Origin of the sequence: Pseudomonas sp. (assembly GCF_033723075.1) — a bacterium.
In the GTDB taxonomy this organism is placed as follows: domain Bacteria; phylum Pseudomonadota; class Gammaproteobacteria; order Pseudomonadales; family Pseudomonadaceae; genus Aquipseudomonas.
Genome location: NZ_JAWVXU010000010.1, coordinates 170,726 through 224,791, shown reverse-complemented (window position 1 = coordinate 224,791; position 54,066 = coordinate 170,726). Strand labels below are relative to the sequence as shown.

Here is a 54,066-nt window from a genome sequence, read left to right as displayed (position 1 = left end):
TGAAGACGACCTCATTTACCGTGGCAAACGCCTGGTGAACTGGGATCCCAAGCTGCACACCGCCATCTCCGATCTGGAAGTGGAAAACCGTGATGTAAAAGGCCATATGTGGCAGTTCCGCTACCCGCTGGCCGACGGCGTCAAGACCGCCGATGGCAAAGACTATCTGGTAGTAGCCACCACCCGCCCGGAAACCATGCTGGGCGATACCGCCGTGGCGGTAAACCCGGAAGATCCGCGCTATAAAGACCTGATTGGCAAATTCATCATGCTGCCGCTGGTCAATCGCCGTATTCCCATCGTCGGTGACGAGCATGCCGACATGGAAAAAGGCACCGGCTGCGTAAAGATCACCCCGGCCCACGACTTCAACGACTACGAAGTCGGCAAGCGCCACAACCTGCCGCTGATCAATATCTTCGACAAGGACGCCGCGGTGCTCGCTACCGCCCAGGTGTTCAACGTCGACGGCAGCGTCAACACTGAAGTCGATGGCAGCCTGCCGGGCGAATACGCCGGCCTCGATCGCTTCGTCGCGCGCAAACAGATAGTTACTGCGTTTGAAGCCGCCGGCCTGCTGGAAGGCATCGATGCCCATGCCCTGAAAGTGCCGAAAGGCGACCGCTCCGGCACCATTATCGAGCCGTGGCTGACCGACCAGTGGTACGTCTCCACCAAGCCGCTGGCCGAACCGGCAATCAAGGCCGTGGAAGACGGCGCTATCCAGTTCGTGCCCAAGCAGTACGAAAACATGTACTTCAGCTGGATGCGCGACATCCAGGACTGGTGCATCAGCCGCCAGTTGTGGTGGGGCCATCGCATTCCGGCCTGGTACGACGAAGCCGGCAACGTCTATGTCGGCCGCGACGAGGCCGAAGTGCGCGCCAAGCACAACCTCGGCGAGCAGCCGCTGCGCCAGGACGAAGACGTCCTCGACACCTGGTTCAGCTCCGGCCTGTGGACCTTCTCCACCCTCGGCTGGCCGCAGCAGACCGAATTTCTCAAGACCTTCCACCCCACCGATGTGCTGGTCACCGGCTTCGACATCATCTTCTTCTGGGTCGCGCGCATGATCATGCTGACCCTGCACCTGGTGAAGAACGACGACGGCACGCCGCAGGTGCCGTTCAAGACCGTCTATGTCCACGGCCTGGTGCGCGACGGCCAGGGCCAGAAGATGTCCAAGTCCAAAGGCAACGTGCTCGACCCGCTGGACATCGTCGACGGCATCGACCTGGAATCCCTGGTGGCCAAACGCACCAGCGGCATGATGCAGCCCAAGCTGGCCGAGAAGATCGCCAAGCAGACCCGCGCCGAGTTCCCCGACGGCATCGCCGCCTACGGCACCGACGCCCTGCGCTTCACCAACCTGGCGCTGGCCTCCACCGGCCGCGACATCAAGTTCGACATGGGCCGGGTCGAGGGTTACCGCAACTTCTGCAACAAGATCTGGAACGCCGCCAACTTCGTCATCGAGAACACCGATGGCCAGGACACCGGCGTCAACGGCGAGGCAGTCGAGCTGTCCTCGGTGGACCGCTGGATCATCTCCGCCCTGCAACGCACCGAAGCCGAAGTCACCCGCCAGCTCGACGCCTTCCGTTTCGACCTGGCCGCGCAAGCGCTCTACGAGTTCATCTGGGACGAGTACTGCGCCTGGTACCTGGAGCTGGTCAAGCCGGTATTGTGGGACGAGCACGCCTCCATCGAACGCCAGCGCGGCACCCGCCGCACCCTGGTACGCGTGCTGGAAGTGGCCCTGCGCCTGGCCCACCCGTTCATGCCCTTTATCACCGAAGAAATCTGGCAGCGGATCAAGGGCCAAGCCGGCGTCAGCGGTGAGACCATCATGCTGCAGGCCTGGCCGGTGGCCAACGAGAGCCGCATCGACGCCGCCGCCGAAGGCGATATCGAGTGGGTCAAGCAGCTGATGCTCGGCCTGCGGCAGATCCGTGGCGAGATGAAGATCTCCATGGCCAAGCGCATCGACATCATCCTGCAGAACGCCAGCGATGAAGACCTGCGCCGCCTGGCCGACAACGCGCCGCTGCTGAACAAGCTGGCCAAGCTGGAATCGGTGCGCGTGCTGCAAACCGGGGAAGAGGCGCCGATGTCCGCCACCGCCCTGGTTGGCGACATGCAAGTGCTGGTACCGATGGCCGGCTTGATCGACAAGGACGCCGAACTGGCGCGTCTGGACAAGGAAATCCAGCGCCTGGAGGGTGAGGTCAAACGGGTCGGCGGCAAGCTGGCCAACCAAGGCTTCGTCGCCAAGGCGCCAGCCGAGGTGCTCGACAAGGAGCGCGGCAAACTGGCCGAGGCGGAACAGGCCCTTGGCAAGCTGGCCGAACAGCGCGAGCGCATCGCCAGCCTGTAAACCATAACCAAGCTGCAAACGCCAAGCCCGCCGTCGCCAGACCGCGGGCTTTTTTCTTCGCACAGAGCCCACCGGGGCTTGTGCCACGCCGAGAAACCACGGTGCACTGCCTGCGGCGAGTGCCACCCTACGGATTGCGGCATGCTCCAGATCCAGCCGCTCGCTCGGGACGTAGGGCGGCTTCGGAGCGCAGCGACAATCCGCCAGCTTTGCGCCGCGCCGATAGACCTGGGGCACTGCCTGCGGCGAGCAGTAGTCCTTTCTTGTCGGTCGTCAAGGCACTGCGACATTTAGTCACGATTAACGCCCCCAAGACACCCAACGCCTTCCAGTTGCCGGTCTATTGGTGCATCCTGCCGCCCATTATTTTTCTAATCATTTCAAACCTTAAACCTCTGACTGGAAACCTCGCCTATGTATGCCTACATGCTTATGGCCGTGATCTTCGTGCTCGGCTATCTATGCATCGCCCTGGAACACCCACTGAAAATCGACAAGGCCGCCTCGGCCATCCTCACCGCTGTCATCTGTTGGACGGTACTGGTGCTGGGGGCCGACAGCATCCTGCCGCTACTGGGCGAGAGCTCGGGCCACGAGGTCACGACCGAACTGCGCCACCACCTCGGCGAAATATCGGAGATCCTGTTCTTCCTGATGGGCGCCATGACCATCGTCGAGCTGATCGACGCCCATGAAGGCTTCAAGGTCATCACCGACCGCATCCGCACCAACAAGCGCGTGCACCTGCTGTGGATGGTCGGTTTCATCACCTTCTTCCTGTCTGCCGCGCTGGACAACCTGACCACCACCATCGTCATGGTTTCCCTGCTGCGCAAGCTGATCAAGGACAAGCACGAGCGCTGGTTCTTCCTCGGCATCGTGGTAATCGCCGCCAATGCCGGCGGCGCCTGGTCGCCGATCGGCGACGTGACCACCACCATGCTGTGGATCGGCAACCAGATCACCGCCAGCGGCATCGTCGCCCAACTGTTCCTCCCCAGCCTGGTCTGCCTGCTGGTACCGCTGCTGGTGGTGAGCCTGACCATGAAGGGCGAATTCGAACGCCCGGTGGTGAAGCCAACCAGGGAGGAGCGCCGCGACCCGACCACCCCGTTCGAGCGCAACCTGGTGTTCATCCTTGGCATCGGCGCCTTGGTGTTCGTCCCGGTGTTCAAGACCGTCACCCACCTGCCGCCTTACATGGGTATCCTCTTCGGCCTTGGCATCCTCTGGGTGGTCACCGAAATACTGCACCGCGGCAAGAATGAAGAAGACAAGCACCCTCTCTCGGTGGTCGGCGTACTGCGCAAGATCGACACCACCAGCGTGCTGTTCTTCCTCGGTATCCTGCTCGCCGTCTCCAGCCTGGCCACCGCCGGCCACCTGACTCAGGTCGCCAGCGCGCTGAAGGACAGCCTGGGCAACGTCTATGCCATCAACATCGCCATCGGCCTGCTGTCCTCGGTGGTCGACAACGTGCCGCTGGTGGCCGGTGCCATGAAGATGTACCCGCTGGTCAACCCCGAGACGCTGGCGGCGGCCGGCGGTAATGGTTGGCTGGGCAACTTCGTGGTCAATGGCACCTTCTGGGAAATGCTGGCCTACTGCGCCGGCACCGGCGGTAGTTGCCTGATCATCGGCTCGGCGGCCGGCGTGGCGGCAATGGGCATGGAGAAGGTCAACTTCATCTGGTACCTGAAGAAGATCAGTCTGCTAGCCCTGATCGGCTACCTGGCCGGTGCGGCGACCTATATCGGCATCGCCACGCTGGCCTGACAGCCGGCAGCCGCTTAGGCTGGGGGGCGCCCGCGCTAGGGCGCCCCCCATCCCTTACAGCAGGATCCTCAGCCGATGGACGTGAGCAAAACCAAAAGCAGTTTCTACCGCCGCCTCTATGTGGCCTGGCTGATCGACAGTGGCAGCGCCTGCAGCGTGCCGGCCCTGATGGACGCCACCGGCATGCCTCGGCGTACCGCCCAGGACACCCTGGCGGCACTCGCCGATCTGGATATCGACTGCGTCTTCGTCCAGCAGGCGGGCGAGCGCAACAATGCCGGGCACTACGCCATTCGTGACTGGGGCGCGATCAACCCACAGTGGATCGCGGCCAACCTGGCGCAGATCAGGACCATACTCGGTTATCCCTGAGCAAGAGACTCTCCATGCGCAGCTCCCACCGCCTGTTACTGGTGCTCCTGTTTCTGCTGGGCCTGTTCCTGCTGTTCGAGGCCCTGGGTATCCGCGCCCAGTTCAGCCTCGAAGCCCTGCAGAACTCGATCCTGATGCACCCGGTCATAGGTCTGCTGCTGTTCACTCTGCTGTTTGCCCTGGGCAACCTGATCCAGATTCCCGGCTGGCTGTTTCTCGCCGCCGCGGTGCTGGCGCTGGGCAGGGTCTATGGCGGCATCGCCACCTACCTGGCCGCCATCGTCTCCTGCGTATTCACCTTCCTGACCATCCGCTACCTGGGCGGCAACGCCCTGCGCGAACTCGACAGCCGCCTGGCCCAGCGCCTGCTGGCCGGCCTCGACCGCCACCCCCTGGCCAGCATCATCGCCCTGCGCACATTGTTCCAGACGGTACCGGCGCTGAACTACAGCCTCGCCCTGTCCGGCGTGCCCTTTCGCACCTACCTGCTCGGCACCCTGCTTGGCCTGCCACTGCCGATCGCGCTGTACTGCCTGTTCTTCGATTATTTGGCGATGTGGCTGGATATCGCTTAGCCGGCCACGGGCGGCGGAACCAAACCATCGAACACACGCTTTTCCAGCACGACCGCAGCAGCTATGGGAAAATGCCGCGCTCCGCCCCTGCCGAAAGCGCCAGCATGTCATCGCCGACCAAACGCCCCAACCGTAAACCCGCCGCGCCGCGCCCTGCCCCGGCCAAACCCGATGCCGACAAAGGCCAGTTGCACCCGCGCAATCGTCATCAGGGGCGGTATGACTTCCCCGCGCTGATCGAGGCCAGCCCGGAGCTGGCGGCCTTCGTGATCATCAACCCCTATGGCAATGAGAGCATCGACTTCGCCAACCCGGCGGCGGTCAGGGTGTTCAACCGGGCGCTGCTCAAGCAGTTCTACGGCATCGCGCACTGGGATATTCCGGCCGACTACCTGTGCCCGCCAATCCCCGGCCGTGCCGATTACCTGCATTACCTGGCCGACCTGCTGGCCGCCAGCAATGCTGGCGAGATACCGCGCGGGGCCAAGGTGCGCGCGCTGGATATTGGCGTCGGCGCCAACTGCATCTACCCGCTGCTGGGTAACCGCGAATATGCCTGGCAGTTTCTCGGCTCGGACATCGACGCCAGCGCCATTGCCTCGGCCAAGGCCATCGTGCAGTCCAACCCCGGCTTGGCCGGCGCCATCGAACTGCGCCAACAGCCGGACAGCCAGCACATCCTTCAGGGTTTGCTCGGCACCGACGAGCGCTTCGACCTGAGCCTGTGCAACCCGCCCTTCCACGCCAGCGCGGAAGAGGCCAGCAGCGGCAGCAAGCGCAAGTGGCGCAACCTGGGCAAACTCGACCCCAAGCGCAAACTGCCGGTGCTGAATTTCGGTGGCCAGGCGGCGGAGCTGTGGTGCCCGGGCGGCGAAGCGGCCTTCGTCAGCCGCCTGATCGCGGAAAGCGCGCAGCATGCCCAGCAGGTGCTCTGGTTCAGCAGCCTGATCTCCAAGGCGAGCAACCTGCCCGGCGTCTACAGCGCGTTGAAAAAGGCCGGCGCGCTCGAGGTGCGCACCGTGGAAATGGCCCAGGGGCAGAAACAGAGCCGCTTCGTCGCCTGGACCTTCCTCACGCCGCAGCAGCGCCAGGACTGGCGGCAAGCACGCTGGCAATAAGACCTGCCGCAAATGGTCAAATCGCCATAACGTAGATCCTATGTTTATGTGCAAGCCTCGCAGGACTTAGACATCGTAGGAGCGGCGGGGGCGCCTAGCCCATGCCCGCGATGCTTTTTGCAGTCCCGTAGCCCGGATGCAATCCGGGCTACGAAAATGCCATTCACTTTGCCTGGCGGGTTCCCGGCGCTCGCCGTTGCAGCTGCTCGAACAGGCTGTCGACCGCCACGGCCAGCAGGCCGATCAGGATCGCGCCCTGCAGGATAAAGGCCGTGTTGCCGGTCACCAGCCCCGAGATCACCGGGTCACCCAGGGTGCTGGCGCCGATGGTGGAGCCGATGGCCGCAGTGGCGATATTGATGGTCACAGAGGTACGGATGCCGGCCAGGATAACGTTCAGGGCCAGCGGCAATTCCACCCGCCAGAGTACCTGCAGCGGCGCCATGCCCATGCCGCGCGCCGCCTCCAGCACCGCCGGATCGATGCCGCGCAGGCCCGCCAGGCTGTTGCGCAGGATCGGCAACAGACCATAGAGCATCAGGGCGAACAGGGTCGGCCCGCTGCCGAAGCCGAGCGCCGGCACCGCCAGGGCCAGCACCGCCACCGGCGGTATGGTCTGGCCGATCGAGGCAACCTGGCTGACCAGCGGCAAAAAATCCTCGCCCCAGGGCCGGGTCACCATGATCGCCGCGCCCACCCCGACCAGGCTGGAGACGCAGGCCGCCAGCGCCACCAGCAGCAGATGGCTGCCGAGCAGGTCGATAAAGGCGGCGCGGCCGTAGATCACCGTGCGGCTGTCCGGCTCGATCAGGCGAAACAGCCCGTCCAGCTCGGCCAGCCCCAGCGCCGCCGCCAGCAGCAGGGCCAGCCACAGCAGCGGCGACCAGCAACCGCTCAGGCGCCCAGACGAACCCGCCATCACTGGGGCCGACTCATCAGCGCATCCAACTGCAGCACGCCGACCTGCCGGCCCTGCTCATCGATCACCGGCAGGCTGCTGCAGCGGTGCCAGAGCATCAGCGACAGCGCCTGGCGCAGGGTGTCCGTGGCCTTGATCCTGGGCCCGGCGGCCGGCGCGGCGGCCGTGGCCAGCGCCTGCATCAGCGCGGCCACGTGCAGCAGCCCGGCCTGCTTGAGGCCGCGTTCCTGGCCGCCGAGCAGGTTCTCGACGAAGGCATTGGCCGGTTTGGCCAGCAGCGCCTGCGGACTGTCCTGCTGGACGATCCGCCCCTTGTTCATCACCACGATGCGGTTGGCCAGCTTGAGCGCCTCGTCCATGTCATGGGTGACGAAAACGATGGTCTTGCGCACCTGCGACTGGATGCGCAACAGCTCGTTCTGCAGGCTCTCACGGGTGATCGGGTCGAGTGCGCCGAAGGGTTCGTCCATCAGCAGGATGTCCGGGTCGCCGGCCAGGGCGCGGGCCACGCCGACCCGCTGGGCCTGGCCGCCCGACAGCTGGCTGGGGTACTTGTCGGCGAACTCGGCCGGCGCCAGTTCGAGCAACTGCAACAGTTCCTCGACCCGCTGGCGGATGCGGGCGGCCGGCCAGCCGAGCAGGCGGGGCACCACGGCGATGTTGCGCGCCACCGTCCAGTGTGGAAACAGGCCGGTGCTCTGGATCGCATAGCCGATGCCGCGGCGCAGTTGCTGCGGGTCGATCCGTTCGATGTCCCGGCCATCGATGCGGATGCTGCCGGCCGAGTGCCCGATCAGGCGGTTGATCATGCGCAGAGTGGTCGACTTGCCGCAGCCGGAGGTGCCGACCAGCACGCACAGCTCGCCGGTTTGCACGGTCAGGGAGATATCGTCAACCGCCCGGGTCTGGTCAAACAGCTTGCTGACGTTGCACAGCTCGATCATCGCCTCACTCCGCTGGAAAAACGTTCGCCCAGCAGGCTGAACAGGCCGTCCGCCAGCAGCGCCAGGACGATGATGGGCAAGGCGCCGAGGATGATCAGGTCCATCGCCGACTGGCCCAGGCCCTGGAAGATAAAGGTGCCGAAGCCGCCCGCGCCGATCAGCGCCGCCACTGCGGTCAGGCCGATCGCCTGAATGCTGGTGACCCGCACGCCCTCGATGATCAACGGCATGGCCAGCGGCAGGCGCACCTGGAGGAACACCTGGGCGGGGCTCATGCCCATGCCGCGGGCTGACTCGATCACGCCGGCCTCGACCTCCTGCAGGGCGACGCAGGTGTTGCGCACGATCGGCAGCAGGCTGTAGGCGATCAGGGCGAGCAGCGCCGGCGCCCAGCCGATGCCGCGGATATTCAGCTGCTGGAGCAGGGGAAACTGCGCCGACAGGTAACTCAGCGGCGCGATCAGCAGACCGAACAGCGCCAGGCTGGGAATCGTCTGGATAAAACTGAGCAGACCGATGCTGCCCTTGTGCGCCCCCGGATAACGCTGCAGCAACAGGGCGATGGCGCCGCCGAACAGCAGGCTCAAGCCCACCGCAGCGCCCACCAGGGCCAGGTGGCTGGACAAGGCAGCGGCGAACTGGCTGCGGCGTGACTGGTACTCGCGCAGCAACGCCAGCGGCTCCAGCCAATCCTGCTGGGCCAGCCAGCCCAGCAGCACAGCCAGGGCGACGGCACCACCAAGCAGCCAGACGCGCGCAAGACGCAGGCGCTGCTGCAGTTCGATCAGCAGCAAGCCGAGCAGAAACAGTAGGCTCCAGCAACCGGCGCCAATGCCGACCCGCGCGTAGGGCAGGTCCGCGCCTATGTGGCGCCCTATGCTCCAGGCCAGGCTCAGGGGTAATTGCAGCAACAGCAGCAGCACGATCGCCAGGATCGGCCAGTAGCCCGGACGCGGCGGCCGCAACGCCAACCACGCGCAGGTCAGCAGCGACCCCGTGAGCAGCAGCGCCCAACTCGGCCCCAGAGCGGCCAGCAGTCCCAGGCCATTGCCCGGAGCGATGCGGTTGGGCTGGATGCTGACGAAGTCCAGGCTCCACAGCAGTGCCAGCGCCAGTAGCGCCAGCACCGGGATGGCTCTATTGCTCGGCAGTGGCAGGTTCATGCCGGCATCATTGGCCCAGGCTGTCGAGGAACGCCGCCGCCACTTGCGCCGGCTCGGCACCCTGCACCGCCACCTCGCCATTGAGCCGTTGCAGGGTCTGCAGATCCAGGGCGGCGAAGATCGGCTGGAGAATCCCTGCGATCTGCGGGTAGGCCTCGAGCACATCCGCGCGCACCACGGGTGCCGGCTGATAGACCGGCTGCACGCCGCGGGTGTCTTCCAGCACCAGCAGGTCGAGGGCGCTCAGGCCGCCATCGGTGCCGTAGGTCATGGCCGCATTGACCCCGTTGGTCTGCAAGGACGCGGCGCGGATGGTCGCCGCGGTATTGCCACCGGCCAGGATCAACAACTGCTCGGACGTCAGGGTGAAGCCGTAGGCCTGCTGGAAAGCCGGCAACGCCGTCGGCGACTCGACGAACTCGGCGCTGGCGGCGAACTTGAAGACGCCGCCGTCCGCCAGGTAGCGGGCCAGGTCGTCCAGCGTCTGCAGACCATGGGCGCGCGCCAGGTCGCCGCGTACGCTCATGGCCCAGGTGTTGTTGGCGTTGGCCGGCGGCAGCCAGACCAGTTGGTTGGCCTCGAGGTCCAGCGCCTTGACCTTGGCGTAGCCCTGTTCGGCGTTTTTCCACAGACTGCTGTCGGCGCTGTCGAAAAAGAATGCGCCATTGCCGGTGTACTCCGGGTAGATGCCGACCTCACCGGCGATCAGGGCACTGCGCACGATGTTGGTGGCGCCGAGCTGGGTGCGATCCTCAACCGGCACCCCGCCACGCTTGAGCGCCTGATAGATCAACTGCCCCAGCACCGCGCCCTCGGTATCGATCTTGGAGGCGACCACCACAGTCGATTGCGCCTGCGCGGCCCCCAGCACCCCACAGAGCGCCAGCAGCGCAAGCACACGACCCAATTGTTTGCCCAGTAAAGACATGGTTTATCCACCCTGTTGGTTTGACCAAAGCGTAGAAGATGCAGCCGGGCAATGACAGCCGCGCCGTCTGATTGGCCGCCGCGCATCTGCTTGCAGAGCCGACCAGGCGCCGGCCCGCCGTAGGCGTTGCACGGCAGCCGGGCAGTTCGCCGATGGAACCGCGCCTACAGAGGATTCTCCGATACCCCAGGCCAGGGCCGCGCCCGTAGTGCGGTGGCACGGCAGGATGGCGGCAGCGGGACAGCGACCTATTCGAGCAACTCGAACAGCGCGACGTTGCCGCTCTTCTCCTGGGCACTGACGAGGAAATGCCGACCGCCGTGCTCGACATGCGCCAGCCCTTCAGGTGCCAGCGCGCCCCGGCCGGCACCCTCCTCGACACCCAGCACCTGAAGCACCTGCGGCTGCGCGGGTCGATCCAGATCGATCAAGGCCAGCGCATCGGCGCGTTCCAGGGCAGCCACCGCCAGGCGCTTGCCGAACGCATCGAAACTGACCACGCCTTCCGGTTCGCTGCCCTTGTTCGGGCTGCGCTGATCCGGATAGACACCGGCCTTGGCCGCCATATCGTCGAGCTGGCTGCCGGTGTCGCCGAGCAGCTTGCCGCTGAAGGCATCGAACACGCTGACGGTGCGCCCGCCCCCTGTCGGCAGGCCGGCCTTGGTCTTGGACGCCTTGGGATCGCTATCGCCCTCGTCGGCGCTCAGCAGATAGCGGCCATCGGCACTCACGGCGATGCCGTCCGGTTCACGCAGGGCGAACAATTCGGCGCTCGGCGCGTAGCGGCCGTCGTCGGCCAGATCCGCCGCATGCCGCACCGTGCCCAGACCGAACACCTGCTGCAGCCGGCCCTGCAGCACATCGACCACGGCGATGGCGTTGTTCTCCTGCAGGCTGACATAGGCGCGCGCGCCGTCCGGGCTGAAGACCACGTATTCCGGCTCGATATGCTCAGGGCCGGTGCCGAACGGAATCTTCAGCTCTTCACCATCGATCACCCGCTCCAGCAGACGCTGGTGCGCCGCCTGGGTCGCCCCCTCGACGCCGGCCAGATCCGGCAACCCGATCAGACTGTGCCGAGCCTGGGCCAGGCCCTGGCGCAGGTCGATCAGGCTGATCGAACCCTCACCGCTGCGCAAACCCTCGCCATCGCGCACATAACCTTCGCCCTCGTTGGCCGCCACCACGAATTCGCCGTTCGGCGAGAAGGCCAGACTGTCCGGCCACACACCGACCTTCACGCTGCCCAGCAGCTTGCCATCGCCTGCCGCGCGGAACTCGACCCGGCCGTTGCTCAGGCCGTCGCTGGCGCGCACGCAGACCGCGAAAAAATCCTCGCCGGGATGGAATGCCACCGCCGTCATCTCGCCAGCGCCCTCGCCCAGCAACTGATGCCGGGCCACCCGGCTCAGGCCCTTGTCGGGGTCGAGCGCGAGAATATCCACCAGCCCCTGGCTGCTGTTGGAGACGATCACCCGCATGCTGGATGCCTGCACGCTGACGATCTCGGTTCCGGCAGGGAAGCCGCTCTGGTAGATTGACAATGGTTTCAATTCCAGCGCGTCGGCCAACGGGGCCAGAACACACAGCGCACACAGGGCGGAAATACGCAGCATGGCAACTATCCTTTTGCAGAAAATGGATAAATGGAAAAATCCGCAGCAGTCTGTGCAGCCCAAGTGACGCCTTGATGACACCTCAGCGGCGACTGAACGCCCCCCACCAGGCTTGACCCGCCACTTGCCAAGCGGCCATCTGCAGTGGCCGCCTTCTCACTGACTGGAGTCATGGATGAACTGCAAGAGACTGTGCTCGAGCCTTTGTCTGCTGCTGTGCCTGAACACTCAGGCCGCCGAACAGCAGGCGCTGAGCATCAGCGTCGGCGACTGGCCGCCCTACCTGTCTGCCAACCTCAAGCACAACGGGGTCATCGCCCATCTGATCAGCGACCTGTTCGCCGACGAAGGCTATCGCGTCAGTTTCCAGTTCCTGCCCTGGCCGCGTGCCTATGCGGCAACGGCCGCCGGCAGATTCGACGCCAGCGCGGTGTGGATGCACAAGAACGAACGCGAGGCCGATTTCCTCTACAGCGCGCCGCTGCTCGACGAACAGTTCGTGTTTTTCCACCTGAAAAGTTTCCCGTTCGACTGGCGCAGCCCCTACGACTTGACCGGCATGACCCTCGGTGGCGGCCTGAAATACAGCTACGGCGCCAAATTCGATGCGTTCCTGAGCACCGGACAAGTGCGCATGGAGCGGGTCTCCAGCGACATGCAGAACTTCGAGAAACTGCTCAGGGAACGCATCGTGCTCTACCCGCAGGAAATCAACGTCGGCTACGCCGCGCTGCACAGCGACTTCACCCCGGCCGACATCGCCAAGATCACCCACCACCCCAAGCCACTCCTGAACAACCTCAGCTACCTGATGTTCCCCAAGCAGCTCGCGGGCAGTCCGGCGCTGCGCGAACGCTTCAACCGCCGCCTGCAGCAGTATCGCGACAGCGGCCGTTATGAGCAGTATTTCCGCGATCTGCAGGCGGGCCACTATCAGCAGACGCCAGTCCAGGCAAGCGAGCTAGAGGCCGACTCGGCAGAGCCGTAACGCCTAGCGCGCGCACCGCCCGCTAGCAGCCCGCTGGGCTTCGCAGAGCGAAGCCCATGCGCCCCGGCCTACGCGGCCCGGCCCAACCTACAAAAACCGTATGTTCGGACAGCCTGCCAGCAGACCACCACCGATACGCGTGACGGAGCCGGCCAGCTTGAAAAATGTCCGAGAGCGGCGGCTGCAGGAGGCGTAACCGGGGGTACGGCCATTGGCGATGCTCGTCAGCACCCGCAGTGATCACGCGCCTGCCCGGCAGCGGTCACCAACGGGCAAGCCGCTCAGCAAAAATGACGGCGCGGCAACGCCCCGCGCTATCGGGGATTCCAGAAGCGCTGCATTTCGACGAAAAGAAATGACGCGCTCCAGGTAATCAGCACCAGCCCGGTGAGTGATTCGATGCCGGTGAGAAAACGCAGATCACCGTGCGGCTGGATATCGCCGAAGCCGAGAGTGGTGAAGATCGTGAAGGAAAAATACACAGCGTCCATAAAGCTGCCGTTGAAGTTGCCTTCCAGGTAGCCCCAGCCATCGGCGCGGTGCATCAGGTAGTAGGCGATGGCGAATATCCACACCTCGACCGCATGGGCCAGCAGAGCGCCACCGACCCCCAGCACGATGCGAAAGCGATGGCGCACCTGAATGCGCGGCAGCAGCAGGGTCAGCCGAAACAGGAACTCGTAGTGGATGATGACCGCGGTTATCACGATCAGGGTATTAACTAGAAAGACGATGATCACTGGCAATCCTGCGTTGAATGGTTGTACTAGCTTTAGCAGCTGGCGGCAGTCCTCGCTCCATAGCCGGCGGCCCGCTTGAGCATTTTGCACGGACACGCCCCCCAAGTAATGCACCGATATTCAGCACAGCTGATTCGCTGTCCAGCAGCGCTTGCCAAGAGCAGGCTGACTCCTTCGCCCCAAAGAGGAAACAACCATGGAGTTTTTGCGAACCCCCGATAGCCGTTTCCGCGACCTGCCCGGCTACGATTTCGCACCCCACTACCTGCTGGTGGATGACGGTGAAGGCGGTCAGTTGCGCGTGCACTACCTCGATGAAGGCCCGCACCACGCCGATCCCGTGCTGCTGATGCATGGCGAGCCGTCGTGGAGCTACCTGTACCGCAAGATGATCCCCATCCTGGTCGCCGCCGGGCACCGGGTGATTGCCCCCGACCTGGTCGGTTTCGGCCGTTCCGACAAACCAAGCCGGCGCCGGGACTACAGCTACCAGCGTCATGTCGACTGGATGCAGGCGCTGCTCGACCAGTTACGGCTCGAGCGCATCACCCTGGTCTGCCAGGACTGGGGCGGTTTGATCGGCCTGCGCCTGGCGGCGGAAAATCCCGAGCGTTTCGCCCGGGTGGTAGCCGCCAACACCATGCTGCCGACCGGCGATCACCAGCCCGGCGCAGCGTTCCTCAAGTGGCAGCAGTTCTCCCAGGAGGTGCCGGTATTCCCCGCCGGCGGGGTGATCAAGGGCGGTACCGTCACGCCCCTGCCCCAGGCGGTGATCGACGCCTACGATGCGCCCTATCCGGACGAACGCTACAAGGAAGGTGCACGCCAGTTCCCGTTGCTGGTGCCGATCACCCCGGACGACCCGGCCAGCGCACAGAACCGAGCCGCCTGGCAGGTGCTCGGCCAGTGGCAGAAACCCGTCCTGACTGCCTTCAGCGACTCGGACCCGATCACCGCTGGCGGCGACAAGCTGATGCACAAGCTGATCCCCGGTACCCGCGGCCAGGCCCACACCACCATCGCCGGTGCCGGCCACTTCCTCCAGGAAGACCAGGGCGAACGGCTCGCCGAAGTGGTGGTGGCGTTCATTGCCGCCAACCCCTAGCCACGGAGCGCTACAAGCGGTTGCCAAGGATCAGGGGGAAGGCGAAACCCGGATGCAATCCGCGGCAACGTTCAAGTCCCGGGCTGGGCAAGAAACACCTGCACGCGCGCCTGGTAGGCCAGCGACTCGCGCTGGCGTTCGATCTCGCTCCAGATGGCCAGCGCCAGGGCCGCATCGGCGAACACCAAGGCATTGGACAGCATCAGGTAATAGGCCTTCTCCTCGAGCGGCAATTTTACCTTCTCGATCGTTGCCGCCAACTGCGGGTGGGCCTGCAGGAGAAAATCGGCGCGCAGGCTTTGCAGGGCCGCCGCCTGCACCCGACCATGGCGGAGCATCTGCAGGAGTGCCAGAGGATCGCGACTGGTTTCATCCACTTCTGCGCCATGCTCGCGGATAAAGTCGACGATGGAGAAACCACTCAGCGAACCGATGCGACCATCGAACTGACGGAACTCCTTGCCGTTCCAGCCCACCTGGCTGTCCTTGCGCCGGTACAGGGCATAGCTCGAGGTATGCAGGCGCTTGCGCTCATCCAGGCGACCGTCGTCGTCCAGCGGGTAGCGGCCGAGGGTCAGACGTTCGGCCTTGTAACTGGAGGCGAAGGCGCCATCGTAAATCCCCCGTTCAAGGCCGGAGAGGCAACGCTTCCAGGGCACCGGGACGAACTCGAAACGCAGTGCCAGGGCCTGCTCGACCAGGCCGAGCAACTGCAGGTTGAGGCCGGTCCCGTCGCTCATTACCCAGGGGTAGGAATCCTGATCCTCGTAGCACAGCTTCAGCGCCGAGGCATCGGCAGAAACGGCGGCGGCAGCTGGCAGCACGCCTGAAAGTAGACACCCCAGGACAAAACAGAAAAAGGCCTTGGCCAATGCGCATTGCTCCATAAGCGTAACGAGGGTTGCCTGCCCTGGGTAGCCGGGCACCTTCTTCCTGAGATGCGGCAAGTATAGATATAAGCATGGCCCAGCCACGTTGCTGCAGATCAATCGCCCCGAGCGGGCACGGCAAAGCGCCGGTCCAGCCCGCTATAGCCCATGCCCACGCCCTTGTGCACTTTCAGTTGCACCGGAATCCGCTCCTTCATCGCTTCCACGTGACTGATCACGCCGATCATCTTGCCGCTGGCATTCAGGCTGTCGAGGGCATCCAGGGCGATTTCCAGGGTTTCGCCGTCGAGGGTGCCGAAGCCTTCGTCGAGAAACAGCGAATCGATGCTGGTCTTGTGGCTGACCAGATCGGACAGCGCCAGGGCCAGCGCCAGGCTGACCAGGAAGCTTTCGCCGCCGGACAGGGTCTTGGTGTCGCGGGCGACATCGGCCTGCCAGGTGTCGATCACTTCCAGTTCCAGTTCGCCGCTGCCGCGCCGGGCCAACTGGTAGCGGCCGTGCAGGCGTTCGAGTTGCTGGTTGGCCAGGTAGACCAGGTGATCGAGAGTCAAACCCTGGGCGAACTTGCGGTACTTGGCGCCGTCGGCCGAGCCGATCAGGCTGTTGAGTTGCTGCCAGAGGTCGTACTCGCCCTGCTTGGCGGCAATCTCGGCGAACAGGCTCTGCTGATTCTGCCGCCGCACCTCGTCGCCCTGCAGTTGCGCGCGGATTTCGCCCTGGCGCTGGGTCAGGGTTTTCAACTCGGCACCGAGCAGCTGCAGGCGCTCTTCGAGCTGTTCGCGCTCGAGTTCGCTGGCCGGATTGGCCTGCAAGGCGGCCAACTGTTGGTCGGCGGCGCTTTTCAGCGCCTGGGCCTCGGCCAGGGATTTATGCAGACGCTCCTTGAGCTGAACCAGCGCACCGCGCTGCTGCTCGTCGAGCAGCGCGGCCTGGAAGGCGCCCTCGTCGCCGAACGGGCTGGCGACCAGGGCCGACGCCCACTGCTGCGCTTTGGCCTGCAGGTCGTGCTGATCCTCGCTCAGCCGCTGCGCCTGGGTCTGCTGGGAGCCGTGCAATTGCTGCTGACGACTGTGCTCCTGGGTTAGCCGCGCCTCGGCTTGCTGCAGGGCGGCCAGCGCATCGGTAACCGCGGCCAGTGGCGGTGGCTCGGCCTGCTGCAGTGCCGCCCAACGCTGCAGCCAGTTGCCGTGCAGTTCGCGGGCAACGTCGAGGGCGTGTTCCAGTTCGCGCTGCTCGCCCTCTAGTTGCTGACGCTGTTGTTGCGCCTGCTGCCAGCTGTGCCACTGCGTTTCACGCTCGCGCAGCCAGGCGGCGCCGTCGCTCGGCAAGCTGTAGCCGAATGCGGCCAGTTCCTCGCTCAGGCTGCTGTCGCGTTCACTGCGCTGGCGCTGCAGCTGCTCCAGGCGCATGGCGATGTCCGCCAGTTGGCTGTCCTGATGCTGCAACTGTTGGCTGGCCAACGCCTGCTGTTGCTGCATGGTGGCGCAGCTCTGCTCGAGTTGCTGGCGCACCCTGCGCGCGCCCTCCAGCGCTACCTTGAGCCGATCGAGTTGCTCGAGGCTGCGCTGGATCGCATCCAGTTCGGCCGCCTGCTGCCCTTCGTATTCGGTCAGGGCCGCCGTATCGGCCAGCGCGCTGCCGAGCTGCTCGGTCAACTGTTGCCAGCGCTCGCCCTGCTGATCGTGCTCCTGGCGGTTGCGTTGCAGCTGTTGCCGGTGCTGTTCGAGCTGGCTGGCCAGGGTCGCCAGTTCACTGGCCAGGCGCTGACCGCTGGAGGTCAGGGCTTCCAGCTCGGCCTTCTTCGCCAGCAGGGCCTGCTGGGTGGCGCTGACGTCCAGCGCCTGGTAGGCGGCAATCGCCGGGTGCTGGTGGGAGCCGCACAGCGGGCAGGCTTCGCCTTCCTGCAACTGGGCGCGGTAGCTTTCCAGGGCCTGGATGTGCTGTTCCTGCTCCAGCAGTTTTTCCTGGTCGCGCACCTGCTGTTGCACCTCCTTGTAGCGCGCGCGCAGGGCCATCACCTCGGCATCCTTGGCGGCGTGCTGGCCGTGCAACCCGCCCAGCGTGGCGTCCAGCTGCACTTGCTGTTCGTCCAGCTGCTGGCGACTGGCGGCCAGCTGCTTGAGCTGGGCCAGCAGACCGCTGTGGCGGTGCAGCAGTTGCCAGCGCTCGCGCAGGGTGGCCTCGCTGCGCCCGGCCAGCAGGTCATCGAGTTGCCGCTGCTGATCGCCTTCCGCTCGCTGCGCGGCAAGCAGGCGCGCCTGTTCGCCACTCAACCGGGTGGCCTGCTCGGCCAACCCTATCTGCAACGCCTGTACGGCTTGCACGGTCTGCTGCTGGCGGTTGTCGAGCTGGCCGAGGTCCGCGTCCAACTGCTGCCGCGCCGCGAACTGGCTGCGCCAGGCGCCCAGTTGCTCACCGAGCCGGCCGTGTTGCGCCTGCTCGGCCAGGCGGGTCTCCAGTTGCTGGCGCTGCGCGGCCAGATGGTCGCGCGCCTGCTGCCGCTCGCCGAGCAGTTGCTGACTGAACTGGCGGGCCTGCCACAGGCATTCGCCGATGCGTTGCGCGGCCTGCTGCTGCTCGGCCCGGGTCTGCTGCAAGGCCTTCTCGCTCTGGCGCACGGCCTGCTGCGCCTGCTGCCAGTCGCGATGGACCGGCAGCAACGTTGCTGCCGGCTCGCTGGCGGCCAGTTGTGTCAGCTGCACCTGAGCGGCCTGCAATTCGTCCTGGGCACGCTGCTCGGCCAGCGCCGCGCTGTGTTGCTGGCTGTGCGCCTTGGCCAACTCGTCGCGCCATTGGCGCTGGCGCTGCAGTTCGGCCTGTTCGGCCTGCAGGCGGGTGTCTGCGGCGCCCAGGCGTTCGGCTTCGCCCTGCAGTTCGCCGCGTTGCTCCTCGCCCAGTAGCTCGACGCCTTCGGCGCGGGCGCGCAGCTGATCGAGAGCGATCTTGACCTCACGGGTCTGCTCGAACACGCGCTGGGAAATCTGCCCGTAGATATCGGTGCCGGTCAGCTCTTCCAGCAGCTCGGCGCGCTGGTTGGCGTTGGCCTCGAGGAAGGCGGCGAAACCGCCCTGGGCCAGCAGCATGGACTTGGTGAAGCGCTCGAAGTCCAGGCCGGTGAGGCGCTCGGTCTCGCGCAGCTTCTCGTTGATCTTGTCGGTGAGGATGGTGCCATCGGCCGCCGCCAGTTCCACCTTGGGCGCCTGCAATGCACCGCCGGCCTTGTCGCGGGCGCGGCGCTGGCTCCAGAACGCCCGGTAGCGCGCGCCCTTGACCTCGAATTCGACCTCGGCCAGGCAATCGCCGGTGTGCCGGGTCATCAGTTCGTTGGCGCTGGCCGACACACTGCTCATGCGCGGCGTGCGGTGGTACAGGGCCAGGCAGATGGCGTCGAGCAGGGTGGTCTTGCCGGCACCGGTCGGCCCGGTGATGGCGAACAGGCCGTTGTCCTTGAACGGCTCGACGGTAAAATCGATCTTCCACTCGCCCTTCAGCGAGTTGAGGTTCTTCAGACGCAGGCTGAGGATCTTCATGCCTCGCCCTCGCGCAATTCGCCAACCACCTGGCGGTACAAGGCGAGCAAGGGTGCCTGCTGCGCATCGTCCAGGGTTTCGCTGCTCAGGCGCTGGGCGAACACTTCCTCCACGCTCAGCTCGTCCAGGGTTTCTTTGGCCTGGCCCTGCAGCGCGGCTACGGCATTGCCGCGCTCGCGGCGGATGCGCAGCACCTCGACCGGCAGGCCCTCGCACAACGCGGCGATGCGTTGCTGCAAATCGCTGAGGTAGTCATCGCTGCTCACCTGCACCTCCAGCCATACCGGCAACGCGCTGCTGCCCTGCTGCGCGGCCTCGGCGATCGCCTGTTCCAGCTCCTTGAGCGAGCCGCGCACGGACAGCAACGGCTGAAAACGCGGCACCGGCAAGGCGCTGATGTCACGCAAGCCACCGCCATCCAGCTCAACCAGCAACACCTCCTTCTGCTGCCTGGCCTCATCGAAACTCAAGGGGATCGGCGAGCCGCAATAGCGGATATGCTCCAGGCCGCCGACCTTCTGCGGCCGGTGGATATGGCCCAGGGCGATATAGGCGGCCGGCGGGAAGGCGCTGGTGGGGAAGGCTTCCAGACTGCCGACATAGATCTCGCGCACCGACTCGCTGGCGCTGGCGCCGACCGTGGTCAGGTGCCCCGTGGCGATGATCGGCAGCTCGCCGCCCAGCTCCGCGCGCCTAGCCTCGGCCAGGGCATACAGCGCCTGGTAATGCTGCTGGATGGCCTGCTGCAACGACAGCTGCTTGTCCTGCGCACTCTGCCCGGCCTGGCTCTGCAGCACATCGCGCGGGCGAATAAAGGGAATGCCGCAGAGCAGCGCGCCGGGCGTGCCATCGCGTTTTTTCAGTACCAGCAGCTGCTCGGCCAGATCCGCACAAACGCCGGGGATCACCCGGGTATCCAGCTGTGCCAGCAGGGTCTTGCTCTCGCCGAGCATGGCCACCGAATCGTGGTTGCCGCCGAGCACCACCAGCTCGCAACCGCTGCCGCGCAGCTCGACGATAAAGCGGTTGTACTGCTCGCGGGCATAGCTGGGCGGCGCACCGGTGTCGAAGATATCGCCGGCGATCAGCAGCGCATCGACCTCATGCACGCGCACCTGCTCGATCAGCCAGGCGCAGAAGGCCTGGTGTTCGGCCTGGCGGGTCTTGCCCATGAAGTGCTGGCCGAGGTGCCAGTCGGAGGTATGGAGGATGCGCATGCTCAAGCAGTGCCCTTAGCTGGACGGCGGGTAAAAGTACAAACCATGTCATTTTTCTCAGGCCGAGCGCAAATCGTCCGCGACTGCCGCGGGCAACACGCCCCGAGCAGATCATTCGATATCTATGACGACCCGCAATGATATCACTTTGATATTGCGCATGACCAAGACACGCCCTAAGATCGCCCCGCCCGCTCGCGGGCAAAGGACCCATCCAACACAAAGGGAAGCACTACTGAAATGCGTAAACTCAACTTTCGATTCGCCTTGATCCCAGCTGCACTCGCCATTCTGAGTGGCTGCGCCAGCATCATCAGTGACTCGCAGTACCCAGTCAGCATTTCCAGCACGCCTGCCGGCGCCAACTTCGAAGTCCGTAACCGTGCTGGCCAGGTGATCCATTCGGGCACCACACCAGGCAGCGTTACCCTCAAGTCGGGTGCTGGTTATTTCAAAGGCGAGGTGTACACCATTGCCTTTCGCAAGGAAGGCTTTACCGCTCAGCAAACCACGCTGAACACCAGCCTGGATGGTTGGTACTGGGGCAACATCCTGTTTGGTGGCCTGATCGGCATGCTCGCCGTCGATCCCGCGACAGGTGCCATGTACAAGCTGCCGGAAGATACTGCCGCCACCCTGGCACCGCTAACAGCTGACGCAAAAGCGGCCGACAGCCTGACCTTGATGACACTGGATCAGGTGCCGGAGCACCTGCGCGAGCAACTGATCCCCATCAACTGAGCCCACCGGCCGGAATCCCCTCCGGCCGCATCCCTTCCTTAATGCGCCCTTCCACTTACCCCATCACGTCAAGATCAGCCAGGCGCAAATACTTGGCACTGGGCCTCGCGGATTTTCTAACCGAGTCGCCAACCGCAGGGATGGAGGATGCGCATAAGCCTGATCACATCGCCCAATCCTTGACCACCATATGGGTCTTGACCTTCTGCATGCCGGGGTAGTTTTCGATCTCCCCGCGGATCTCGCTGAAGCGCTGCATCGAGGCGGCTTCGATATACACCAGCATGTCGGTCTCGCCGCTGATGCCGCTGCAGCGGCGTACTTCACTGAAGCTGCGCATGCGCTCCACGTAGTTTTCGCAGCGCCCGCCCTGGTAGAACAACTCCAGGTAGGCCTTGATCCCGGCATCGGCCGGGGGGGCGACCTGGGCGTGGTAGCCGCTGATGATGCCGCGCTGCTCCAGCTGGCGAATGCGCTCGCTCACCGCCGAACGCGACAGGTTGACTGCGCGGGCAATCTGGCTCACCGGCACGCGCGCATCGGCGCGCAACAGGGCGAGGATCTGCTGATCGAACTTGTCCACTTGGGCTCTCGGAAAAAGGCAATTTGCCGGTCAATTCCGCCAGTTCGTCGGACAAAGCCGACGCTTCGCCAGCATCCTGCAGCAGGCGGGCGAATTATGATGGCGAACGAAACGTCAGAGCATACAACATGAGCCGCCTGAACCAAGAGCTGAGCCTGCTGCAAGGCATCGGTCTGCTGAGCACCTCCCTGCTCGGCACCGGGATTTTCGTCGTTCCGGCGCTGGCCGCCACTGCGGCGGGCGAGGCCTCGCTGTGGGCCTGGATGATCCTCATCGCCCTGGTGCTGCCGATCGCCTTTACCTTCGCCCAACTCGGTCGTCACTATCCCCATGCCGGCGGTGCGCCGCACCTGATCGGGCGCGCCTTCGGCCCGCGCATGGAACGTCTCAGCGCTCTGCTGTTCCTCGCCGTGTTGCCGGTCGGCTTGCCGGCGGCGCTGAATATCGCCAGCGGCTTCTGGCAGGCCGTGGTCGACCTCGATCGCAGCCAGGCGCTGGCCGTCCAGCTCGCCACCCTGGGCGCCATCCTGCTGCTCGGCCAGCGGCCAGCCAAGGCCTCGGGGCTGGTGCAGGGCCTGATCGCCGTGGCGATCGTCGGCAGCGTCGGGCTGATCTGGTGGGCCGGCGACTTACCCCTGAGCAGCCAGCCGCTGCTGCCGCCCATCGCGGGCTCCTGGCACCTGCTGCCCGCCGCGCTGGGGGTGATGTTCTGGTGTTTCGTCGGCATCGAGGCCTTCACCCATATGGGCGAGGAATTCAAGAATCCCGCACGCGACTTTCCCCTGGCCCTGCTGTTCGGTGTACTGCTCGCTGGCCTGGTGTACTGGGCGTGCTCGGTGGCGGTGCTGAGCTTTCAGGCTTACGGCAATGTGCACAGCGACGCCGCCTCGCTGCCGCGCCTGTTCGATCTGCTGCTGGGCGAGCGCGCGCGCTGGCTGATCGCGGTAGTCGGCTACCTGGCCTGCTTCGCCTCGATCAACGTCTATATCCAGGGTTTCGCCCGGCTGATCTGGAGCCTGGCCGAGGAAGGCAAACTGCCGGCCCGTCTGGCCCGGCGCAACCACCACGGCGTACCCGCCCGCGCCCTGCTGCTGGTGGTCCTGAGTTGCGCCCTGTGCGCCAGCCTGGCCGGCCTGCTGAACCTCTCGGTGGACGACCTGATCCGCTACGCCAACGGCAACTTCGTGGTCATCTACCTGCTGAGCATGGCCGCCGGCGCAGTCTTGCTCAAAGGCATCTGGCGCTGGCTGGCCGGCTTCAGCACGCTGCTCTGCGCCTTGGTGCTGGTCATGCTCGGCGGCGATGCCGGGTATGCCCTGGGTTTGTTTGCCTTGCTGGCGCTGCTCGACTACGGCCGCAGTTTGCGCTCGCGCCGCTTGCTGGGCGAAACCCCACCTCCGGCCTGAGCAACCTGTAGCTGTAGGCGCGAATAAATTCGCGCCTACAGCCAATTCCTCCGATTACAAAGGTGACCGCGCACGCCGCCTGCCTCTATCCTTGGGCAAAGAATGTCGAAAGGAAGCCACATGCACCGCGTGCTCAAAGACCTGAAGATCATGCTCCTGGCCAACCTGTGGATAGTCCCGGTAGTGGCGGCCTTGATTGGCGCGGTGTTCTATTTCGTCGCCCCGCCGCCGCCGATGAGCGCCAGCATGGCCACCGGCGCCGAGGGCGGCGGTTACCGGATCTTCGCCGAGAAGCTCAAGCAGGAGCTGGCCAGGGAAGGCTTCGAGCTGACCCTGGTGCCCAGCGCCGGCTCGCGGGACAACCTCGAACGGCTGCTGGCGGAGGATGCCCAGGTCGAGATCGCCCTGGTCCAAAGTGGCCTGGAGCGCCAGCTCGACGCCGCCGACAATGCCCGCCTGCACAGCCTGGGCGCGGTCTATCAGGAACCGTTGTGGCTGTTCCACCGCAAGGACATCAGCCTCGATCGTATCGCCGACCTGCTGCCGTTACGCCTGGCCCTGGGCACTGCAGGCAGTGGCACCCGGGCCGCGACCGAGGCCATCCTCGACGCCAACGCGATCGATCCCGCGCAATACCCCACTACCTGGCAGAGCCTGGGCGGCAACAAGGCCGCCAGCGCGTTGATCACCGGCGAGCTGGACGCCGCCTTCTTCGTCGGCCCGGCGGAAAACACCCGAGTGCAACAGCTGGCTGCCAACCCCGAACTGAGCCTGGCCAACTTTCGCCGCGCCGCCGCCTACGAGGCGCGCCTGCCATTTTTCAAACGCGTAACCATCGACGAAGGACTGCTCAACCTGGCGCAGAACAGCCCGCCACAGACCACCGTCACCCTCTCGCCGGTCGCCACCCTGGTGATCAACCGGGGTTTCCATCCCGGCCTGGTGCCGCTGGTTCTGGAGGCCACGCGTGAGGTGATGAAGAACGGCAGCCTGCTGGACCAGGCCGGCGCCTTTCCCAGCGCCGAACCGCGGACCTTCACCCTGTCCGGCGACGCCGAGCACTACTACAAGAACGGCCCGCCGCTGCTGCAACGCTACCTGCCGTTTCGCATCGCCTCATTGGCCGACCGCTACATCATCCTGCTGATTCCCCTGCTGGTGGTGCTGATCCCGCTGCTCAAGGCAGTCGGCCCGCTCTATCGCTGGCGCATCCGCGCGCGCATCTACCGCTGGTACAAGCACCTGCGCGAGATCGACCGGCAACTCGATGCCGGCACCCTGCCGGATCGCCTGGACACCGAAGTCGAGCGCCTGGAACAGCTGGAAGACGAACTGGCCAAGGTCGAGGTGCCGCTGTCCTACTCTAACGAGCTGTACGAGCTGCACGTGCACCTGCGCTATGTGATCGAGCGGCTGCGTACCCTGCAAAAGCGCCGGGCGACCGCGAGCGACTCCGTCGGGTAAACTGCGCGGCAATTGCCAGACCATTGCCAGACCATTGCCAGCAGCCACTCTGCCAGCGTCTGCCCAACGCTTAACGCATCAAGAGACCGCCCATGCCGATCCGCCACTGCATCGTCCACCTGATCGACAAGAAACCCGATGGCACCCCCGCCGTGCTGCATGCCCGCGACACCGAGCTGGGCGCCTCGCAGGCCATCGAGAACATGCTCGCCGACCTCAACGAGAGCTACAACGCCAAGCAGGGCAAGGCCTGGGGCCTGTTTCACCCGGAGTCCGGCGCCTACCCGTTCAGCGGCTGGCTGAAGCATTACCTCGACGATGGCCAGGACTTCGCCGCCTTCAGCCGCCAGGCGGTCGAGCATCTGCAGAAGCTGATGGAGGAATCCAACCTGTCCACCGGCGGCCATGTGCTGTTCGCCCACTACCAGCAGGGCATGACCGACTACCTGGTGATCACCCTGCTGCATCACAGCGAAGGCGTGGCGGTCAACGAGGCGCTGGACGTCACTGCGGCCAAACACCTGGATCTGAGCCAGTTGCACCTGGCGGCGCGGATCAACATTTCCGAATGGCAGAACAACGCCAACTCCAAGCAGTACATCTCCTTTATCAAGGGCAAGAACGGCAAGAAGGTCTCGGAGTACTTCCGTGACTTCATCGGCTGCCAGGAAGGCGTCGACGGCCCGGGCGAAACCCGCACCCTGCTCAAGGCCTTCAGCGACTTCGTCGAAAGCGAGGACCTGCCGGAAGAAGCGGCCCGCGAAAAGACCAAGACCCTGGTCGACTACGCCAGCAGCCAGGCCAAGATCGGTGAGCCCATGGGTTTGCAGGAATTGTCCGGGCTGATCGACGAGGAGCGTCCGCGGGCTTTCTACGAACACATTCGCAACAAGGATTACGGCCTGTCTCCGGAGATCCCGGCGGACAAGCGCACCCTCAATCAGTTTCAGCGCTTCACCGGTCGCGCCGAAGGCCTGTCGATCAGCTTCGAGGCCCACCTGCTCGGTTCGAAAGTCGAATACGACGAGAGCCAGGGCACCCTGATCATCCGCAACCTGCCGACCCAACTGACCGACCAGCTGAAACGTCGCAAAGACTGAGCCATGTCACGCCTGCCCGACTGTGTTCTCGACGATTGCCGGCTCGATCCGGCGGCGCCGTTTGCCCAGGATCCGGCGCGCGACTTCGGCCTGGACAGAAAGACCGCGCAACTGGCCCTGCCCGAACTGCGCGCCTGGCTCAACGACCAACAGCGGCGGCTCTGGGCCAACGGCCAGGATGCCCTGCTGCTGGTGCTGCAAGGCCCTGACTGCGCCGGCAAGGACGGCGTGATCAGGCGCGTACTCAACAGCATCGACCCGCAAGGCCTGCGCCTGCACAGTTTCAAGCAACCGGATGCCTGCGAGCGACGCCATGATTTTCTCTGGCGCTATCGGCAGCGGCTGCCCGCCCCCGGACTGCTCGGGGTGTTCAACCGCAGTTACTACGAAGGCCTGGCCAGCGATCTGTTCGACGGCCTGATCGGCGCCGCCGAGCTGCCGGCGCGCCTGCAGCGCGTGCTGGACCTGGAAGCGGGCCTGCCGGCACAGCGCCTGCATCCGCTCAAATGCTACCTGCAGATCTCCCGTGACGAGCAGAAGGCGCGCCTGCTGCAGCGCCTGCAGCGCCCGGACAAACGCTGGAAACTGCGTCCCAGCGATCTCCGGGCCTACCGCGAATACGCTCAGCGCCAGCACCGCTGGAGCGAACTGCTGACGGCCAGTCACAGCCAATCGGCGCCCTGGTATGTGATCCCGGCCGAGCACCGCTGGCTGCGCGACTGGCTGCTGGCCAGCCTGCTGGCCCGCGAGTTCGAGCGTTTGCAGCTCGAATGGCCGCAGCGCCCGCCGCCCTTCACGGCGGCCGACCTGCTGGATGCGGACTAGCGCCACTGCGCTTTAGCCGCGGCTGCAGCCGCGTCCACACGCTCAGCCCCAAGCCCCCACAGGCTGCTAGAGTCAGAAGTAATGGTTCTACCGTCTGCCGAGAGGAGCCGGGGATGAAACCGCCCTGCAGCCACCCCAGCCTGGCGACTCTGGGTCGCCGCCTGGTTGTGCGCGCCACGCTATGCCTGGCACTGCTACTGATCGGCGCGGCGAGCATGGCCACTGAAGAACCGCCACCGGAAGCACTGCGCAGCGACAGTGCACGCTTCGTCGCCGTGAATGCCGAGTTCACCCTGGCGCACGAGATGGGCCACCTGCTGATCGCCGAGCTGAGTCTTCCGGTGCTCGGCCGCGAGGAGGATGCCGCCGATCAACTCGGTTTCATCAGCCTGTTCCTCGCCTCCGGGCGTCTGCGCGACGCCGACTTCTACGCCAAACTGCTGGACATCGCCGATTACTGGCGGCTGGAATGGCAACGGGCGAAACCGGAGCATGAGCAAGTGTTCGCCTGGGCCAGCCATGGACTCGACGCCCAGCGTTTCTACAATCTGGCCTGCCTGATCTATGGCAGCGATCCGGATCGGCTGGAATGGGTGCCCAAGATCACCGGCTTGCCGGTGGAGCGCGCCCTCTACTGCGACCAGGAATACGCCCAGGTGCGCAAGGCCCTGGCCTGGGTCGAGCAACAACACGGCCGCCGTCCGGGCGAGCCGGTTGAGCATCGTATCCAGGTGATCTACGAGCCACCGAGCCTGCGCCTGGAAGAGAGTCAGCGTCTGCTCGAACAGATCCGCCACTCGGGCGAGGTGGAGGCCATCGCCGCCCGCGCCAGCGAGACGTACCGCCTGCCCCGTGACCTGGTGCTGCGCCTGGCCAACTGCGGCGCACCAGACGCCTGGTACAGCCGCACCGGCGGCGAACTGATGCTGTGTTACGAACGCCTGGCGCATTTTCAGCTGCTTGCCGTGCAGTTGCCGCGCCTGCGCCAGGCGGCCTTGCAAGCCTGCGACAGCTGTCGCAGGCCGTAGGCAAGCGCGCCTCAGCGCGCCTCGATGCGGAAACCCAGGCGCGGGAAGTGCACATGCACAACCCCGGCACGCGGGTCTTCGCGGCGCAGTATCAACTCTTCGCTGCCACTGAACAGCAACTCGCCCTCGACCGGGTCGACACCGTAATCGATGGCCGCAATGGCCACCCGCTGGCCGACCTCGAAGCCATTGGGATCAGTCAATGCCTCGTCGGGAAGGTCCGCCGGGGTTGCGTCACGGGCAATCGCCACGGCCTCTTCGCCACTCATCTCACTGTGCGAGCCATGGCCGAAACCCAGCACCCGACCGAGCCAGGCCGCCACTGCCGGATACTCGTCAACCAGCGGCGCGGTCACCGGGGTGCCGCGCAGGAACCACAGCGGGTGGGCCATGGCGAAGTCGGCCAGCGACGGCTCGCCGAACAGGAAGTCGCCCTGCTCGCGCTCCAGTTGCTGTTGCAAACGGCTCATCAGCACCGGCCATTGGTGCTTGGCCTGCTCCAGCGGCAGGCGGCTGGCGCTGCCGCCACTGAACAGCCCGGCGCGGTCGGCCAGGAAACCCTTGATCGCCTCGGGCGGCAGTTTGCCGAAGCGCACGGCCACCGACTCCGGCTGGAACACCAGGCTCACCGCATGCTGGAACACCAGCGCGTCAGCCCACTGGGCGAAGCTGGCAACATTGAATTCCTGGTCTTCGGGGAACAGCGCCGGCGTGGCTTTTTCCGCCTCCAGGCGCCGGGCGATCAGTGCGGTATCGCAATAGATGTCGGCACCGACCTGCAGCACCGGGGTCTTGCGGTAGCCGCCGGTCAAGGCGGTCAGATCCGGCTTGGGCATCACCGCGGGGATCAGCACCGAGCGCCAGGACAATTGCTTGAAGCCCAGCATCAGGCGTGCCTTTTCGGCAAACGGCGAGGTGGGGTAATGGTGCAGGATCAACTCGTGCATGACAGGCTCCGCAGCTATTCAGAAAGCAGCCAGCTTACCTGTGCAGCCCATTGCGGCCTACCCGCTCAGCCTGATAGCGCGCCATCAGCCACAGCGATAAGACTTCCGCCGGCCACCAGCACTTCCTTGGCCGGCTTGCCCAGGCGTTTGATCGCCCGTTCCCGGCGCAACGCGTCGCCCTTGCCCGCGCAGGCTTCGATATAGACCAGCGCCGTCGCCGGGCTGGAATAGAAGAAGCGCGCGCCTTTGCCGCTCTGATGCTGGGCGAAACGCCGCTGCGGGTTGTCGCTGATACCGCAATACAGCGCGCCGTTCTGCGCCCGCACCAGGTAGACGAACCAGGCTTTGTCCATAGCTTCAGTCATCGCCGACAGCGCCCATGCACAGCTTCAAGCCAACCATTCGCGGGCCGTGCGCCACAGGCAGATAGCGACGAAATAGACGCTGGCCAGCCCCCAGACCAGCAGCAGCCAGCTCTGGTTGAGTGGGTACTGCATTATCAGCAAGGCACAGGCGGCCATCCACAGCAGGGTCACGCCGATATTCAGCGGCATGAATTGCTTGACCCGAAACGGGTGGAGAAACTTCATCTTGGTCAGGGTCAGGCCCGCCAGCACCAGGATGGTGACGAGGCTCAGCCAGGGCGCGAAGTCCAGCAGATAGAGATAGACAATCACCACGTTCCAGGCCGCCGGAAAGCCGATGAAGTAGTTGTCCTTGCTCTTCATGTTGAGGTTGCAGAAGCAGAACAACGACGACAGCAGGATCACCCCGACCGACAGCAGCAGGCTGTATTCGGGCAAAGGGATGAAGCGATAGACGAAGATCGCCGGGATGAACACATAGGTGAGGTAGTCGATCACCAGGTCCAGGGTCGAACCATCGAAGTGCGGCAACACCACCTTGACGTCGAATTTGCGCGCCAGGGTGCCATCCAGGCCGTCCACCAACAGCGCCGCCCCCAACCAGAGCAGACAGACTTGTGGGTGACCATCGAGCACGGCCAGCAAGGCCAGCAAGGCCAGAATCACCCCGCTGGCGGTGACGGCGTGTACGCTCCAGGCCTTGGCTTCGCTTGCGGATAGCGACATTACACTCATGATCAGGCTTCCTGACGGACTGGCTCTTGGCAGGCAGTTGAAGGACAACTGCACTCGGTTAAGCCGCGTTCAGCCACGGCCCTTCATTCAACGAATAGTCCAGGTTTACAAGCTGCGCCTGAAGTCGCTGATAGTTCAGACCAGAAAGCCTACCACTGCGTTCGTTGTTGCGGCGAAAAGCCCTGCACCATGGATTATCGAGACGCCCTGAACTGCGCCAACCCCTTGGCCGCCTGACGACGAATGGCGCTCTGCACCGGCGGCGCCCAGCCCAGCAACAGGCCTTTCATGCCCAAGGCCTGGCGCGCCCAACGCCACAGGTCGAAATGGTCGCGATGCTCGACGATCTTGCCGTCGCGAAAGACGAAGTGGGCATCGATACGGTTGACCACTGTATTGCCGGTCTGGCTGAACAGATAGGTCGCCACCCACTGGGCGCGGCCCTGGCGCTCGTCGGCCTGGATATCGCTGAAGGTCAGCGAGAAATTTTGCGCCCGTGCCGTCAGCATCCGCCACATGTCCCCTGCCTCGCGACCGCGCAAGTCTTGGAACACCGGATCGCTAAAGCGCACATCCTCGGCGTAGCAGGCCGCCATGGCCTCGGCGTCGCGCTGCTGGAAAGCCTGGTAAAAACGGCTGATGAGTTCGGCGTTGGGATGATTCATGGGCATGGCTCCAGAGGTGAGACAGTCCTCAGTATTGTCGGCAAAGGGATAGATGGCGATTGGCGCATGCGCCAACTTTGTGTCAATAATCGCCACAAACCAGCAATGACTCACTCACCATGCTCACCATTGCACTCTACGTCTGCCGGCAAACCGTCTGCTCCAGCCTGAGCATGGCCTGCGATGCCTTTGCCCTGGCCAATCACCTGGCCGGCAAGCCGCTGTTCGAGCTGCAACGCTTCAGCCTGGATGCCCAGCCGGTCGACCTCGACTTCGCGCGAATCCAGGTCGACGGCGGCCTGGCGCTGGCCGAGCAGGCCGATCTGCTGATGCTGCCGGCCATCGGCAGCGCCATCGACCTGAGTCTTGCCGCCAATGCCGCCTTGCTGCCCTGGCTGGCGCAACGCCCGAGCAGCCAAGTAATCGCCAGCCTGTGCAGCAGTGCGTTTCTGCTCGGTGCCGCCGGCCTGCTCGATGGCCGTCGGGCGACCACCCACTGGGCATTGGCCAGCCAGTTCCGCCAGCGCTTCACGCAGGTACACCTGGAAATCGACGAACTGCTCTGCCACGACGGCAACCTGCACAGCTCGGGTGGCGCCCACGCCGGGCTGGACCTGTGCCTATACCTGATCACCCGGCATGCCGGCGAGTGGCTGGCGCAACAAGTCGCCAACGCCCTGGTGTTCGACAGCCAGCGCGGCCGCCAGTCGCGGTTTGCCCCGCTGCTACCGGCAAGCAGCGCCGCTGACAGCCCGCTCGCCCCGTTACTGCAGTGGATGCAGCAGCATCATGCCGAGCCGATCGACCTCAAGCGCCTGGCCGAGCGGGCCAATTGCTCGCCGCGGACCCTGTTGCGTCGCTTCAAGACCAGTACCGGGCTGACGCCCAACGACTACCTGCAGCGCCTGCGCATCGGCGCCGCACAAAACGCCTTGCGCCAGCCTGCGCGCTCGCTGGAGCAGGTTGCCGAACAGGTCGGTTATGCCGATCGGGCGACCTTCGCCAAACTGTTCAAGCAACTCTGCGGCGAAACCCCGGGAGCATTCCGCCGGCGCATGCGCCAAGCGCCCTGAGCGCCCGGGCCGACAGGCGAACATGGTGGATCCGCTCGGCATCAGCGCGCGTCGATCTGCTGCTGCAGGTTCTGAATCTGGCCTTGCAGGGTACTGATGTTGCGGGTCATCTGGGCGCGGAAGGCATCGAACTCGGCGGTGTTACTTTTCGGTGCAGGACGATTGTCCAGTTCGCTGCGCAGCACCAGCAGGTCCTGCTCCACGCGACCGATGGCCTGATTCGGGTTACCGATCTTTTTCAACGCTTCGATCTCGCCGCTCAGGCTTTTCAGCTGGCCTTCGAATTTGGCCGACCCGGCTTGCGCGGTTTTCAGGGAGGTCTGTTCGGCTCGCAACAAAGCCTGGGCGTTTTTCAGCGCCATTTGCTCGCTGCTCAGGCTCTTCAGGCTGCCGGCGACCATGCTGGTCGCGCCTTGCTGGGTCTTCAGCTCGGCCGTCAACTGCTCGATGCGCTTTTCCTGGCCGCTCTGCTGACCGGCCACGCTCTGCTGCTGCTTGCTCAGTTCGACCAGCTTGTTTTCCAGCTGCTTGACTTGCAGCTTGAGCGCTTCACTGCCGCTGGTGACCGTGGACTCGGTCGCCACCACCTTGCCGCTAATGTCCAGGATACGACCGGCAGCTTCCTCGCTGATCCGCGCGAAGCTTTCCTGGGTGGCCACCAATTGCTGCTCCATCAGGCTGATCTGCTGGAAACTCCACCAGCCCAGCCCGCCGAGGGCAATCGTCAGGGCGCCGACCAGCGCCCACAGCGCGCCGGTACTGGCCGCCTTGGGCGGCGCCGTAGCGGCGCGGGAGGGAGTCCGCACGCTGGGCTCGCGACCCGTATCGAAATCATCACTATCAAGCATATCGGTGGTCAGGCTGGGCACATGATCGAGTTCGTCGTGGGCATCGTTACGCATGAGTAAACCTTTAAAAAACGCTGAAGAAGCGAAATGCCGACCAGTATAACGGTTCGCGCGCGACGCTTCAGTGTCGCGCCAAGCCGGTGCAAGACGCACCGAGGCGGAGCGCGGCACTGACACAGTGACCGACTACAGACCGCGCAGTTCCACACCCTGTGAACTGGTACGCGCTTTGCAATCTTCCATATGCGACCTGCTCACAGCGCTTGGGTCAGATGGAGGCGGCGACCTTGACGCTTTCTACCGACAGAACGCGCTTGGTGTCCTTCAGGATGAGCGACACCCAGCCCACTCCACGAACAGGGGAAGACATATGGAACTGAACAGAGAAGTGTTGGACTGCATGAAGCGTTTGCGCCGCAGACTGCGCGAGGAACTGGCGGTGGATATCCGCATGAGCCAGCCGGGCGCGATCAACACGATGCTCAGCGCCTGTCTGACCTCGAGCAGCGAAGAGACCCGCCAGCTCGGCCAGCTCCTCGCCCAGTACAGCGACCAACCGTTCACCCCTGCTGCCGAGGGCTCGACGCCCCGCCTGCAGGCCAAACCGACGAGCGGCTCGCTGCGCATGTACCGCGGCCAACGGGTCTACGCCTGAGCCTTCACGGATTGAGAGCCTTCAGCCGGGATGATGGGCCTTCCACCACAGGCAGAACTCATCCAGCGCCGTCCACAGGCTGACCTGCGGCTCGTAGTCGAGGAACTCGCGCGCGCGGCTGATATCGAGTGAAAAGTCCTTGGCCATCAGCGCCACCCCCAGACGAAACAGGGTTGGCTCGGGGCGGCCGGGCAGCAGCTTGCACAGCCCTTCGTTGATCGTCGCGGCGCCATAAGCCAGGGCGTAGGGCAGGTGCCGGGTCACCGGCGGCAGTTCGAGCTGGCGCAACACATAGTTGACCGCATCCCACAGCGGCACCGGTGCGCCGTTGCTGATGTTGTAGGCCTTGCCCAGCGCCGGCCCGGCAGCCAGCAAGCAGCTGAACAGGGCATCGTTGAGATTCTGCATGCTGGTGAAGTCGACCCGGTTGAGGCCGTTGCCGACGATCGCCAGACGTCCCTTGCGCTGCATATTGATCAAGCGTGGAAAGATGCTGGTATCACCGGCGCCGGTGACCGAGCGCGGGCGCAGGGCCAGCACTTCCAGACCGAACTCCTGGGCGCCGAACACCTGCTGTTCGGCCAGGTACTTGGTCTTGCCGTAATGATCGAAGAAGCGCTTGGGCACCTGCTCTTCCTTGATCGCCACATGCGACTGGCCATCGAAATAGATCGACGGCGATGACAGGTGCACCAGACGCCGCACATGCTGTTTCAAACAGCCTTCGATGACGTTCTCGGTCACCAGCACATTGGCCCGATGGAAGTGCTGATAGTTGCCCCACACGCCCACCGCCCCGGCGCAGTGCACCACCGCCTCGACATCCTGACAGAGCCGCTGCGCCAGTTCGGGGTCGGACAAGTCGCCCTGGATAAACTCGGCGCCGCGCTTGACCAGATGCTCCACCCCTTCGGCCCGGCGGCCATTGACCCGCACGCTCAAGCCCTGTTCCAAGGCAAAGCGGGCGAAGCGTCCGCCGATAAAGCCACTTGCACCGGTAACCAGAATCTTCATCGCCACTCCCCGCCGTACCTGACCGTCTGCGCACTCTAGCAGTGCCGACGCCGGCTCGCCGTGTCGCAACACGCCAGAACAGCGACCGGGCGAACCAGGCGCCCGCCCCTGTTTTCCGTCGACTCTGCCCTCCTGCCAGGCCCTGCACGGCCCGGCAGGGGGCTGCCGCACGAGCCAGCGCTGCTTATTTTTTACACCCGTCAAATAACTCGCACGAATCTTGCAAAATATTCAACAGCCCTCTCACTGTGTAACCCTTCTACCCGCGGAGCCCCGAACATGCCATTACGCCTCAGACTCGCCCTCAGCTACCTGGCAATTGGCCTTATTCCGGTGCTCGCCATGGCTTTTACCGCCTACCACCAGGCCAGCCAGGCGCTGCAGGAGCAGACCCTCAACGCCCTGGAGGCTGTCGCGAATATCAAACAGCGGCAATTGCTGGACAACTGGCAGTCTCGCCACAACCAGCTCAGCACCCTGGCCAGCAACCTGGCCACCAGTTATCAAGGCCTGAACGATGCGGCACTGGTCAGCGCGGCTAACTACGACCGGCCGATCTTCGAGAACTTCATCAAGACCTTCGGTTTCAGCGAGCTGAAACTGATCGACAGCGACGCCCGCGTGATCTTCAGCGTGCAGCGCGGCACCGATTACCAGCAGAACCTCGACGACGGTGCATGGCGCGACCTGCCCATGGCCCGGCTGGCCAAGGCCGCCCTGAGCAGCCAGCAGATCCAGATCGGCGACCTGGTGGTCAACCCGCAGAGCGGCGAACCCAGCCAGTTCCTGGCTGCGCCGATCATCTCCGACGGTGAGCTACTGGCCCTGCTGATGCTGGAACTGCCGATCACCCCGCTCAATCAGGTGATGCAGACCCGCCAGGGTCTCGGCGAAGCCGGGGAGACCTATCTGGTTGGGGCCGACGGCCTGCTGCGCTCCGACTCGGCACGCTTCGCCGAGCAACGGGTCAGCCGCGGCGAGCAGCCGGGCACTGCACTCGCCGGCGCTGCAATCGCCCAGGCCCTGCAGGGACAGCAGGGCCGCCTGGCCGAACCCGGCCTGGACGGCCAGGCGGCCTTCAAGGCGTTCGTGCCGCTCGAGTTTGGTGGCCAGCACTGGGCGTTGATCGCCGAGATGGACCAGGCCCAGGCTTTTGCCGCGGTGCGCCAGCTGATGTGGCAGATGCTGGTACTCGGTCTGCTGACCATTGGCGCGGTGGCCCTGGCGACCTGGCTGGTCAGTCGCAGCGTGATGCGCCCCCTGGGCGGCGAGCCGAGCAGCATGGCGGCCCTGGCCCGCAGTCTGGCCGCGGGCGAACTGCGCCTGCCCGCGCAGGCGGCCGGTCACAGTGGTCTGATGCAGGCCCTGCATGAAATGGCCGGGGCCTGGCGCACGGTCATCGAACAGCTGCGCCACGCCAGCCAAGCGGTCGGCGATGCCAGTGGCGATATCCTCGGCGCCGCCGGCCAGACCAGCAGCCGCCTCGACCAGCAGCAGGAAGCGCTGGAGATGGTGGTCAGTGCGGTCGACCAGATGGCCGCCACCGTGCAGGAGATCGCCGCCAATGCCAGCCAGAGCGCCGATGGCAGCGCCGCGGCGCGCGAGGCCTTCACCACCATGCAGGACACCCTGCAGCGCATGATCGGCCGCCAGGACCAGCTGCTCGCCGGCCTGCGCCAGGCCGACGGCGTGGTGCACACCCTGGCCGCCAGCAGCCAGCAGGTCGGTTCGGTGCTGGCGGTGATTCGCGGCATCGCCGAGCAGACCAACCTGCTCGCCCTCAATGCCGCAATCGAAGCCGCTCGCGCTGGCGAACAGGGTCGCGGCTTTGCCGTGGTCGCCGACGAGGTGCGCAGCCTGGCCCTGCGCACCCGCACCGCCACCGAAGAAATCGAGCAGACCATCGCCAGCATCGGTGCCTCCTCCAACGAGGCGCAGAACTGCATGCAGGGCTCGACCGCGCAGGCCCAGGCGCTGGAGGAGGAGACCCAGGCCGTGCTCGGCTCGCTCGCCCACCTCGACGACTCGCTGCAGGGCGTGCATGCCCTGGCCTTCCAGATCGCCGCGGCCGCCGAGCAGCAGGCGGCGACCACCCAGGAGGTCAATCAGCACATGCATCGCCTGCACCAGATGACCGGGGAAAACCGCCAAACCGCGGCCCATACGCGCGACTGCGGCGAGCACCTGCAGAAAGTCGCTGGCAGCCAGCAGCAACTGGTGGCGCACTTCCAGCTCTAGCAGGTTGTCGAGCTGGACTCATCGCAGCGCACCTCCCGGCGCGCTGCCTCGTCACCGGCAATGCTGCAGCAGTAGCGTGCACCGCCACGGCATCTCTGCTTACGGCGCGAGCGCTACCAGCGATTCGCTTGCCGCCTTGCGCAGGTGATCCGTCAAGCGATTGAGCAACTCGCCACCATTGCGCCAATGGTGCCAATACAAGGGCACATCGACTGGCCGCTCGGCGAGCAACTCGACCAGCTCACCGCGCGCCAGCTCATTCAGCACCTGCTGTTCCGGCATCAGCCCCCACCCCAAGCCCGCCAGGATCATGCGAACGAAGCCTTCGGAAGACGGGCACAGGTGATGGATAAATCCCCCCTCGACGCCGAGTTCGGCCAGGTAGCGATGCTGCAACAGGTCATCCGGGCCAAACACGATGGCCGGTACCTGCGCCAACGCCGCCGGGGTGACGCCCTGGGGAAAGTGCCGGGCAATGAATGCCGGGCTGGCCAACGCACGGTAACGCATGGCGCCCAGGGCCTGGCTGCGCGCACCGGCCACCGGCCTGTCGGTGGCGCATACGCAGGCCGCCACATCACCGGCGCGCATGCGCTTCAGGCCGACGTCCTGATCCTCCACCAGCAACTCCAACAACAGTTGGTGCCGGGCGCAAAACTCGCCCACGGCAGCGGCCCACCAGGTCGCCAGACTGTCGGCGTTCAAGGCGATGCGCAGACGCTCGGGCACCCCGCCTTCGTCCAGCGCCGGCACCTGCGCCTGCACATCGCGCTCGAGCAGACGCACCTGCTGCACATGGTTGAGCAGGCGTCGGCCGATCTCGGTGGGTGCCGGCGGCGTGGCACGCACCAACACCGGCTGGCCAACCCGCGCCTCAAGCAGCTTGATCCGCTGCGACACCGCCGACTGCGACAAGCCCAGCACCTGGGCCGCCCGCTCGAAACCGGCCTGCTCCACCACCGCGGCCAGGGCGGCCAGCAGTTTGTAATCGAACAAATCAGTTCTCCTAATGAGCAATCAGCAAGATTGGTTTTTCTTATACAGCCAGACCACCCAGACTGGCCAGCATCAACCACCTCGAACAAGGCAATCCGCATGGCCGGCGAAGCTTCACTGACGACATTGCTGCGCAGCATGAACCCACAGCTGAACGATGGCGCTTACGTATTTTGCAGCCTGATCGATGCCGCGCAGATGGACGGCGTACAGCCACTGGGCAGTTTTCAAGAGGCTGAAGGCCTCACCGTGATCCTGTCGCGCCTGCAGGCCGAACAACTGCGTTTGCCCTACAGCTATGTCGCGGCCTGGCTGACCTTGCACGTGCATTCGGCGCTGGAAGCAGTCGGTTTGACGGCCGCCGTTGCCGGCGCACTGGCTCAAGCCGGGATCAGCTGCAACGTGATTGCCGGCTTCTACCACGACCACCTATTCGTCGCCCACGCCGATGGGCCACGTGCGCTGGCCGTCCTGCAACAGCTCACCGACAGCGCGGAATAACCAATATGTGGCACAGCTATCTGAATGGTCTATTGGTCGCCGCCGGACTGATCATCGCCCTCGGCGCACAGAACGCCTTCGTCCTGGCACAAAGCCTGCGGCGCGAGCATCACCTGCCGGTGGCCCTGCTCTGCGTGGCCTGCGATGCCCTGCTGGTGACTGCCGGGGTGTTCGGCCTGGCCGCGCTGCTGGCGCAGAACCCGCTGCTACTGGGCGTCGCACGCTGGGGCGGCGCGGCCTTCCTGCTCTGGTATGGCGCCCAGGCCCTGCTGCGCGCCTGCCGCCCGCAGGGGCTCGATCAAGCGGCAGAGGCCACCCCGCGGTCGCTGCGCGCCGTGCTGCTCGCGGCACTGGCGGTGACCCTGCTCAACCCCCACGTGTATCTCGATACCGTGCTGTTGATCGGCTCGCTCGGTGCCCAGCAAAGCGTGCCCGGGGCCTATGCCATGGGCGCCGCCAGTGCCTCGCTGATCTGGTTCCTCAGCCTCGCGCTCGGCGCCGCCTGGCTGGCCCCGCAACTGGCACGACCGCTCACCTGGCGGCTGATCGATCTGGCCGTGGCCTTGATGATGTTCACTATCGCCTGGCAATTGCTGGCCGCTCCCGCAGCAGTCTGAGCCACCCGGTCGACGAGCCCGGGACAGCCGCCTCAAGTTGGTTTCCCACACAGTTCCCGCGTGTTTAAGCCGCGGAGCCAATGCTATGATTCCGGGTTCGCGGCGCAAAGATATAATTCCCGCCGCAGATATGGCCGCCCGTGATCGGCTTCGCGCACACCGCACCTGACCTGATTAGGAGATCAACCATGGCTTTCGAATTGCCGCCACTGCCGTACGCACATGACGCTCTGCAGCCGCATATTTCCCGGGAAACCCTGGAATACCACCACGACAAGCACCACAACACCTATGTCGTGAACCTGAACAACCTGGTGCCTGGCACCGAGTTCGAAGGCAAGACACTGGAAGAGATCGTCAAGACCTCTTCGGGCGGCATCTTCAACAACGCCGCTCAAGTCTGGAACCACACCTTCTACTGGAACTGCATGAAGCCCAACGGCGGCGGTCAACCGACTGGCGCCCTGGCCGACGCGATCAACGCGGCCTTCGGTTCCTTCGACAAGTTCAAGGAAGAGTTCAGCAAGGTTTCCATCGGCACCTTCGGTTCCGGTTGGGGCTGGCTGGTGAAGAAGGCCGACGGTTCCCTGGCCCTGGCCAGCACCATCGGCGCCGGCAACCCGCTGACCAGCGGCGACACCCCGCTGCTGACCTGCGACGTCTGGGAACATGCCTACTACATCGACTACCGCAACGTACGTCCGAAGTACGTCGAAGCGTTCTGGAACCTGGTCAACTGGGACTTCGTAGCGAACAACTACGCGGCCTGAGACCTGCTATTGCGCGGCCCCCAGGGCCGGCGCAAGAAGTAAAAAGCCCGGCTATCAGCCGGGCTTTTTACTTGCCACGACACGCCGCCCCCCGCGTTACAGCCCCTTGCCAACCCCAATGCAGGGAGCACCACCCGCACCTCGCCGTGCCCCCTGATAACAGAGTAGGATCAATGTCCGACTCGACATGCCGAGCAGGCCGGGCGACGATGCGCGGAGCAGGCCGCGACCAGGCGTTCAGTGAAATAATCGGTAAATACTGCTCAAGCTCTCAGCCCTTCGCACCGACATATTGAGAGGCTGCAAACACCCTGCCGCAGTCGCGCCAGAGTGTCTCACCCGGTCGACTGCCGCGCATTGATGTAATGGCCCTTTGACGACAACCGCGAGTTTGCTAATACTCACAGCGGTCTGACGCCTCTGGCATCGAACAAGGAACCGCCATTTGAAGCTGGAACTCAAGCACAGCCTGTCTCTGAAGCTGCTACGTGTAGTACTGCTTTCGGCGCTTGCCGTTGGGGTGGTATTGAGCTGCGCGCAAATTGTCTTTGATGTTTACAAGACCCGCCAGGCCGTGACCAACGATGCCCAGCGCATTCTCGGCATGTTCCGCGACCCTTCGACCCAGGCGGTTTACAGCCTGGATCGCGAAATGGGCATGCAGGTCATCGAAGGCCTGTTTCAACACGAATCGGTACGGGTGGCGGCCATCGGCCATCCCAACGAGCCGATGCTCGCGGAAAAGTCCCGTGAGCTGGCGCAATTGCCCACCCGCTGGCTGACCGACCCGATCCTCGGCCAGGAACAGAGCTTCACCACCCAGCTGGTGGGCCGCGGTCCCTACAGCGAGTATTACGGCGACCTCAGCATCACCCTCGACACCGCGCGTTACGGCGAGAGCTTCGTCACCAGCTCGGTGGTCATCTTCATCGCCGGGGTGCTCCGTGCACTGGCCATGGGCCTGGTGCTGTATCTGGTCTACCACTGGCTGCTGACCAAACCCCTGTCGAAAATCATCGAGCATCTCAGCCAGATCAATCCGGACCGCCCCAGCGCCCACAAGCTGCCGATGCTCAAAGGCAACGAGAAGAACGAGCTGGGCCTGTGGATCAATACCGCCAACCAGTTGCTCTCCTCCATCGAACGCAATACGCACCTGCGCCGCGAGGCGGAGAACAGCCTGCTGCGCATGGCCCAGTACGATTTCCTCACCGGCCTGCCGAACCGCCAGCAATTGCAACAGCAACTCGACCAGATCCTCGACGATGCCGGCCGCCTGCAACGCCGGGTTGCCGTGCTCTGCGTCGGCCTGGACGATTTCAAGGGCATCAACGAGCAGTTCAGCTACCAGACCGGCGACCAGCTACTCCTGGCCCTGTCCGACCGTCTGCGCAGCCACAGTGGTCGCCTCGGCGCCCTGGCCCGTCTCGGCGGTGACCAGTTCGCCCTGGTCCAGGCCGACATCGAGCAGCCCTATGAGGCCGCCGAACTGGCGCAAAGCGTGCTGGATGACCTCGAACAGCCCTTTATTCTCGACCAGCAGGAAGTGCGCCTGCGCGCCACCATCGGCATCACCCTGTTCCCGGAAGACGGCGACAGCACCGAGAAGTTGCTGCAGAAAGCCGAGCAGACCATGACCCTGGCCAAGAGCCGCTCGCGCAACCGCTACCAGTTCTATATCGCCAGCGTCGACAGTGAGATGCGCCGCCGCCGCGAGCTGGAGAAGGACCTGCGCGAAGCCCTGGCCCTCAACCAGCTGTTCCTGGTCTATCAACCCCAGGTGGACTACCGCAATCACCAGATAGTCGGGGTCGAGGCGCTGCTGCGCTGGCAACATCCGCAGCATGGCCTGGTACCGCCGGATCTGTTCATCCCGCTGGCCGAGCAGAATGGCAGCATCATCGCGATCGGCGAGTGGGTCCTCGACCAGGCCTGCAGGCAACTGCGCGAATGGCACGATCAGGGCTTCAGCGAGCTGCGCATGGCGATCAACCTGTCCACCGTGCAGCTGCACCACGCCGAACTGCCGCGGGTGGTCAACAACCTGATGCAGGTCTATCGTCTGCCGCCGCGCAGCCTGGAACTGGAAGTCACCGAAACCGGCCTGATGGAAGACATCACCACCGCCGCCCAGCATCTGCTCAGCCTGCGCCGCTCCGGTGCACTGATCGCCATCGACGACTTCGGCACCGGCTACTCCTCGCTCAGTTACCTGAAAAGCCTGCCGCTGGACAAGATCAAGATCGACAAGAGCTTCGTCCAGGATCTGCTCGACGACGAAGACGACGCCACCATCGTGCGTGCCATCATTCAGCTCGGCAAGAGTCTGGGCATGCAGGTGATCGCCGAGGGCGTGGAAACGGTCGAGCAAGAGGCCTATATCATTGCCCAGGGCTGCAATGAAGGTCAGGGCTACTTCTACAGCAAGCCGCTGCCGGCCCGTGAGCTGACGCTCTTTCTCAAGCAGGCCCGGCGCATCAACCAGGCCGTCATCAATCCAGCCACCCTGTAATAGCCCGGGTTAGCCGCGCATGCGGCGGCCCGTTCACGCCGGATCGGCCGCGGCGTAACCCGACCCCGACCTCTGCCCCGCGCTACAACACCCTCACCCCAAGCAACCAGGCCGTCGCCAGCGCGCCGACCAGGCAGAGCGCGGCGCCACCGGCCGCCTGCCAATGGAAATGCCGCGCCAGCTCGTCCTCGCCGGCATTGGCCAGGATGAACGGCCGCGCTTCGGCAGGTTTGCCCAGGTGGTGCTGCGCAGGTTGCGCACTCTCCTGGCGGTGGCGGTCTTCGGCCTCCAGTTGCGCGGCCAGACGCACGCGGCGCCACTCCTGCTCATCCAGCTGACCATTGTGGTCACTGTCAAAACGCTGCAGCAGACCGCTGAAATTGCCCTTCCATTCACGGATCACCGCGCTCTGCGCCGCCTCCAGGTCGCGGGCCTGGCGGCCGCCGCCACTGCTGCGAAAATCGCCGATGGCATACAGCGGCTGGCCGACCTGCAAGCGCTCCTCGCTGTAGCGATAACGCTTGCCGCTGCCCAACCAGCCGAGCAACCCGCTCTTCGCCGGCCCCAGCGGGTGGCGCAGGTGGCCTTGCCAGACTTCGCGGACTAGCGGACGCACCTCGGCGCCACGCGGATCGATCAGGCAGTCGCCGGTGCCATCGGTCAAGCGCAGCCAGGCTTCGCTGCTGCCGCTCTCGACCATCCGCCAACTGCGTTTCTTGCCGCTCGACTGGTATTCCTCGATCCTGAAGCGCCACCACAGGCACGGTTTGCCGGTCAGCGGAGCACGCAACTGCGCATCGGCCTGCGCGGCCAGCACGCCATAGAACTCGGCATAGCCTTGGGCCGCCGAGCGGATTTTCGAGGTTGGCGTGTCGAGCAGGTGGCGCGCCTGGGACCAGCGTTTCAGGCTCCACCAGGCGCCACCGACAGTCGCGCCACTGCTGAACAGCAGGCTGAGCAACAGCCCTTCGAGCGCCACGGCTTAACTGAACAGCGACTTGAGATCGACGTCGGTCTTCTCCGCGTCGCTGAACTCCAGCAATTCGCCTGCCTTGAAGGCGAAGGCCCGGGCGATCAATACGTCGGGGAACTGCTCGATGCGCACGTTGTTCAGGTTGACCGCCTCGTTGTACAGCTCACGGCGGTCGGCGATGCCGTTCTCCAGGCCGCTGATGCGCAGCTGCAGGTGCTGAAAACTGTCGTTGGCCTTCAGCTCCGGGTAGTTCTCGGCCAGGGCGAACAGCTGCCCAAGGCCGACACGCAGGCCACTTTCCGCCTTGCCCAGGGCGCCGAGATCATGCTGCTCGCGGGCACTGGCGACGGCATTGCGCGCGGCGATCACCCGCTCCAGGGTGCGACCTTCGTACTGCATGTACTGCTTGCAGGTCTCCACCAGCTTGGGCAGCTCTTCGTGGCGTTGCTTGAGCAGCACATCGATATTCGCCCAGGCCTTGCTCAGCCCGTGCTTCAAACGCACCAGGGCGTTGTAGAGGATTACCGCGTAGGCGGCGAGCAGAAGCACAATCACGAGGACGGCAACACTGGTAAGACTCATGCGGTTAGCTCCGTAACGGTGGGCCATGGCTGCTAGCAGCCGGTCGGACTTGGCGGAAAGCCGGATGCTGGCATTCTAGCGGCATCGGCCTGGGAGGATGGAGACCGGGCGCACGGCTTTATGCGATTTAATCGCAACGACCCTTTGCGCAAAATGCAAATCTTTCGCATTATGTTGCAGCTTTGCGTACGCATCCGCGTGCACCTCTCAATACCCATGTAAAGGAATTCGTCATGATTCGTATGCCCCTGGCTTCCGCCAGCCTGCTGGCCATTGCTATCTCCCTCGCCGGCTGCGGCGAAGACAAGGCACCGGTCAGCCAAACTCCGGCACCTGCCGCCAGCAGCGCCAACGCCCCGGTAGCCGCGACCGGTCAGATCGACGAAGCCGCCGCCACTGCCGTGGTCGGCCACTATGCCGACCTGGCCCTGGCCGTCTTCAGCGACGCCGCCAGCACCGGCAAGGCTCTGCAGGGCGCCATCGACGCCCTGCTCGCCGACCCGACCGACGCCACCCTGCAAGCCGCCCGCGAAGCCTGGCTGGCGGCGCGGGTGCCCTACATGCAGTCCGAGGTGTTCCGCTTCGGCAACGCCGTGGTCGACGACTGGGAAGGCCAGCTCAATGCCTGGCCACTGGATGAAGGCCTGATCGATTACGTCGCCACCGACTACCAGCACGCCCTGGGTAACCCGGGTGCCACGGCCAACATCATCGCCAACACGCAGATCCAGGTCGGCGAAGACCAGCTCGACGTGACCACAATCACCCCGGAACTACTGGCCAGCCTGAACGAGCTGGGCGGTTCCGAAGCCAACGTCGCCACCGGCTACCACGCCATCGAATTCATGCTCTGGGGCCAGGATCTGCATGGCAGCAACCCCGGTGCCGGCGAGCGCCCAGCCACTGACTTCGTGGTCGGCGAAGGCGCCACTGGCGACAACAACGAGCGCCGTCGCGCCTTTCTCAAGGCGGCTGCCGACCTGCTGGTCAGCGACCTCGATGCGATGGTCACTGAATGGCAAGCCGGCAATGCCGACAACTACCGCGCCAAGCTGCAAGCCGAATCGGCCGAGAACGGCCTGCGCAAGATGCTCTTCGGCATGGGCAGTCTGTCCCTCGGCGAACTGGCTGGCGAGCGCATGAAGGTCGCGCTGGAAGCCAACTCCACCGAAGACGAGCACGACTGCTTCAGCGACAACACCCACAACTCGCACTTCTACAACGGCAAGGGCATCCGCAACGTCTACCTTGGCGAGTACAAGAAGGTCGACGGCACCACCCTGACCGGCCCGAGCCTGTCCGCTCTGGTGGCCAAGGTCGACGCCCAGACCGATAGCACCCTGAAAGCCGACCTCGCAGCGACAGAGGCCAAGTTGCAGGCCCTGGTCGACAGCGCCAATAACGACCAGCACTTCGACCAGCTGATCGCCGCCGACAACACCGCCGGCCAGCAGATCGTGCGCGACGCCATTGCCGCCCTGGTCAAACAGACCGGCGCCATCGAACAGGTCGCCGGCAAGCTGAACATCGGCGACCTCAACCCGGACACCGCCGACCACACGTTCTGAATCGGCGCGCAACAACAGCCGGTGTGATCGCCCGATCGCATCGGCTTTTTTCTGCCTGCGACTTTTCGCCACCAACGCTAACGCAAATCGGTCTTATTTAAGTTCAGTTAGCCTGCTAAGCTTGGCCGCCTGACTTTCTGCTGCGGATTCCTGTCAATGCCTGCCCCGCTTCCTCGCCTGCTGCTGTGCCTGTTCCTGGGGCTGGCCGGCTGTGACCAGTCGCCACGCTTCACCCAGGCCGAACCAGGGGAAGCACTGTCCGCCGGCAACGCCACCGTGTTCAAGCACGACCACAATGCCTTCTCCCTGCCCTCGGCCAATCTGGCGCCCTCGCGCCGCCTGGATTTCAGCGTCGGCAACAGCTTCTTCCGCAATCCCTGGGTGATCGCCCCGGCCACCACCACCGCGCGTGATGGCCTGGGCCCACTGTTCAACACCAATGCCTGCCAGAACTGTCATATCAAGGACGGCCGCGGTCACCCGCCCGGCCCGGATGCGCTCAGTGCCGCCTCGATGCTGGTGCGCCTGTCGCTACCGGCAGGCAGCGAGCACGCGGCAATCATCGAGCGCCTGGGCGTGCTCGCCGAACCGACCTACGGCGGCCAGCTGCAAGACATGGCCAACCCCGGCACAGCCCCCGAAGGCAAGGTGCGGGTCAGCTACAGCCTGCACAGCGTGCGCTTCGCCGATGGCAGTGCGCTCGAGTTGCGCCAACCGAAACTGCAGATCAGCCAACTCGGCTATGGCCCGCTGCATGCCGATACCCAATTCTCCGCCCGCATCGCCCCGCCGATGATCGGCCTGGGCCTGCTCGAAGCCATCCCCGCAGCGGCGATCCTGGCCAATGCCGACCCGGACGACAGCGATGGCGACGGCATTTCCGGGCGCGCCAACCGGGTCTGGGACGATGCCCTGGAGCAAACCGTGCTCGGCCGCTTCGGCTGGAAGGCCGGGCAACCGACGCTCAACCAGCAGAATGCCCACGCCTTCGCTGGCGACATGGGCCTGACCAGTTCATTGGTCACCGCGGACGACTGCACGCCAGGGCAAAGCGACTGCCGTAGCGCCAACCATGGTGGCGAACCGGAAGTCAGCGACAGCATTCTCGCCAGCGTACTGTTCTACAGCCGCAACCTGGGCGTGCCGGCGCGTCGCGATGTCGATGCGCCCGAGGTACTCGCGGGCAAGGGGCTGTTCCACAGGGCCGGCTGTCAGCGCTGCCATACCCCGCAATTCACTACCTCCAGCGATGCCGCCGAGCCGGAGCTGGCCAACCAGCCGATTCGTCCCTATAGCGACCTGTTGCTGCACGACATGGGCGAAGGTTTGGCGGACAACCGCGCCGAGTTTCTCGCCACTGGCCGCGAATGGCGCACCTCGCCACTATGGGGCATCGGCCTCACCGAAACGGTCAACGGCCATACCCAGTTTCTCCACGACGGCCGAGCGCGCAACCTGCTGGAAGCGATTGCCTGGCACGGTGGCGAAGCCGAGGCATCCAAGCAGAAGGTCCTGACCTTCTCAGCCAAGCAGCGCAGCGCGCTGCTGGCCTTTCTGAATTCGCTGTAAGGAGCTGCCCATGATCCGTTCGCCCCTCACCCTCGCCCTGCTGAGCCTGGCACTCAGCGCCTGCTCCCCTGCCGATCCGCAGCAGGCTGTCAGCAGCGCCCTGACCAACGGCGTGCTGCTGCCGGCCTATAGCAGCTGGGCCGAGGCCAATAGCCAGCTGGCCAACAGCGCCCAGGCCTTCTGCGCCGACCAGCAGACACTGGGCGACGCACGCCAGGCCTTTCTCACCGCGCAAAGCGCCTGGGCCGGCTTGCAGCCGCTGCAAATCGGCCCGCTGGCCGAAGGCAATCGCGCCTGGCAGGTACAGTTCTGGCCGGACAAGAAGAACCTGGTGGCGCGTCAGGTCGCCGCCTTGCTCAAGAACAAACCCGAGCTGACAGCCGCCGATCTGGATAAAGCCAGCGTGGTGGTGCAAGGCCTGACCGCTTACGAATACCTGGTGTACGACCCGGCCATCGACCTCGATAATGCTGAGCAGAAGGCCCGTCATTGCCCGCTGCTGGTCGCCATCGGTCAGCACCAGCAAGCCCTGGCAGCCGATGTCCTCGAGCGCTGGCAAGCCAAGGACGGTATGGCCGCGCAACTGCAAGGCTTCCCCAACCAGCGCTACGCCGAAGCAGCCGAAGCCGTGGCCGAACTGCTGCGTACCCAGGTCAGTGCCCTCGATGGCCTGAAGAAAAAGCTCGGCACCCCACTCGGTCGCCAGAGCAAAGGCCAGCCGCAGCCCTATCAGGCCGAGGCCTGGCGCAGCCAGGCCAGCCTGGCCAACCTGGCGGCCGGGCTGGCCAGCGCCGAACGCCTCTGGCGCGGCGCCGAGCAGGACGGCATGCAAGCCCTGCTGAGTAGCGATCAGGCAGCCCTGCAACAACGCATCGACGCCGCCTACAGCGACACCCGCCAGCGCCTCGCGGCCCTGCAACGCCCGCTCGGCGAACTGCTCGGCGACGAGACCGGGCGCGGCGAGCTGAACGCGCTGTACGACAGCCTCAATGCCCTGCACCGCCTGCACGAAACCGAACTGGCGAACAGCCTCGGCATCCAGATGGGCTTCAACGCCCACGATGGTGACTAGCTTGATGAAACGCAGAGCTTTTCTCGGCCTGACCGGCGCCAGCCTGGCCGCCGGCGCAGTGGCCGCCGGCGCTTTCGCTGGCTGGACCCTGAGCGACAACGGCGCGCGGCCCCTGCTGCTGTCCGCGCGCAACGATGCGGCCGGCCAGCACTATGCGGTGGGTTATCGCCTGGATGGCAGCCAGGTGTTCGCCACAAAGGTTGGCGAGCGCTGTCATGACGTGGTGCCACACCCCAGCCTGCCGCTGGCGCTGTTCGTCGGCCGCCGACCGAGCACCCGGAGTTATCTGCTCGATACTCGCGACGGCCGTCTGCTGCAAACCCTGCACACCCCGGCACAGCGGCACTTCTACGGCCACGCGGTATTCCACAAGGATGGCGAATGGCTGTACACCACCGAGAACGACACCAGCGCCCCCGGCCGCGGCGTGCTCGGCGTCTATCGCCTGCAAGGCAGGCAGCTGCAACGCAGCGGCGAACTGTCGAGCCACGGCCTGGGGCCGCACCAACTGCTCTGGCTGCCCGATGGCGAGACCCTGGTGGTGGCCAACGGCGGCATCCGTACCGAAGCCGAGAGCCGGGTGGAGATGAACCTCGACAGCATGGCTTCCAGCCTGGTGCTGCTCGACCGCGACGGCAGCCTGCTGAGCAAGGAACAGCTGCCCGAGCGAATGAACAGCGTGCGCCATCTGGCAGTGGCCAGCGATGGCACTATCGTCAGCGCCCAGCAATACATGGGCGACCCTGCCGATCCGGTGCCGTTGCTGGCGATCAAACGGCCGGGCCAGGCGTTCCAGCACTTTGCCCTGGGCGAAGCGCAACGCCAGGCGATGATCCAGTACAGCGCCAGCGTGGCGATTCACAGCGAGCTGCGCCTGCTGGCGCTGACCGCGCCGCGTGGCAACCGGGTGTTCATCTGGGACCTGGACAGCGCCGCCCTGCGCCTGGATGCGCCGCTGGCGGATTGCGCCGGGGTTGGCGCGGTGGCCGAGGGCTTCGTGGTCAGCACGGGCGTGGGGCGCTGCCGGCTGTACGATTGCCGCCGCAGCGAAATAACCGCCCAGCCGCTGCAACTGCCCGCCGGGCTATGGGACAACCACCTGCGCCTGGCCTAACAGACTGTCGGACCGTCCCGCGCGACGAACGCTCAACGCCAAGCGCCGGCCAGGTGGCCACCAGCTATCAGCTGCAGGCTGGCCGGCATTAAAGAATGCTGACGCCAGGCCGACTACTGCTCGGCCAATCCCGACACCACTGGCGACTGCCAGGGCATTGAAAGACAACTGGGCCCGCCTATGCCGTGCGGCAGCGTCGCGAAGCGAAATATCTGCCGATAGCTGACCCTACAGACGAGTGGAACGAGCAATGTTCATGTACAGCTCGTAGACTGCGCTGCGTTTTCAGCTGATTTCGCCTGACCATGCGCCCGGCCTGCTAACCCTCTTTGGCTACCGGTTCAACGATCGCCCAATCCTCACCTGCTGCGCAGACCGATTCCCACTCGCTATTTCGAGGTGAAACACAACATGCCCCTACAACGCTCCTTGCGTGCACAAGTCCTCGGTCTGCTCGGCGCAAGCGTGGTTCTGATCCTGCTGATTGCCCTGGCCTGCTTCACCTTCCTCTCCAGCAGCATTCAGTCCTACCGCAACCTGGTCGACGGCACGCTGCACGCCTCGCGGCTGGTGGACAGTGCCAACGTCGAATTCAAGGTGCAGGTACAGGAGTGGAAAAACGTCCTGTTACGCGGCAAAAATCCGGCCGACCTGGATAAATACTGGAAACAGTTCCAGGCTCAGGAGAACAAGGTACAGACCATCTTGGGCGACCTGATCCATATCGCGGGCACACAGCAGGACAACGCGCTGCAAAACCAGATCGAGCGCCTGCGCAGCGAACACCAAGGCATGGGCAATGCCTACCGCAAGGGTTACCAGGCATTCGTCGCTGCCGGTGCAGAACCCGCAGTGGGCGACACTGCCGTCAAAGGCATAGACCGCGCCGCCAGCGAGCAGATGAGCACGCTGGTCAGCCAACTCAATCAACACGGCCAGACGCAGGCGGAGGCGATCAGCACCTCGGCCGAGCAGACGGTGTGGCTGGGCCTGACAGTCATGCTGCTATCCAGCGCACTGATCGGCCTGTTCAGCCTGTGGCTGGTCAATCGCAACATGATCACCCCGATTCGCGCACTGATCGAACACATCGCCCAGCTCAGCCAGGGCAACTTCGGGCAACGCGTCGACACCAGCCGTCGCGATGAACTCGGCCGCCTGGCCGAAGCCGCCAATACCCTGCGTGACTTTCTCGCCGACACTTTCAGTCGCCTGCAGCTGAGCACGACCAACCTGGATAACGCCAGCAACGAGCTGAGTGCCATCGCCGCCCAGATGGCGCAAGGCACCCACGAACAATTCTCGCGCACGGACCAGGTCGCCACGGCCATGCACGAAATGTCCGCCACCGCCCAGGAAGTCGCCCGTCATGCAGCCGCAGCGGCAACCGCCGCCGACGACGCCGACCGGTCGGCCCAGCAAGGCGAGCAGGTGATGCAGGCGACCATCCAGACCATCACCGGTATGCGCAGCGAGATCGCCAGCACTGCCGAAGTGATCCGCCGCCTGGAAACCGACAGCGGGCGTATCGGCAAGGTGCTGGAAGTGATCCGCGGCATTGCCGAACAGACCAACCTGCTGGCCCTCAATGCGGCCATCGAAGCCGCCCGCGCCGGCGAGCAGGGCCGCGGCTTTGCCGTGGTCGCCGACGAGGTGCGCACCCTGGCCCAGCGCACCGCCGAATCCACCGCGGAGATCAATCAGATCATCAACACGGTGCAGACCGGCGCCATCAATGCGGTGCGCGCCATCGAGAGCGGGCAGAACCGTAGTGAGGAAGGCGTGACCCAGGTCACCGAGGCCGGTGCCATGCTGCAACGCATCACCACCGCGGTGGAGGCGATCCGCGACATGAACCGACAGATCGCCACTGCCGCCGACGAGCAGACCTCGGTGGCCGAGGACATCTCGCGCAACCTCACGGAGATCACCGTGATCGCCTCCAGCAACCAGCAAAACGTGCAGCGTACCGAAATCGCCAGCCAGAACCTGCACAACCTGTCCGGCCAGCTCAGCGAGGTAACCCAGCGCCTGAGCGCCTGACACAGATAGCCCGCTGCCGGACAATCAGCGTTTGCCCCAACCCGTGGCAACGCTGAACGCTGCTTGTGCCCGGCACAAGGCAACAGCGGGAAACGCTTATCCTGGTCCGCTCCCGTCGGCTCGCCGGACACTTTGCTAGCCTGATTCGCCCTCGCCAACTTTCGCGAACTCAACGCTTTGACTCACCCCGCCAGGGGGACTAATGTGCTCTTCTTGCCTATTCCCAGGCCCAATTTGCCTAGCCAAGGAACCGGAATATGTTGCTCCGCCGCATGTTGATCATGCTGGGCGTGGTCGCCCTAGTAGTACTCGCCCTCGCCGCCTACAAAGGTCTGGCCATCTACCGGGAAATCCAGCAGTTCGCCGCGCCGCCGCCACCGATCAGCGTGAATGCCGCAGAAGCCGTCGAACGGCCCTGGCAGAGTCGCTTGCCGGCCATTGGCACGCTGAAGGCCTTCCAGGGTATCGACCTGACCGTCGAGGTTGCCGGCACCGCACGCGATGTGCTGTTCCAGTCCGGCGAGAAGGTTCGCCTCGACCAGCCGCTGATCCAGATGGACAGCGATGTGGAACAGGCCAGCCTGGGCACCGCCCAGGCCGAACTGGGCCTGGCGCAGGTCGAATACCAGCGCGGGCGCAACCTGGTCACTCGTCAGGCCATCTCCAGGAGCGAGTTCGACCGGCTCTCCGCCGAATTGCAGAAAGCCAACGCCAGCGTCGCCCAGTTGCAAGCCACCCTGGCGAAGAAGCGCATCCTCGCCCCCTTCGCCGGTACCATCGGCATTCGCCAGGTCGACGTCGGCGATTACCTGGCCTCCGGCACTACCATCGCCACCCTGCAGGACCTGTCGACCCTGTTCGTCGACTTCTTCCTGCCGGAGCAGAACGTGCCGCAATTGGCCATCGGCCAACGCGTGCGCGTCCAAGTGGCGGCCTATCCCGACCAGGTATTCGAGGGGCGGATCGACGCGATCAACCCCAAGGTCGAAGTGACCACACGCAACCTGCTGGTGCGCGCCAGGCTGGCCAACCCGGACGAGAAGCTGCTGCCCGGCATGTTCGCCAACCTGCAGGTGCTGCTCGCCAGCGAAACCCCGCAGGTGCTGGTGCCGGAAACTGCGATCACCTACACCCTGTACGGCAACTCGGTCTATGTGATCGAGGAACAGGCCGCCGAGGGTGACCAGCCGGCGCAACTGCAAGTGCAGCGCCGTTTTGTCGAGACCGGCGAACGCCGCGCCGGCCAGGTGGTGATTCTCAAGGGCCTGCAGGCCGGCGAGCGAGTGGTCAGCGCCGGCCAGCTCAAGCTGGATAGCGGCGCCCACGTGACGATAGTCGACGGCCAGTCGCTGCAATCTGAAGCGGAGCAACAGGCCGGCCCCACAAATTGACCCGCCGCCCCGGCTCCGACATAAGGCAATAGCCCAGGAACTTGTTATGGCTTTTACCGACCCCTTTATCCGTCGCCCGGTGCTGGCGACCGTGGTCAGCCTGCTGATCGTCCTGCTCGGCCTGCAGGCCTTCGACAAGCTGACCATCCGCCAGTACCCGCAGCTGGAGAACGCCCTGATCACGGTCACCACCGCCTACCCGGGCGCCAATGCCGAGACCATCCAGGGCTATATCACCCAGCCCCTGCAGCAGAGCCTGGCCAGCGCCGAAGGCATCGACTACATGACCTCGGTGAGCCGGCAGAACGTCTCGATCGTGTCCATCTATGCGCGCATCGGCGCCGACAGCGATCGCCTGTTCACCGAGCTGCTGGCCAAGGCCAACGAGGTGAAGAACCAGCTGCCGCAGGACGCCGAGGACCCGGTACTGAGCAAGGAGGCAGCCGACGCCTCGGCGCTGATGTACATCAGCTTCTACAGCGATCAGCTGTCCAACCCGCAGATCACCGACTACCTGTCCAGGGTGATCCAGCCCAAGCTGGCCACCCTGCCGGGCATGGCCGAAGCGGAAATCCTCGGCAACCAGGTGTTCGCCATGCGCCTGTGGCTCGACCCGCTGAAGATGGCCGCCTATCAACTGAGCGCCAGCGATATCAACGACGCCGTACGCCAGTACAACTTCCTCGCCGCCGCCGGCGAAGTGAAGGGCGAATACGTGGTCACCAGCATCAATGCCGGCACCGACCTGAAGTCGCCGCAGGCCTTCGCCGCCATCCCGCTGAAAACCATCGGCGACAGCCGCGTGCTGCTCGGCGATGTGGCGCGGGTGGAAATGGGCGCGCAGAGCTACGACTCGATCAGCTCCTTCGACGGCACGCCCTCGGTGTACATCGCCATCAAGGGCACGCCGAGCGCCAACCCGCTGGACGTGATCAAGGAAGTGCGGCAGATCATGCCCGAGATCGAGGCCCAGCTGCCGCCCGACCTCAAGGTGTCCATCGCCTACGACGCCACCCTGTTCATCCAGGTATCCATCGACGAGGTGGTGAAAACCCTGTTCGAGGCGGTGCTGATCGTCATCGTCGTGGTCTTCCTGTTCCTCGGTGCACTGCGTTCGGTACTGATCCCGGTGATCACCATCCCGCTGTCGATGATTGGCGTGCTGTTCTTCATGCAGCTGATGGGCTATTCGATCAACCTGCTGACTCTGCTGGCCATGGTCCTGGCCATCGGCCTGGTGGTGGACGACGCCATCGTCGTGGTGGAAAACATCCACCGGCATATCGAGGAGGGCAAGACGCCCCTCGATGCCGCCCTCGAAGGCGCCCGCGAGATCGCCGTGCCGGTGGTGTCGATGACCATCACCCTGGCCGCGGTCTACGCCCCGATCGGCTTTCTCGAGGGCCTGACCGGCGCGCTGTTCAAGGAGTTCGCCCTGACCCTGGCCGGCGCGGTGATCATCTCCGGCATCGTCGCCCTGACCCTGTCGCCGATGATGTGCGCCAAGCTGCTGCGCCACGACGAAAACCCCAGCGGCCTGGCCCACCGCCTGGACCTGCTGTTCGACTCGCTCAAGCGGCGCTACCAGCACGCCCTGCACGGCACTCTGAACACTCGCCCGGTGGTGCTGGTGTTCGCCCTGATCGTGCTGTGCCTGATTCCGCTGCTGCTGATGTTCACCAAGAGCGAACTGGCGCCCGAGGAAGACCAGGGCATCGTCTTCCTCATGGCCAACGCGCCGCAGCCGACCAACCTGGAGTACCTGAACCGCTATACCGACGAGTTCGTCGAGATCTTCAAGGCGTTCCCCGAGTACTACTCCTCGTTCCAGATCAATGGCTTCAATGGCGTGCAATCGGGCATCGGCGGTTTTCTGCTGACCCCCTGGAACGAGCGCGAGCGCACCCAGATGGAGATTCTGCCGCAGGTCCAGGCGCGCCTGGACAGGATCGCCGGTCTGCAGATCTTCGGTTTCAACCTGCCCTCGCTGCCGGGCACCGGTGAAGGCCTGCCGTTCCAGTTCGTGATCAATACGCCGAACGATTACGAGTCGCTGCTGCAGGTCGCCGAGCGGGTCAAGCAACGCGCCCTGGCCTCCGGCAAGTTCGCCTTCCTCGACATCGACCTGGCCTTCGACAAGCCCGAGGTGGTGGTCGACATCGACCGTGCCAAAGCGGCGCAGATGGGCGTGTCCATGGAGGATATCGGCCTGACCCTGGCGACCCTGCTCGGCGAGGGCGAGATCAACCGCTTCACCATCGACGGGCGCAGCTACAAGGTGATCGCCCAGGTCGAGCGCGCCTACCGCGACAACCCGGACTGGCTCGGCCACTATCAGGTGAAGAGCGAAAGCGGCGAGATGCTGCCGCTGTCGAGCCTGATCACGCTCAGCGATCGCGCGCGGCCGACCCAG

46 protein-coding genes and 1 pseudogene (1 of these 47 running past the window's edge) are annotated in these 54,066 nt (G+C 64.8%); 28 read left to right on the top strand and 19 right to left on the bottom strand.

The features are described 5' to 3' along the window. The 5 genes from R3355_RS14130 to rlmF all read left to right on the top strand — a co-directional run. Positions 1–2,377, top strand: a 2,377-nt coding sequence (locus tag R3355_RS14130) for a valine--tRNA ligase (RefSeq protein ID WP_318961738.1), incomplete at its 5' end; no start/stop codon positions are given. A gap of 414 nt (positions 2,378–2,791) precedes the next feature. Continuing rightward, positions 2,792–4,153 (top strand): sodium:proton antiporter NhaD, encoded by a 1,362-nt coding sequence (nhaD, locus tag R3355_RS14125; RefSeq protein ID WP_318961736.1) that lies wholly within the window; start codon positions 2,792–2,794, stop codon positions 4,151–4,153. Positions 4,154–4,228: 75 nt separating this feature from the next. Next, positions 4,229–4,525 (top strand): winged helix-turn-helix domain-containing protein, encoded by a 297-nt coding sequence (locus R3355_RS14120; protein WP_318961735.1) that lies wholly within the window; start codon positions 4,229–4,231, stop codon positions 4,523–4,525. 14 nt (positions 4,526–4,539) lie between these two features. Then, on the top strand, positions 4,540–5,100 hold the full coding sequence (locus R3355_RS14115; protein WP_318961733.1) for a VTT domain-containing protein: 561 nt from the start codon (positions 4,540–4,542) through the stop codon (positions 5,098–5,100). A gap of 104 nt (positions 5,101–5,204) precedes the next feature. Then, entirely contained in the window at positions 5,205–6,218 is a 1,014-nt protein-coding gene (gene rlmF, locus R3355_RS14110; protein WP_318961732.1) for a 23S rRNA (adenine(1618)-N(6))-methyltransferase RlmF, read from the top strand. Positions 6,219–6,381: 163 nt separating this feature from the next. Here the strand turns inward: rlmF and R3355_RS14105 are convergent, their stop codons facing one another. From R3355_RS14105 to R3355_RS14085, 5 genes are all read right to left on the bottom strand, one after another. After that, on the bottom strand, positions 6,382–7,137 hold the full coding sequence (locus R3355_RS14105) for an ABC transporter permease (RefSeq protein ID WP_318961731.1): 756 nt from the start codon (positions 7,135–7,137) through the stop codon (positions 6,382–6,384). Then, a complete protein-coding gene (locus tag R3355_RS14100; protein WP_318961730.1) occupies positions 7,137–8,081 on the bottom strand; it encodes an ABC transporter ATP-binding protein in 945 nt (314 codons plus the stop codon). The genes R3355_RS14105 and R3355_RS14100 overlap by 1 nt, the downstream gene beginning before the upstream one ends. Then, positions 8,078–9,244 carry an ABC transporter permease gene (locus tag R3355_RS14095; protein WP_318961728.1) on the bottom strand — a complete coding sequence of 389 codons (1,167 nt, stop codon included), beginning with the start codon at positions 9,242–9,244 and terminating at the stop codon, positions 8,078–8,080. The genes R3355_RS14100 and R3355_RS14095 overlap by 4 nt, the downstream gene beginning before the upstream one ends. Before the next feature lie 7 nt (positions 9,245–9,251). Continuing rightward, positions 9,252–10,172 (bottom strand): ABC transporter substrate-binding protein, encoded by a 921-nt coding sequence (locus tag R3355_RS14090; RefSeq protein WP_318961726.1) that lies wholly within the window; start codon positions 10,170–10,172, stop codon positions 9,252–9,254. 248 nt (positions 10,173–10,420) lie between these two features. Continuing rightward, entirely contained in the window at positions 10,421–11,788 is a 1,368-nt protein-coding gene (locus R3355_RS14085) for a choice-of-anchor I domain-containing protein (protein ID WP_318961724.1), read from the bottom strand. Positions 11,789–11,963: 175 nt separating this feature from the next. On the opposite strand from R3355_RS14085, the gene R3355_RS14080 reads away from it, so the two are divergent. After that, complete coding sequence (locus tag R3355_RS14080; RefSeq protein ID WP_318961723.1) at positions 11,964–12,776, top strand: substrate-binding periplasmic protein; 813 nt, start codon at positions 11,964–11,966, stop codon at positions 12,774–12,776. Positions 12,777–13,090: 314 nt separating this feature from the next. On the opposite strand, the gene R3355_RS14075 is transcribed toward R3355_RS14080, so the two are convergent. Continuing rightward, complete coding sequence (locus tag R3355_RS14075; RefSeq protein ID WP_318949640.1) at positions 13,091–13,516, bottom strand: potassium channel family protein; 426 nt, start codon at positions 13,514–13,516, stop codon at positions 13,091–13,093. A gap of 196 nt (positions 13,517–13,712) precedes the next feature. On the opposite strand from R3355_RS14075, the gene R3355_RS14070 reads away from it, so the two are divergent. Further along, the gene (locus R3355_RS14070; protein WP_318961722.1) at positions 13,713–14,621 is read left to right on the top strand and encodes a haloalkane dehalogenase; all 909 of its coding nucleotides are present in this window, start codon (positions 13,713–13,715) and stop codon (positions 14,619–14,621) included. Between the two features lie 71 nt (positions 14,622–14,692). Here R3355_RS14070 and R3355_RS14065 read toward each other — a convergent pair whose 3' ends face one another. The 3 genes from R3355_RS14065 to sbcD form a co-directional block, all read right to left on the bottom strand. Next, the gene (locus R3355_RS14065; protein ID WP_318961720.1) at positions 14,693–15,493 is read right to left on the bottom strand and encodes a transporter substrate-binding domain-containing protein; all 801 of its coding nucleotides are present in this window, start codon (positions 15,491–15,493) and stop codon (positions 14,693–14,695) included. Positions 15,494–15,606: 113 nt separating this feature from the next. After that, on the bottom strand, positions 15,607–19,041 hold the full coding sequence (locus R3355_RS14060; protein ID WP_318961719.1) for an AAA family ATPase: 3,435 nt from the start codon (positions 19,039–19,041) through the stop codon (positions 15,607–15,609). Then, entirely contained in the window at positions 19,038–20,258 is a 1,221-nt protein-coding gene (sbcD, locus tag R3355_RS14055; protein ID WP_318961717.1) for an exonuclease subunit SbcD, read from the bottom strand. Before sbcD ends, R3355_RS14060 begins: the two co-directional genes overlap by 4 nt. Before the next feature lie 240 nt (positions 20,259–20,498). On the opposite strand from sbcD, the gene R3355_RS14050 reads away from it, so the two are divergent. Next, positions 20,499–20,999, top strand: a complete 501-nt coding sequence (locus R3355_RS14050) for a hypothetical protein (protein WP_318949741.1) — start codon at positions 20,499–20,501, stop codon at positions 20,997–20,999. 163 nt (positions 21,000–21,162) lie between these two features. On the opposite strand, the gene R3355_RS14045 is transcribed toward R3355_RS14050, so the two are convergent. Beyond that, positions 21,163–21,582 carry an Lrp/AsnC family transcriptional regulator gene (locus tag R3355_RS14045; RefSeq protein ID WP_318961715.1) on the bottom strand — a complete coding sequence of 140 codons (420 nt, stop codon included), beginning with the start codon at positions 21,580–21,582 and terminating at the stop codon, positions 21,163–21,165. A gap of 128 nt (positions 21,583–21,710) precedes the next feature. On the opposite strand from R3355_RS14045, the gene yjeH reads away from it, so the two are divergent. The 5 genes from yjeH to R3355_RS14020 all read left to right on the top strand — a co-directional run bounded on the left by yjeH (position 21,711) and on the right by R3355_RS14020 (position 27,405). Then, positions 21,711–22,988 (top strand): L-methionine/branched-chain amino acid transporter, encoded by a 1,278-nt coding sequence (gene yjeH, locus R3355_RS14040; protein ID WP_318961714.1) that lies wholly within the window; start codon positions 21,711–21,713, stop codon positions 22,986–22,988. A 120-nt stretch (positions 22,989–23,108) separates the two neighbouring features. After that, positions 23,109–24,452 carry a TAXI family TRAP transporter solute-binding subunit gene (locus tag R3355_RS14035; RefSeq protein WP_318961713.1) on the top strand — a complete coding sequence of 448 codons (1,344 nt, stop codon included), beginning with the start codon at positions 23,109–23,111 and terminating at the stop codon, positions 24,450–24,452. Between the two features lie 92 nt (positions 24,453–24,544). Then, entirely contained in the window at positions 24,545–25,552 is a 1,008-nt protein-coding gene (yejK, locus tag R3355_RS14030) for a nucleoid-associated protein YejK (protein WP_318961710.1), read from the top strand. 3 nt (positions 25,553–25,555) lie between these two features. Next, the gene (locus R3355_RS14025) at positions 25,556–26,377 is read left to right on the top strand and encodes a hypothetical protein (protein ID WP_318961709.1); all 822 of its coding nucleotides are present in this window, start codon (positions 25,556–25,558) and stop codon (positions 26,375–26,377) included. 113 nt (positions 26,378–26,490) lie between these two features. Further along, complete coding sequence (locus R3355_RS14020) at positions 26,491–27,405, top strand: DUF4344 domain-containing metallopeptidase (protein WP_413243513.1); 915 nt, start codon at positions 26,491–26,493, stop codon at positions 27,403–27,405. A gap of 11 nt (positions 27,406–27,416) precedes the next feature. Here the strand turns inward: R3355_RS14020 and R3355_RS14015 are convergent, their stop codons facing one another. The 4 genes from R3355_RS14015 to R3355_RS14000 form a co-directional block, all read right to left on the bottom strand. Then, positions 27,417–28,352, bottom strand: a complete 936-nt coding sequence (locus tag R3355_RS14015; RefSeq protein ID WP_318961707.1) for a glutathione S-transferase family protein — start codon at positions 28,350–28,352, stop codon at positions 27,417–27,419. Between the two features lie 65 nt (positions 28,353–28,417). Then, positions 28,418–28,717, bottom strand: a complete 300-nt coding sequence (locus tag R3355_RS14010) for a GIY-YIG nuclease family protein (RefSeq protein WP_318949748.1) — start codon at positions 28,715–28,717, stop codon at positions 28,418–28,420. A 24-nt stretch (positions 28,718–28,741) separates the two neighbouring features. After that, positions 28,742–29,452, bottom strand: coding sequence for a phosphatidylcholine synthase (pcsA, locus tag R3355_RS14005; RefSeq protein WP_318961705.1), 711 nt, complete (start codon positions 29,450–29,452; stop codon positions 28,742–28,744). Positions 29,453–29,646: 194 nt separating this feature from the next. Further along, positions 29,647–30,117 carry a nuclear transport factor 2 family protein gene (locus R3355_RS14000; protein WP_318961703.1) on the bottom strand — a complete coding sequence of 157 codons (471 nt, stop codon included), beginning with the start codon at positions 30,115–30,117 and terminating at the stop codon, positions 29,647–29,649. A gap of 119 nt (positions 30,118–30,236) precedes the next feature. Here R3355_RS14000 and R3355_RS13995 point away from each other — a divergent pair, with 119 nt between their 5' ends. Further along, positions 30,237–31,190 carry a GlxA family transcriptional regulator gene (locus R3355_RS13995; protein ID WP_318961701.1) on the top strand — a complete coding sequence of 318 codons (954 nt, stop codon included), beginning with the start codon at positions 30,237–30,239 and terminating at the stop codon, positions 31,188–31,190. A gap of 41 nt (positions 31,191–31,231) precedes the next feature. Here the strand turns inward: R3355_RS13995 and R3355_RS13990 are convergent, their stop codons facing one another. Continuing rightward, positions 31,232–32,092, bottom strand: coding sequence for an ATPase (locus R3355_RS13990; RefSeq protein WP_318961700.1), 861 nt, complete (start codon positions 32,090–32,092; stop codon positions 31,232–31,234). A 316-nt stretch (positions 32,093–32,408) separates the two neighbouring features. On the opposite strand from R3355_RS13990, the gene R3355_RS13985 reads away from it, so the two are divergent. Continuing rightward, entirely contained in the window at positions 32,409–32,693 is a 285-nt protein-coding gene (locus R3355_RS13985) for a hypothetical protein (protein WP_318961699.1), read from the top strand. A 21-nt stretch (positions 32,694–32,714) separates the two neighbouring features. On the opposite strand, the gene R3355_RS13980 is transcribed toward R3355_RS13985, so the two are convergent. Next, positions 32,715–33,707 (bottom strand): NAD(P)-dependent oxidoreductase, encoded by a 993-nt coding sequence (locus tag R3355_RS13980; RefSeq protein WP_318961698.1) that lies wholly within the window; start codon positions 33,705–33,707, stop codon positions 32,715–32,717. Positions 33,708–33,986: 279 nt separating this feature from the next. On the opposite strand from R3355_RS13980, the gene R3355_RS13975 reads away from it, so the two are divergent. Next, complete coding sequence (locus tag R3355_RS13975) at positions 33,987–35,945, top strand: methyl-accepting chemotaxis protein (RefSeq protein WP_318961696.1); 1,959 nt, start codon at positions 33,987–33,989, stop codon at positions 35,943–35,945. Between the two features lie 99 nt (positions 35,946–36,044). Here the strand turns inward: R3355_RS13975 and R3355_RS13970 are convergent, their stop codons facing one another. Further along, positions 36,045–36,941, bottom strand: a complete 897-nt coding sequence (locus R3355_RS13970) for a LysR family transcriptional regulator ArgP (protein WP_318961695.1) — start codon at positions 36,939–36,941, stop codon at positions 36,045–36,047. 99 nt (positions 36,942–37,040) lie between these two features. On the opposite strand from R3355_RS13970, the gene R3355_RS13965 reads away from it, so the two are divergent. The 4 genes from R3355_RS13965 (at position 37,041) to R3355_RS13950 (ending at position 41,341) form a co-directional block, all read left to right on the top strand. Continuing rightward, a complete protein-coding gene (locus R3355_RS13965; RefSeq protein WP_318961694.1) occupies positions 37,041–37,442 on the top strand; it encodes an ACT domain-containing protein in 402 nt (133 codons plus the stop codon). A 5-nt stretch (positions 37,443–37,447) separates the two neighbouring features. After that, positions 37,448–38,059, top strand: coding sequence for a LysE/ArgO family amino acid transporter (locus R3355_RS13960; protein WP_318961692.1), 612 nt, complete (start codon positions 37,448–37,450; stop codon positions 38,057–38,059). A gap of 188 nt (positions 38,060–38,247) precedes the next feature. After that, the gene (locus tag R3355_RS13955) at positions 38,248–38,829 is read left to right on the top strand and encodes a superoxide dismutase (protein ID WP_318946257.1); all 582 of its coding nucleotides are present in this window, start codon (positions 38,248–38,250) and stop codon (positions 38,827–38,829) included. Between the two features lie 445 nt (positions 38,830–39,274). Beyond that, positions 39,275–41,341 (top strand): putative bifunctional diguanylate cyclase/phosphodiesterase, encoded by a 2,067-nt coding sequence (locus R3355_RS13950; protein ID WP_318961690.1) that lies wholly within the window; start codon positions 39,275–39,277, stop codon positions 41,339–41,341. Positions 41,342–41,423: 82 nt separating this feature from the next. On the opposite strand, the gene R3355_RS13945 is transcribed toward R3355_RS13950, so the two are convergent. Both R3355_RS13945 and R3355_RS13940 read right to left on the bottom strand, forming a co-directional pair. After that, the gene (locus R3355_RS13945) at positions 41,424–42,320 is read right to left on the bottom strand and encodes a GIDE domain-containing protein (RefSeq protein WP_318961689.1); all 897 of its coding nucleotides are present in this window, start codon (positions 42,318–42,320) and stop codon (positions 41,424–41,426) included. Between the two features lie 3 nt (positions 42,321–42,323). Beyond that, positions 42,324–42,896 (bottom strand): LemA family protein, encoded by a 573-nt coding sequence (locus R3355_RS13940; protein ID WP_318961687.1) that lies wholly within the window; start codon positions 42,894–42,896, stop codon positions 42,324–42,326. A gap of 233 nt (positions 42,897–43,129) precedes the next feature. Between R3355_RS13940 and R3355_RS13935 the strand changes: the two genes are divergently transcribed. The 8 genes and pseudogenes from R3355_RS13935 to R3355_RS13905 all read left to right on the top strand — a co-directional run. Beyond that, entirely contained in the window at positions 43,130–44,464 is a 1,335-nt protein-coding gene (locus R3355_RS13935; protein ID WP_318961686.1) for an imelysin family protein, read from the top strand. Positions 44,465–44,620: 156 nt separating this feature from the next. Continuing rightward, positions 44,621–46,033: a di-heme oxidoredictase family protein gene (locus R3355_RS13930; protein WP_318961684.1), complete on the top strand. Its 1,413-nt coding sequence runs from the start codon at positions 44,621–44,623 to the stop codon at positions 46,031–46,033. Between the two features lie 10 nt (positions 46,034–46,043). Beyond that, on the top strand, positions 46,044–47,105 hold the full coding sequence (locus tag R3355_RS13925) for an imelysin family protein (RefSeq protein ID WP_318961683.1): 1,062 nt from the start codon (positions 46,044–46,046) through the stop codon (positions 47,103–47,105). A gap of 4 nt (positions 47,106–47,109) precedes the next feature. Then, positions 47,110–48,219, top strand: a complete 1,110-nt coding sequence (locus R3355_RS13920) for a DUF1513 domain-containing protein (protein WP_318961682.1) — start codon at positions 47,110–47,112, stop codon at positions 48,217–48,219. Between the two features lie 411 nt (positions 48,220–48,630). Further along, positions 48,631–49,329: pseudogene (locus tag R3355_RS24370) on the top strand (methyl-accepting chemotaxis protein); the annotation flags it as partial. A gap of 165 nt (positions 49,330–49,494) precedes the next feature. Further along, on the top strand, positions 49,495–50,262 hold the full coding sequence (locus tag R3355_RS24365; RefSeq protein WP_413243517.1) for a methyl-accepting chemotaxis protein: 768 nt from the start codon (positions 49,495–49,497) through the stop codon (positions 50,260–50,262). Positions 50,263–50,519: 257 nt separating this feature from the next. After that, the gene (locus tag R3355_RS13910) at positions 50,520–51,653 is read left to right on the top strand and encodes an efflux RND transporter periplasmic adaptor subunit (protein WP_318961680.1); all 1,134 of its coding nucleotides are present in this window, start codon (positions 50,520–50,522) and stop codon (positions 51,651–51,653) included. Positions 51,654–51,699: 46 nt separating this feature from the next. Then, positions 51,700–54,066: the 5' portion of a multidrug efflux RND transporter permease subunit gene (locus tag R3355_RS13905; protein WP_318961679.1), read on the top strand. Its footprint extends 705 nt past the window's final position; only the first 2,367 of its 3,072 coding nucleotides appear in the window; it begins with the start codon at positions 51,700–51,702; the stop codon falls past the right edge of the window.

Excerpts from the sequence above, each read along its gene's own strand:
- nhaD (WP_318961736.1), top strand. The coding sequence starts at position 2,792 with ATGTATGCCTACATGCTTATGGCCGTGATCTTCGTGCTCGGCTATCTA.
- R3355_RS14120 (WP_318961735.1), top strand. The coding sequence starts at position 4,229 with ATGGACGTGAGCAAAACCAAAAGCAGTTTCTACCGCCGCCTCTATGTG.
- R3355_RS14115 (WP_318961733.1), top strand. The coding sequence starts at position 4,540 with ATGCGCAGCTCCCACCGCCTGTTACTGGTGCTCCTGTTTCTGCTGGGC.
- rlmF (WP_318961732.1), top strand. The coding sequence starts at position 5,205 with ATGTCATCGCCGACCAAACGCCCCAACCGTAAACCCGCCGCGCCGCGC.
- R3355_RS14105 (WP_318961731.1), bottom strand. The coding sequence starts at position 7,137 with ATGGCGGGTTCGTCTGGGCGCCTGAGCGGTTGCTGGTCGCCGCTGCTG.
- R3355_RS14100 (WP_318961730.1), bottom strand. The coding sequence starts at position 8,081 with ATGATCGAGCTGTGCAACGTCAGCAAGCTGTTTGACCAGACCCGGGCG.
- R3355_RS14095 (WP_318961728.1), bottom strand. The coding sequence starts at position 9,244 with ATGAACCTGCCACTGCCGAGCAATAGAGCCATCCCGGTGCTGGCGCTA.
- R3355_RS14090 (WP_318961726.1), bottom strand. The coding sequence starts at position 10,172 with ATGTCTTTACTGGGCAAACAATTGGGTCGTGTGCTTGCGCTGCTGGCG.
- R3355_RS14085 (WP_318961724.1), bottom strand. The coding sequence starts at position 11,788 with ATGCTGCGTATTTCCGCCCTGTGTGCGCTGTGTGTTCTGGCCCCGTTG.
- R3355_RS14080 (WP_318961723.1), top strand. The coding sequence starts at position 11,964 with ATGAACTGCAAGAGACTGTGCTCGAGCCTTTGTCTGCTGCTGTGCCTG.
- R3355_RS14070 (WP_318961722.1), top strand. The coding sequence starts at position 13,713 with ATGGAGTTTTTGCGAACCCCCGATAGCCGTTTCCGCGACCTGCCCGGC.
- R3355_RS14060 (WP_318961719.1), bottom strand. The coding sequence starts at position 19,041 with ATGAAGATCCTCAGCCTGCGTCTGAAGAACCTCAACTCGCTGAAGGGC.
- sbcD (WP_318961717.1), bottom strand. The coding sequence starts at position 20,258 with ATGCGCATCCTCCATACCTCCGACTGGCACCTCGGCCAGCACTTCATG.
- R3355_RS14050 (WP_318949741.1), top strand. The coding sequence starts at position 20,499 with ATGCGTAAACTCAACTTTCGATTCGCCTTGATCCCAGCTGCACTCGCC.
- yjeH (WP_318961714.1), top strand. The coding sequence starts at position 21,711 with ATGAGCCGCCTGAACCAAGAGCTGAGCCTGCTGCAAGGCATCGGTCTG.
- R3355_RS14035 (WP_318961713.1), top strand. The coding sequence starts at position 23,109 with ATGCACCGCGTGCTCAAAGACCTGAAGATCATGCTCCTGGCCAACCTG.
- yejK (WP_318961710.1), top strand. The coding sequence starts at position 24,545 with ATGCCGATCCGCCACTGCATCGTCCACCTGATCGACAAGAAACCCGAT.
- R3355_RS14025 (WP_318961709.1), top strand. The coding sequence starts at position 25,556 with ATGTCACGCCTGCCCGACTGTGTTCTCGACGATTGCCGGCTCGATCCG.
- R3355_RS14020 (WP_413243513.1), top strand. The coding sequence starts at position 26,491 with ATGAAACCGCCCTGCAGCCACCCCAGCCTGGCGACTCTGGGTCGCCGC.
- R3355_RS14015 (WP_318961707.1), bottom strand. The coding sequence starts at position 28,352 with ATGCACGAGTTGATCCTGCACCATTACCCCACCTCGCCGTTTGCCGAA.
- R3355_RS14010 (WP_318949748.1), bottom strand. The coding sequence starts at position 28,717 with ATGACTGAAGCTATGGACAAAGCCTGGTTCGTCTACCTGGTGCGGGCG.
- pcsA (WP_318961705.1), bottom strand. The coding sequence starts at position 29,452 with ATGAGTGTAATGTCGCTATCCGCAAGCGAAGCCAAGGCCTGGAGCGTA.
- R3355_RS14000 (WP_318961703.1), bottom strand. The coding sequence starts at position 30,117 with ATGAATCATCCCAACGCCGAACTCATCAGCCGTTTTTACCAGGCTTTC.
- R3355_RS13995 (WP_318961701.1), top strand. The coding sequence starts at position 30,237 with ATGCTCACCATTGCACTCTACGTCTGCCGGCAAACCGTCTGCTCCAGC.
- R3355_RS13990 (WP_318961700.1), bottom strand. The coding sequence starts at position 32,092 with ATGCGTAACGATGCCCACGACGAACTCGATCATGTGCCCAGCCTGACC.
- R3355_RS13985 (WP_318961699.1), top strand. The coding sequence starts at position 32,409 with ATGGAACTGAACAGAGAAGTGTTGGACTGCATGAAGCGTTTGCGCCGC.
- R3355_RS13980 (WP_318961698.1), bottom strand. The coding sequence starts at position 33,707 with ATGAAGATTCTGGTTACCGGTGCAAGTGGCTTTATCGGCGGACGCTTC.
- R3355_RS13975 (WP_318961696.1), top strand. The coding sequence starts at position 33,987 with ATGCCATTACGCCTCAGACTCGCCCTCAGCTACCTGGCAATTGGCCTT.
- R3355_RS13965 (WP_318961694.1), top strand. The coding sequence starts at position 37,041 with ATGGCCGGCGAAGCTTCACTGACGACATTGCTGCGCAGCATGAACCCA.
- R3355_RS13960 (WP_318961692.1), top strand. The coding sequence starts at position 37,448 with ATGTGGCACAGCTATCTGAATGGTCTATTGGTCGCCGCCGGACTGATC.
- R3355_RS13955 (WP_318946257.1), top strand. The coding sequence starts at position 38,248 with ATGGCTTTCGAATTGCCGCCACTGCCGTACGCACATGACGCTCTGCAG.
- R3355_RS13940 (WP_318961687.1), bottom strand. The coding sequence starts at position 42,896 with ATGAGTCTTACCAGTGTTGCCGTCCTCGTGATTGTGCTTCTGCTCGCC.
- R3355_RS13935 (WP_318961686.1), top strand. The coding sequence starts at position 43,130 with ATGATTCGTATGCCCCTGGCTTCCGCCAGCCTGCTGGCCATTGCTATC.
- R3355_RS13930 (WP_318961684.1), top strand. The coding sequence starts at position 44,621 with ATGCCTGCCCCGCTTCCTCGCCTGCTGCTGTGCCTGTTCCTGGGGCTG.
- R3355_RS13925 (WP_318961683.1), top strand. The coding sequence starts at position 46,044 with ATGATCCGTTCGCCCCTCACCCTCGCCCTGCTGAGCCTGGCACTCAGC.
- R3355_RS13920 (WP_318961682.1), top strand. The coding sequence starts at position 47,110 with ATGAAACGCAGAGCTTTTCTCGGCCTGACCGGCGCCAGCCTGGCCGCC.
- R3355_RS24365 (WP_413243517.1), top strand. The coding sequence starts at position 49,495 with ATGGCGCAAGGCACCCACGAACAATTCTCGCGCACGGACCAGGTCGCC.
- R3355_RS13910 (WP_318961680.1), top strand. The coding sequence starts at position 50,520 with ATGTTGCTCCGCCGCATGTTGATCATGCTGGGCGTGGTCGCCCTAGTA.